Genomic DNA, 57,179 nt, shown 5'->3' with positions numbered 1-57,179 from the left:
GGCGTTCACCAACGGGGTCAGCTCGCGCAGGATCAGGTCGGCGACCTCGACCAGGTCGCGGTGGCCCTGCATGAGGCTGGCGATACGGGCGAGGTTGGACTCCAGCCAGTCCTTGGCGCGGGTGGTCTCGCGGAGGTTGGCCACCATCAGGTTGACGTTGTTCTTCAGCGCGGCGACCTCGCCCTGGGCATCCACGGTGATCGAGCCGGACATGTCGCCCTGGGTGACCGCACTGGCCACCTCGGCGATCGCGCGCACCTGCGTCGTCAGGTTCAGTGCCAGGTCGTTGACGCTGGTGGTCAGCCGCTTCCAGGTGCCGTAGACGCCCTCGACGCGGGCCTGGCCGCCCAGCTGTCCCTCGCTGCCGACCTCGCGGGCGACCCGGGTCACCTCGGAGGAGAACGAGGAGAGGGTGTCGACCATGGTGTTGATCGTCGTCTTGAGTTCGAGGATCTCGCCGCGGGCGTCGACGTCGATCTTCTTGGACAGGTCGCCCTTGGCGACGGCGGTGGCGACCTGGGCGATGTTGCGGACCTGGGACGTGAGGTTGTCCGCCATGAAGTTGACGTTGTCGGTGAGGTTCTTCCAGACGCCGGAGACGCCGTGGACCTGGGCGCGGCCGCCCAGCCGGCCTTCGGTGCCGACCTCGCGGGCCACCCGGGTCACCTCGTCGGCGAACGCCCGCAGCTGTTTGACCATGGTGTTGACGGTGTCCTTGAGTTCGAGGATCTCGCCGCGGGCGTCGACGTCGATCTTCTTGGACAGGTCACCGTTGGCGACGGCCGTGGTCACCTGGGCGATGTTGCGGACCTGGGACGTCAGGTTGAGCGCCATCGAGTTGACGTTGTCGGTGAGGTCCTTCCAGACCCCGGACACGCCCCTGACCTGCGCCTGACCGCCCAGGTTGCCTTCGGTGCCGACCTCGCGGGCGACGCGGGTGACCTCGTCGGCGAAGGCGGAGAGCTGGTCGACCATGGTGTTGATCGTCGACTTCAGTTCGAGGATCTCGCCCTTCGCCTCGACGGTGATCTTCTTGCCGAGGTCGCCCTCCGCGACCGCGGTGGCGACCTGGGCGATGTTGCGGACCTGGGACGTGAGGTTGTCCGCCATGAAGTTGACGCTGTCGGTGAGGTCCTTCCAGACCCCCGATACGCCCCTGACCTGGGCGCGGCCGCCCAGCTGGCCTTCGGTGCCGACCTCGCGGGCGACGCGGGTGACCTCGTCGGCGAAGGCGGAGAGCTGGTCGACCATGGTGTTGATCGTCGACTTCAGTTCGAGGATCTCGCCGCGCGCGTCCACGGTGATCTTCTGGCTCAGGTCACCGTTGGCGACGGCCGTGGTCACCTGCGCGATGTTGCGGACCTGCCAGGTCAGGTTGGACGCCATGAAGTTGACGTTGTCGGTGAGGTCCTTCCAGACCCCGGACACGCCCCTGACCTGGGCGCGGCCGCCCAGCTGGCCTTCGGTGCCGACCTCGCGGGCCACCCGGGTCACCTCGTCGGCGAAGGCCCGCAGCTGGTCCACCATCTTGTTGACGGTCAGCTTCAGCTCCAGCAGCTCGCCGGTGGCCTCGACCGTCACCTGCTGGGTCAGGTCGCCGCGCGCCACCGCCGTGGTGACCACCGCGATGTCCCGGACCTGCGCGGTCAGCCGCGACGCCATGGTGTTGACCGCCTCGGTCACGTGCAGCCAGTCGCCGGACAGCCCCTGGACCCGGGCCCGGCCGCCGAGCCGGCCCTCGGTGCCGACCTCACGGGCCACCCGGGTGACCTCGCCGGTGAACAGGGAGAGCTGGTCGACCATGCGGTTGACCCCGCTGCCCAGACGGCGCAGATCGCCACGTAGCTCGCGGCTGCCGTCGTGCAGCTCGACGTGCTGGGTCAGATCGCCGTCGGCCACCGAGTCCAGCACCCGGGTGGCCTTGGCCAGCGGGACCACCAGCGCGTCCAGCACGGTGTTGGCCGCCTCGATGTTGGTCGTCCAGGCGCCCTGGCCGGGGCTGGCGGAGATCCGCTCGTCCAGCCGGCCCTGCCGGATGATTTCCCCGCGCACCCGTTGGAGCTCGGAGGACAGATGGGCGTTACGGGCCACGATCTGGTTGAGGGCGCCGACCAGGTCCGCCAGGACGCCGTCCCCGGCGGGGCCGTCCGGGACCTCCACCCGGCTGGTGAAGTCCCCGTCGCGCAGCGCGTTCATCGCCGCGAGCAGCGGCCGCAGTTCGCTCGTGCGCACCCACTGGCCGTTGCCGTCCGGCTGGGGCGGGTCGGAAGCCATGACGCACCCTCCCCCCAATGATCGTTGTGGAGAGACACATTCCCGCGGAGAGATCCTTTTGGGGCGGGTATGACATAGTATAAAGCGCTTGTAATCACATTCTCCCGGTTTATCAGGGGCCCGCAGTGGCAGCGCTGTCCAGCCCGTACGCGACGGAAACCGTGTCCCGGAAGGGTCTGCCGGCCAACCAGCTCGCGGCTTCCGGTGCGCGTAAATTCGTCCGCGCGCTGCTCACCGAACGGGCCGCCGCACCGCCCGCCACCGCCGGACCGGGAGCTGCGGCGATCAGCTCCGAACTCATCTACACCGCGGTACTGCTCACCAGCGAGCTGGTCACCAACGCCGTGATGTACGCCGGCACCGACATCGACGTGACCTGCCGCCTGGAACACGGCCCGCCGCCCGACCCCGAAACGGGGAGCGGCCGGGCGACGGTGGGCGTGGTCCTGGAGGTCTCCGACCGCCACCCGGCCCGGGGCGTACGCGGCGGGGTGGACGCCCGCACGGGAGAGCCCGGCTACGGCCTCCAGCTGGTCAGCGCGCTGTCGGTGGCCTGGGGCGTCACCTACCGCAGGGCGGTCAAGACGGTCTGGTTCCGGCTGGAGGCCACCGAGGGCGAACCGGTCAGCCCGTCCCACCCCCAGTCACCGGCCGCGCAGGACCGCGCCGAACCTCCGGCGCGCCCCGGCCGGCCGGTGGCCGGGCGGCCCGCCGCCGCGCACGCCGCCGAATGGGCCGACCGCGGCGGCCCGTCCTTCCTCGCCGAGACCAGCGAGCTGCTGGCCGGCCAGCTCGACCAGGACATGGTCACCGCGCTCGCCGCCCAGCTGCTGGTCCCCCGGCTCGCCGACTGGTGCGCCATCTGGCTGAGCACCGAGGGCGGCGGACGGCAGCTGTCCCGCGTCTGGCACGTCGACGAGCGGCGCATTGCCCCGCTCCGCGCCGACCTGGAGCGCGACCCGCCCCGTGAGATGTTCCGCACCGGCGGCACCCCCTGGCCCTGGCCGGAACACGCCGGCGCGTCCCCGGCGGGCGGCTCGGCGCTCGCCTTCCCGCTCACCGCCCGCGACACCGACCAGGGCGTCCTGCTGCTCGGCCGGGCCGGACAGCTGCGGATGACCGACACCGTGGTGCGGATGGTCGAGGACGTCGCACGCCGGGTCGCCCAGGCCGTCCACACCGCCCGTCAGTACACCCGGCAGACCACCATCAGCCTGGCCCTCCAGCGCCGCCAGCTGCCCGCCTCACTGGCCAGCATCGAGGGCGTGGACACCGCGATCGTCTACGAGCCGCACGGCGAGGGGCAGACCGTCGGCGGCGACTTCTACGACGTCTTCCCCATGGGCGGCCGCCGCTGGTGCTTCCTGCTCGGCGACGTCCAGGGCAAGGACCCCGAGGCGATGTCGGTCACCGGACTGGCCCGGCACCTCGTCCGGCTGCTGGCCCGGGAGGGACACGGCGTGGAGTCCGTCCTCGGCCGGCTGAACCTCGCCATGGCCGAGGAGACCGCCGAGGCCCTGGAGCAGGGCGGCGAGCAGGCCGGCACCCGCTTTCTGAGCCTGCTGTACGGCGAGCTGGAGGTCGACGCCGGCGTGCCCGGCGCCCGCTGTACGGTCGCCAGCGCCGGGCATCCACCGCCGCTGCACATGTTCGTCGACGGCACCGTCGAGCCGGCCTCCGAACCGCAGATGCTGCTCGGCATCGACGAGGGCACCGAGTACCAGGCCAGCTCCTTCGACCTGCGGCCCGGCGAGACCCTGCTCTGCGTCACCGACGGGGTCACCGAACGGCGGTGCGGCAACTGGCAGTTGGACGACAACGACGGTCTGATCGAGGTGCTCCGGGACGGCCTCGGGCTGGGCGCCAAGGCACTGGCCGAGCACGTACGGCGGGCCGCCCACGACTTCGGCACCGGCCCGGTGGAGGACGATCTGTCCGTGCTGGTCCTCCAGGCGCTGCTGCCGACGGTCGAGCCACGGACCTGAGGGCCTGGAGTGCCCGCACGGCCCGGCCCGGGTGGCTTGGCTCAGGCTCCGCCGGCCCGGCTGACCAGCAGCTCCCCGCCGCCCGCGACAACCCCTCCGCCGTGTCCGACGACCGGGTCGAACTGCCCGCCGTACAGCCGGTGCTTGGCCGTCGCGCCGCCGTCGGCGGGCCGCAGGACGTCGGTGGTCCGCGGCGCCGCCTGGGCGGCACCGGACGCCAGCACGCTGACACCGCTCAGGGCGGCGAGGACGAGGCAACGGCGGAGGTGGGGGCGCATGAGGGCTCCAGTGAGCAGAGGGGACCGGTTGCCCGCCAGCGTGCGGCCCGCCCCGGCACCACACAAGCAACCCGCCCGGCGGGCCATCCCTGTGGGTGAACGCCGGTCTCCTGTCCCGCCGGCCCGCCGGTGACCGAACCCCGTCCGCAGGTGACCGAACCCGCACGCAGGCAACCGAACAGAAGGAAGAAATCAGTCTCGTGGCCGCCTGCTAGTGACATACCGCATGGTATGCCAGCACAATCACCAGGAAATTACCCTCGCGTAACGGCCGCTGTCTTGGGAGGCCCCTGGTGTACAGCACGATGCAGGACGTACCGCTGCTGATCTCACGGATTCTGACCCACGGATCCACGGTGCACGGTCGGTCCCAGGTGACCACCTGGACGGGCGGCGAGCCGCACCGCCGCAGCTTCGCCGAGATCGGCCGCCGGGCCGCCCAGCTGGCCCACGCGCTGCGCGACGAGTTGTCCGTGTCCGACGAGGACCGGGTCGGCACGCTGATGTGGAACAACGCCGAACACATGGAGGCCTACCTCGCCATCCCCTCCATGGGGGCGGTGCTGCACACCCTCAACCTGCGGCTGCCCGCCGAACAGCTGGTGTGGATCATCAACCACGCCGAGGACCGGGTCGTCCTCGTCAACGGCAGCCTGCTGCCGCTGCTCGCCCCGCTGCTGCCCCAACTGGAGACCCTCCGGCACATCGTGGTCGTCGGCCCCGGCGACCGGTCCGTCCTGGACGGCGCGCGGGCCCGGGTGCACGACTACGAGGAGCTCATCGCCGACCGCCCGGAGACGTACGACTGGCCGGAGCTCGACGAACGGGACGCCGCGGCCCTCTGTTACACCTCCGGCACCACCGGCGACCCCAAGGGCGTGCTCTACAGCCACCGTTCGCTCTACCTGCACTCGCTCCAGGTCAACACCGCCGAGGCGTTCGCGCTCTCGACGCGCGATGTCACCCTGCCCGTCGTGCCGATGTTCCACGTCAACGCCTGGGGCCTGCCGCACGCCGCCTTCATGGCCGGCGCCTCGCTGCTGATGCCGGACCGCTTCCTGCAGCCCGCCCCGCTCGCCGAGATGATCGAGACCGTACGGCCCACCATCGGCGCCGCGGTCCCCACCATCTGGCAGGGCCTGCTCGCCGAACTCGACGCCCACAAGAGGGACGTCGCCTGCCTGCGGACCGTCGTCATCGGCGGCTCCGCCTGCCCGCCCGCCCTGATGCGCGGGTTCGAGGACCGGCACGGCATCCGCGTCGTCCACGCCTGGGGCATGACCGAGACCTCGCCGCTGGGCTCCGTCTCGCACCCGCCGGCCGGAGTGAGCGGCGAGGAGGAGTGGGCCTACCGCGCCACCCAGGGACGCTTCCCCGCCTCCGTCGAGGCCCGGCTGATCGGCCCGGACGGCGCGCAGCTGCCGCACGACGGCACCGCGGCGGGCGAGCTGGAGGTCCGCGGCCCGTGGATCGCCGGCGCCTACTACGGCGGCGCCCAGGGCGAACCACTGCGCCCCGACGACAAGTTCAGCTCCGACGGCTGGCTGCGCACCGGTGACGTCGGCACCCTCACCCCGGACGGCTACCTGACCCTGACCGACCGCGCCAAGGACGTCATCAAGTCCGGCGGCGAATGGATCTCCTCGGTCGAGCTGGAGAACCACCTGATGGCGCACCCGGACGTCACGGAGGCCGCGGTGGTCGCCGTACCGGACGACAAGTGGGGCGAACGGCCGCTGGCCACCGTCGTCCTGAACCAGGGCGCCACCATCGGCTACGAGGACCTCAAGGCGTTCCTCGGCGAACGGATCGCCCGCTGGCAGCTCCCGGAGCGCTGGGCGGTCATCCCGGCGGTGCCCAAGACCAGCGTGGGCAAGTTCGACAAGAAGGTGCTGCGGCGGCAGTACGCGGACGGCGAGCTGGACGTGACCCTGCTGGCCTGACCGGCCCCACCGGGCGCCCGACGACCGGGCGCCCGGTACCGCCTGCGGCTAGTTGGTGCCGATCTTGGCCAGCAGATCGACGATCCGGGACTGCACGTCGGCGCTCGTCGAACGCTCCGCCAGGAAGAGCACCGTCTCACCGGCCGCCAACAGCGGCAGCTGCGCCGGATCCAGGTCGGCGGAGGTGTAGACGACCAGCGGGGTGTGGTCGAGCAGCCCGTTCGCGCGCAGCCAGTCGACGATCCCGGCCCGCCGGCGACGCACCTGCATCAGGTCCATCACGACGAGGTTCGGGCGCATCTGCGTCGCCAGGGTGACCGCGTCGGCGTCCGCGCCGGCCCGCGCGACCTGCATCCCGCGCCGCTCCAGCGACGTGATCAGCGCCCCGGCGATGGCGTCGTTCTGCTCGATCAGCAGCACCCGCGGCGGGTGGTTCGCGCCGTCCCGCGGCGCCAGCGCCTTGAGCAGCACCGCCGGGTCCGCCCCGTAGGCGGCCTCCCGGGTCGCCTGCCCCAGACCGGCGGTCACCAGCACCGGCACCTGGGCCGCGCCCGCCGCCTGCCGCAGCGACTGCAGCGCGGTACGGGTGATCGGCCCGGTCAACGGGTCGACGAAGAGCGCCGCGGGGTACGCAGCGATCTGCGCGTCGACCTCCTCACGGGAGTTGACGATCACCGGGCGGTAGCCGCGGTCGCTGAGCGCCTGCTGCGTGGCGACGTCCGGCGCCGGCCAGACCAGCAGCCGGCGCGGATTGTCCAGCGGCTCCGGCGGCAGCTCGTCGTCCATCGGCATGGGCTGACGGTCCATCACCTCTATGGCGCCGTTCGGCCCGTCCAGCGGCTCCGGACCCTCGCTGCCCTCGTCGGGCGCGGAGATCGCGAAGGCCCGCCCCTCGCTGGCGTCCATCAGATGCGGCTGCTGCTGCGGCTGCGCCGCGGGCGCCGGCCCGGGCTGACCGGCCGCCGGGGCACGGTCCTGCGGCGCGGCCGGCTGCGGACCGGGACGCGGCCCGGCCCCGTCCGGTACGGGCCCGGCGGCCGCCGCGCGCTCCCCGTCCTGCGGCGGCGCGGCGAGCTTACGGCGCCGCCCCGAACCCGCGGACGTACCACCGGGCGGGGTGCTGCCGGGCGGCAACGGCCGCTGCTGCCCCGCGATCTGCTGGGCGAACGGCACGCCCTGCCCGAGCGTGCGCACGCTGAACGCCCGGCCCTGGGCCGCCGCCTCGTCCTCGGAGCCCGGCGGGAGCGGCTGACGGTGCGGGTGACCGCCCGGCCCGCCCTGCGCCGGTACGGGCGCCGCGGGCGCCTCCTCGGCGGGGCTGGGGCGGCCACGACGGCGTCCGGTCGGTGCGGGCGGCACCTCGGACCCGGCAGGCGCGTCCCCGCCCGGCACCGGCGCGATGCCGGGCACCGGACCGGCCCCGGCCCCCGTCGCACCCCCCGGACCGGCCGGCTCCGCCGAACCGTCGGAATCGGCGGGCTGCGCCACCAGCCCCTCCGGCCCGGCCACGAACGTCCCGGACGACTCGGAGTCGGCCATCGCGGCCGCCGCACGCTCCTCGGCCGCCGCCCGGCGGGCCCGACGGCGTCCGGTCGGCTCGTCCCAATCGCCTTGCATCTCGGCCGGGTCGGCGGTCCCGGCGGCAGCCTCCAGGGCGTACCCGGGCTGCCCGGCGGACGGCGTGCCCTCCGGACCGCCGGCCACCGGCCGACGCGCCCGGCGCCGGCCCGTACCGCCGGCCTCCTGCGGGCCGGCCGCCTGCGCGGGCACCTGATCGGCGACCGCGGGCAGCGCGGGCAGCCCCGACGGCGCCGGCTGCGGGGCCCGGTCCGCCGCGGCCGGCGGCAGCGCGAACGCCGTCCGCTGCCCGGCCTGCTGCGCGGCACCGGTGGCGGCCGGCGCCCGGTCCCGCTCGCCCTGCGCGGCGCGCTCCGGCGCCTCGGCCAGCGCCCGGCGGGCCCGCCGGCCGGCGGGCTGGACGGGGCCCAGCCCCTGCGGCTGGGCGGGCGCCGGGGCCTGGCCCGGAATCTGCGGACGTGCCGGCACGGGGCCCGTCGACGGCCCGGCCGCGGCGCCCGGCCCGGTGGCGGCCTCGCCCCGGCCCGGCCCGGCGGCCGGTGCCTGCCCCGGCTGCTGACCGGCGGACGGGCCCGCACCCGAGGGCAGCGCGGGCAGCCCGGCGCCCTCCGTGGCACCCTGCCGCGCCCGCCGGCGCCCCGTAGGAGGCACGGCCTCGGCACCCGCCATACCCGGCGGCAGCCCCGGGCCCTCGCCCTCGGCAGCCGCCGGCTCGCCCGGCGCACCCTCGGGCGCGCCCTGCTCCCCACCGGGCCGCCGGGCCCGCCGGCGTCCGGTCGGCGACGCGCCACCGGCCTGCGCCGGCACCGCCACACCCTGCTCCACACCGGCACCGAGGGACTCACCGGCCCCATCGGTACCGCCGTCACCCACCGCGGGCCCCTGGCCCGTTCCGCCGTCGTCCGCCGCGTCGCCGTGCGTCCCCCGGGCCCGCGCGGTCGGGACCGGCATCACCGTCGTCTCGTTGCCGACCGGCACCTCCGCCGACCCGGCCTCCGCAGCGTCGTCCGCCGACTCCGCGCCGTCCGCGCCGTCGATCCCCACCGGCAGCTCCAGCACATAGGCGCTGCCGCCCGCACCGGGCCCGCTGCCCGGCACCTCATGCGTCTGCAACAGCCCGCCGTGCTGCCGCACGATCCCGCGGACCAGCGGCTCGTGCACCGGGTCACCACCGCCGAACGGCCCACGCACCTCGATCCGTACGACCTCACCGCGCTTGGCCGCCGCCACCACGATCGTCGAGTCACCGGGAATCGCGGCACGCGTACCGGTCCCCAGGGCGCCGTCACCGACCGGCATCCGCCCCGTCGAATCCACGCCCGCCACATCCGCGATCAGATGCGACAGCGCCTGCGCGATCCGCTCCGCGTCCACCACCGCCTCTATCGGCGGGGCGTGCACCGCGAACTGCGCCCGGCCCGGCCCGATCAGCTCGATCGCGCCCTCCACGCCCGCGGCGACCACACCGTCCAGCGACACCTTCGCGCGGTTCAGCTTCTCCTTGCCGGCGTCCAGCCGCTGGTAGCTCAGGACGTTGTCCACCAGCGTCGTCATCCGGGCGTGGCCGGCCGCGAGGTGGTGCAGGATCTGGTTCGCCTCCGGCCACAACTGGCCGGCCGGATCGGACGCCAGCGTGCCCAGCTCGCCCTTCAACTCCTCCAGCGGACCGCGCAGCGCCTGCTCCAGAACGGCCAGCAACTGGGCGTGCCGGGCCGCCAGCGCGTCGAGGGCCCGCCGGTCGGTGAAGGTCATCACCGCGCCGACCAGCTGATCGCCGTCCCGCACCGGCGCCGTGGTCAGGTCCACGGCCACCGCACGCCCGTCCTTCGACCACAGCACCTGCCCGCGGACCCGGTGCTTGCGCCCCGACTTGAGCGTGTCGGCCAGCGGCGTGTCCTCCCAGGGCAGCGCCGCCCCGTCCGCCCGCGAGTGATGGATGAGCGGATGCAGTTCCTTCCCGCCCAGCTCACTCGCCCGGTACCCGAGGATCTGCGCCGCGGACGGGTTGACCAGGACGACCTTGCCCTCGGAATCGACCCCGACCACACCCTCGGCCGCGGCCCGCAGGATCATCTCGGTCTGCCGCTGCTGGCGGGCCAGCTCCGCCTCGGTGTCCAGCGTGCCGCTCAGGTCCCGTACGACGAGCATCAGCAGCTCATCGCCGGTGTAGCCGTTGCGGTGATCGGCGTAGGCGGCCTCGAAGGCGGACTCGTACGGGGTCCGGCCGTCCTCCAGGTTCGCGCTGGTCACCTCGACCAGCATCTCGGTGCCGTCCGTCCGTCGCGCGACCATCCGCGTCGGCTTCGTCCGCTGCCCCGCGACCTCCTCGTCCCGGCGCCGCATCGAGCCCGGGATCCGCTTGGAGTCGAAGTCCGGCAGCAGATCCAGCAGACCGCGCCCGACCAGGGCCGTGCCCGGCGCCTCGAAGGTCTCCAGCGCGATGGTGTTGGCGTTGACGACGGTGCCGTTGCAGTTGACGAGCAACAGCGCGTCGGGGAGGGCGTCGAGTATGGCTGCGAGGCGAGCAGCGCCTCGGGATGGCCTGCTGCTCACGAGACGCTTCCCTCCTGTTACCGCACCGTGCCGGGCCCGCCGCGGCGGACCGTCGGGATGGAGTCTACGGGCACTCGCGCGCGACGCGGAGGCGGATGACGGGGAGGTTATGCCGCGGCGCCGTGCGACTCGCCGCACGCCCGACATGTGCCCCTCGTCCTGACCTGGGACGCTACTGCGGCACGAAACGGGTCACGAACGGGTCGCCGGGAGCAGAGGTTCGAAGCGGCTCCAGCGTTCGATCTCACACCCGTTGGTGCGCCGGAAGTCCGCGTTGACGGGCCGCCCCGCCCACGTCCCGGTGACATGCGCGGTCGCCGGCCCGCCGTAGATCATCGTGCACTGCGCGTGCTGCGGCACCGGCGCGAACGGGTCCTTCCCCCACCGCGTCATGGAGTCGAGCTTGTCGCACGCCCGCCGCACATGGTGGTGCGTCCCGCGCGCGGGGTGGCAATACAGCTCGAACGTCCCATCCGTATGCGCCGACCCGGACCGGCGAACGGTAACGGTGAGGTGATCCCGGGGCGCCCCCTGGGACACCCGCCGGGCTGCGGGGGTGGCGGGGTGGGTGGGGTGGTGGATGGCGGGCTGAGCGCTGTGGTGGGCGACGTGGTGGGCGACGGGCTGGACGGTATGGGGCGCGACGGGCTGGGCGTCGTGGTGGGCGGTGGGGCGGACGCCGTGGTGGGCGACATGACGGTCAGGGAAGCCCTGCCGACGAACGTGACCCGGGCTGCCCGCCCCCTCCGCCTGCCCTTCCGACTGTCCCTCGGGCGAGGCCACCTGCTCCCGATGCGCATTCCGCCCCATGACCAGATCAGGCCCGACCAGCGCCCCCGCTCCACCGGTGCGCCGCCCCTCCCCACCCCCGTGGCCGTTCCCGTTCCCCTCGGAGCCGTGATGGCCCGCGCCCGTCACGCCGCCGCCGGACCGGTAGTGGGGGAGCGGGATCGGTGCGGCCGACGCGACGGGCGCCATAAGGGCCAGCACGGCGGTGGCTGCAGTTACGGCGGTGACGGCGGTGGCTGCTGCGGCAGCGGCGGCGAAGGGGGACGACGTCCGGCGGTGCGACATCACAGGCTCCAGAGAGGCGAGTGCGGGGCGGTACGCGGTACGTACACGCCGGGGGCGCACGACACAGCGATCGCCACGGCCCCACACTCCTAACGCGCCGCCGCCCCCGACGTTGCGCCGCAGGAACGTCTTTGCCGGGTGGCCCGCGCGCCTAGTACCGTAGGGGGCGATTGGTGACAGCCCTCGGAGCTGTGCCATCATCGACACACACCACAGCGCGCCTGCGCGCGTGGGGTGCGTGGAGGCGTCGCCTAGTCCGGTCTATGGCGCCGCACTGCTAATGCGGTTTCGGGTTTACCCCCGATCGAGGGTTCAAATCCCTCCGCCTCCGCTCGTCTCCGTTCAGGCCCCGGTCACTCAGACCGGGGCCTGAACGCTTTCTGAGCGCATCGCGCACAGCGGAGGCTTCGCGGACCACGTCCCGGACACGGCGGAGGCCTTATGGGCCCGTCCCGGGGTACCGCATGGACCGTCCCGGGGTACCGCGAAGGTGTTCGGCCCGCCCCGGCACCACGAAGGCTTTGCGGGACGCCCACGGGACCCCTCTCCTCATCCCCCCGGACGCTTCCCTGTCTCCCCGGACCCTTCCCTGATCTCTGGGCCTGACTTTCTCCGGAGCCTTCCCTGGATCTTTCCCCTGGCTCTCCCGGATCTTCCCTCTGGCCCTCCCGGACCTTCGCCGGACTCCCCTTCCTGCTCGCCAGGCTTGCCTTCTCAGTGGCCCCCGTCACACCCGGCGTCGAGCCCGCCCGTCCAGCCCTGCCCCGAAGAGGGCTCCCCCCACCCGAACTTCACTCGGATCGCCGACCGCCGACCCGGCCCCGACTCAGCCCCAAGCCCGCCCGCAAACACATTTACGCAGGTCAGATGGGGTGAGGGGAATGGATTTCGCCTGACGCCGCAGGTCATGTAATGTTGTTCCCGCAACGCCGACCGGCAAGAAAAACCGCCGGAAAGCCAAGCGCTCGTAGCTTAACGGATAGAGCATCTGACTACGGATCAGAAGGTTGCAGGTTCGAATCCTGCCGAGCGCACAGCAGGCCAGAGGCCCCGTTCGAATCGAACGGGGCCTCTGGTTTTTCCGTTGACGGCAGTGAATGACATCAACCGCCTCCGTGGGCCGGTGCAGAGTGGGGAAGGCGGTAGCTGGGACTCCGGCGTTGCCGTCGTCATCGTCCCGGCGGCTGCCGTCACCGCTCAGCGCGTCCCCGAGGCGGTCATTCCGTGAGCATGCGGGCGACGATCAGCGGCTCTCCGCCGACCCGCTGAAGCACCTGTCGGGCGGTGACAACGCCCTCGTACGGATCCACTACCGATCCGCTGCCGCTCCACTAGAGATTCACTACAGATCTACCTCCGGCCAGTGCAGGCCCAGCGCGTCTTTCGTCGTAGGGGGGCTGTGGTGGGATGGCGCCGTGAGTCGTGCTGTAGAGGAGCGCAACCGTCGCATGCTTCGAGCGCGGGATGCGATGGACCGTGCCTATGCGCAGCCCTTGGACGTGGCGGCGCTGGCGCGGATCGCCCATGTGTCGGAGGCGCACTTCTCGCGCGTCTTCCGGGCCACGTTCGGTGAGACGCCCCACCGCTACCTGCAGCGCCGTCGGGTCGAGCGTGCGATGTTCCTGTTGCGGGAGACCGATCGCCGGGTGACCGACATCAGCTTCGAGGTGGGGTTCAACAGTCCCGGGACCTTCAGTCGCACCTTCCATGACATCGTCGGCCGATCACCGAGGGAGTACCGCAAACAAGCGGCGGCCACGGGCGTGCCCACCTGCTTCACGATGGCGTGGGCGCGACCGAGTGCCTGACCATTCGTGTCGACCGCCGGCCGCCGGCTCCCGGTGCGCGGTACGTCCGGCGACTGGTCAGTTTTGGATAAGTTTTCGTCCGGCGTGCTCAGTAGCGTGAGGGACATGTTCAACGCCATTACGCACTCGCAGATATACGTCCTGGACCAGGACGAGGCCCTCGACTTCTACGTCGGCAAGCTCGGCCTTGAGGTCACCGCCGACATCGACATGGGCTTCATGCGCTGGCTGGCCGTCAGCGTCCCCGGGCACCCCGAGCGCCAGATCCTGCTGGAGAGGCCCGGCGCGCCGGCGATGTCCGAAGAGACCGCTGAGCAGGTACGGGAACTGGTGACCAAGGGCGCGATGGGCGGCTGGCTCATCTTCACCACGGACGACTGCCGCAAGACCTACGAGACGCTGCTGGGTCGGGGCGTGGAGTTCACCGAGGAACCCACCGAGCGTCCCTACGGAACCGATTGCGGCCTCCGCGACCCCTTCGGCAACCGCATTCGCTTCACCCAGCCGAGGACCTGAGCAGCGTTCGATGGGTCGGGCGACTGACCCATCGGATACCTCTCCATCTCCCCGCCGCCTTTTGCGCCTCTGGCCTTCATCCTTCGTCACCTCGTTTACAGGGTTCTCCACCTCATCCACCTCATCCACCTCATCAAGGCGCCCGGCTGCGCTTCGCTCTGCCGGGCGTGCTTCCTGGCTCCGTTGCGGGCGACGCTGCTCAACAGCGGGCGCAGAGAGGGTCGGTAGGGTTTTGCCCATGGTGACGGCGATTGTCCGCGAGTGGCGCGACGAGGAAGGGTGGGGCGTCCTCGGCTGCCCCGAGACGCCCGGCGGCTGTTTCGGCCACTACTCCGCCATCCAGACGGTCGGCTTCCGAACGCTCGCGGCCGGCCAGCAAGTGGACCTCGTGTGGGAAGCCCCCGGCTTCAAGCAGGACGGATACGACTACCGTGCGGTGACCATCGTGCCTCGGTCCGCCTGACCTCCCGCCTCATATCGACACGGCCCAGGCTCACGTTTCCTTGCAGCCCGTTGCGCCTTTTTGCTCCCTGGTGGGGGTCGGTGGTGGTCGGTGCTGGGAAAAGGATTAGGCGTGGGGGCGGGAGTCGCGTAGTGTTCGGGGAACCGACGCGGGGTGGAGCAGCTCGGTAGCTCGCTGGGCTCATAACCCAGAGGTCGCAGGTTCAAATCCTGTCCCCGCTACTGACGCCGCGGGCCGTGGATCTGTATCCACGGCCCTGCGGCTTTTTGCGTTCCTGGGGGTTTTCGTTCCGGGGCTTTTGTGGTCCCAGGCTCTTTTACGGTCCAGCAGCTCCCCGGCTCCCCGGCTCCCCGGCTCCCCGGCTCCCCGGCTCCCCGGCTCCCCGGCTCCCCGGTTCCCTGGTTCGGCTTCCCGGCCCCTGGCCCCGCGGTGTCAGGGGTGGTGGGGTGGGGGCGGGGTTGTGTAGTGGGCGGAGGGGCCTGTGGGTGGGGTGGGGGTGAGGTGGGGGTGGAGGAGGAGGTTGTCGTCGTAGTCGCCGGTGTTCTGGTGGCGGAAGGCGAGAGGCTCCGTGGTGGGGAGGGTGCGCAGGCGCTCACGTAGGCGGGTGGCGGCGGTTGCGTAGGCGGTGGGAGTGGTGCGGTCCGCGCCGGGGATCAGGAGGGGCGGGAGGACCGCCATGCCGGTGTACCAGAGGGTGCCGTGCTGCAGGGGGAAGAGGAGATCGTTGAGGTCGCCGTTGACGCCGCGCGGGCCCAGGGTGGCGGCGCGGGCGCCGGCGGTGGTGATCACCATGGCGCGTTTGCCGGTGAGCCGGCCGTCGCCGTAGCGCAGGGGGCGGCCGGTCTCCGGGTCGGTGTGGCCGAAGGCGAAGCCCTTGATGAAGACGCGGTCGAACCAGCCCTTGAGGATGGCGGGCATGCCGTACCACCACAGGGGGAACTGGATGATCACGGTGTCCGCCCAGGTGACCTTCTCTTGTTCCTCGGCGATGTCCGGGCTCAAGTGGCCGTGGTGGTAGGCGCGTTCGGAGGCCGGGCCGATGTGGAGGCGGTCGGCGGGGTCGTGGCCGTAGTCGGTGGCGTCGACCACCGGGTTCCATTTCATGGCGTACAGGTCGGAGACGCGGTATTCGTGGCCGTGGGCTTCGAGCGCGCGCAGGCCCTCGTCCTTGAGCGCGCCGCTCAGGGAGCGCGGGTCGGGGTGGGCGAACAGCCAGAGGATCTTCATGCCACCCACTGTCCGGACGGGCGGGCGTACGGACGAGTGGCCGGATGGCCATACTGTGCAAGGATCGGGCCATGCGGTCGGCAGGGGATGGGCCACTGGGTTGGCCATGCGGTCGGCCATGGAGCCGGCCATGGAGCCGGCCATGGGGTGGGGTGGTCCACGGGGTGGGCCACGGGGTGGGTCATGGGTCCGGCCACGGGATGGACCACGGGTGGTACGGACCACGGGGTGGGCCATGGGGATGGTCGTGGGGCCGGTGAGGGGGGCGGTCATGGGAATGGGGCGTGGGGTGTCGTGAGGTGCCGTGGGGATGGAGCGGGGCGAGTGAGGGGTGGGGACGGGGTGCGGCGGCATCGGGTGGTGGTGCTGGTGCGGGACGGGATGTTGCCGATCGAGGTGGGCATCGTGCACCGGATCTTCGGCGAGGCCCGTTCGGCGGACGGGGAGCGGCTCTACGAGCTGGTGACCTGTGCGCTGGAGCCGGGTGAGGTGCGGACGGACACGGATTTCACGGTGTGTGTGGCGCACGGGCCGGAGGCGCTTGCCGAGGCGGACACCGTGGTCGTGCCGGCCTCCGGGGCGGATTACGACCGGACGGAGCATGGTGCTGGGCGACTGAGCGCGGAACTGGCCGAGGCGCTGGAACGGATCCGGCCCGGGACGCGGATCGCGTCGATCTGTACGGGCGCGTTCGTGCTCGCGGCGGCCGGGCTGCTGGACGGGCGGCGGGCGACCACGCACTGGCGGTCGGTGGACGACTTCCGCCGGCTGTTTCCGCACGTCGAACTGGACGCGGACGTGCTGTACACGGATGAGGGCGACGTGCTGACGGCGGCGGGGGTCGCGTCGGGCATCGACCTGTGTCTGCACATGGTCCGGTGTGACCACGGGGCGGCCGTCGCCAATGACGTGGCCCGGCGGACCGTCGTACCTCCGCACCGGGAGGGCGGCCAGGCGCAGTACATCCGGCGGCCGATGCCGGAGCCGCAGGTGTCCTCGACGGGGCGGGCGCGGGCCTGGGCGCTGGAACACCTGGACCGGCCGGTGACGCTGCGGGAGCTCGCGGGGTGCGAGGCGATGAGCGTGCGGACCTTCACCCGGCGGTTCCGGGAGGAGGTGGGGATCTCGCCGTTGCAGTGGCTGACCCAGCAACGGATCGAGCGGGCCCGGCAGTTGCTGGAGGAGACGGAACTGACGGTGGACCGGATCGCGGCGGAGGCCGGCTTCGGGACGGCGGCGTCGCTGCGGCAGCATCTGCAGTCGGCGCTGGGGGTGTCGCCGCGGATGTACCGGAATACGTTTCGGGGGCCGGGGCCGGGGCCGGGGCCGGGGCCGGGGCCGGGGCCGGGGCCTGTTCGTGTGGAGGCTGTGGCTGGTGGGGGCGGGGCGGGGGCTGTGGCTCGCGGGGGCTGGGGCGTCCGGGGGGCGTGAGGCGGGCGGTCGGGCGGTGGGGGCGCTTTGGGGGGACGGGCGCTGTGTGGGTGGGGGGCGCTTTGGGGAGACGGGTGCTCTGTGGGTGGCGGGTGCTCTGGGAGAGGCGGGCGGTCGCGCGGGTGGGGGCGCTCTGAGGGAGACGGGCGCTGTGTGGGTGGCGGGTGCTCTGCGGGAATCCGGGCGTTGTCAGTGGGGGGTCGTACGCTGGCGAGGTGTGGTGGCGATGTACGGGACCGCGCTGGTCGGGCGGTGGTTCGGGGGTACGGCCTGGAGCCGGGCCAGGGCCAAGGCCAGGGCCAAGGCCAGGGCCAAGGCCGAAGCCAGGAGTGAGGTCCCGGCTGGGATCGGGGGCCGGGCCAGGAGCAGGGTCTGGGTCCGGGGCGGTGCCTGGTGCGCTGACGGACTCCGGGGCGCTGACGGCTTCCGGGGCGCTGAGGGGAGCTGGCGGGCTCGGGGAGTCTGACGGGCTGAGGGGGCCTGGTGGGCTGGCGGGGGCCGGTGCGGCGGCTGCGGCGGGGCCTGGGGTGGCGGGGGCGTCGACGGGGTTCGGGCAGCGGCTGGGCTGGTATTGCGCCGAGCGGGACGAGGAGCGGGAGAGTCCGCTTCCCGCGGGGAAGAGGCTGGCCTTCGCGGCGCAGGGGGAGCGCCGTTGTCTGGGCGTACGGCGGGCCGGCCGCTGGCTGGTGTGCCCGTATGCGGCGGTGCTGGACGGGGAGAGCGCCAAGGATCAGTGCGCGCGGTGTGCCCAGCTGGACCGGTCGCGGTCGGTGGCCGCGGACACCATGGCCGATGACCCACGTCCGTACGCCGTCTACCTCGCGTACTTCGGGCCCGGTCTGCTCAAGGTGGGGATCACGGCCGCCGAACGGGGGCCGGCGCGGCTGGTGGAGCAGGGAGCGGTCGCGTACGCATGGCTGGGCCGCGGTCCGCTGATGGCGGCGCGACGGGCAGAGGCGCTGCTGGGAAGTGCCCTGGCGGTCCCGGACCGCTTCGCGAAGGCGGCGAAACGGGCGGCGCGGGGAGCGCTGCCGGACGTACCGGAGCGATGCGCCGAGTTGGCTCAACTGCACGCGAAGGCAATGGAGTTGGGCGGGTGGCCGGAGACGCTTGAGCCGGTGGAGTTCGCGTTTACGGACCATACGGAGCTGTTCGGGCTGGACCGGGTACCGGCCGGTGCGGCGGTGTTGGGCGGGCTGACGGTGGGGGCGGAGGTCGTGGGGGAGGTGCTGGCCGGGGTCGGGTCGGATGTGTATCTCCGGCTGGCGGGAGGAGATGAGGGGGCAGTGGGGCCAGTCGGGTCAGTGGGTGCAGTGGGGTCAGTCGGCTCAGTGGGGGCAGTGGGTGCAGTGGGCTCCGTGGGGGGAGTGGGTGGGGCTGAAGGGCGGCGTTCTGGTGCGGGTCAGGCGGCGGGGCAGGGTGCGGGGGCCGGTGGGCCGGGGCCCGTTGTGGTGATGGATGCGCGGTTGCTGTCGGGATGGGTGCTGGGGGCGGCCACGGGGCGGGTGACGACCGTGCCGGTGCTGCCGGTCCGTACGGCGGTACCGGGTGCGTCGGAGCGGGGAGGGGAGCAGGAAGGGCTGTTCTGACCGGGCGGGTCTGTTCTGAGCGGGCGGGTTTGTTCTGAGCGTGCAGGTCGGTTTTGACCGTGTGGGTCCGTGCTGACCGTGCGGGTTCGTTCTGACCGCGCGACGGGCGCTGCGCCTTTGTGAGGGCGGGTTCCTCTGGGTTCGCCTGGGTTCCTCTGCTTTCCTCTGCGTTCCTCTGGATTCCTCGCGTTCCTCTGAGTCCTTCTGAGGTGTGGGGTTCTGCTGGGAGGGAGGGATCGGCTGCGGCGCAGGGTTCTGCTGGCCGGGCGTGCCTGCGAGGCTGAGGGCGGCCGGTGCCCTACGGGTGGCGGCCGTCGGTGTAGCGGATGGAACGAGGAGGGGCCGGAGTGGCGGACGGGGACGAGCGGGTGGGGGCGTTCTGGCGGGGTCTGGGCCTGCCGGGGCTGATCGACGTCCATACGCACTTCATGCCGGAGCGCGTGATGGCGAAGGTCTGGGCGTATTTCGACGCGGCCGGGCCGCTGGTGGGCCGGGAGTGGCCGATCATGTACCGCTTCGAGGAGGAGCAGCGGCTGGCGGTACTGCGCGGCTTCGGCGTACGCGCGTTCACCTCGATGATCTATCCGCACAAGCCGGGAATGGCGCAGTGGCTGAACGGCTGGGCGGCCGACTTCGCGGCTCGTACGCCCGATTGTCTGCGGACCGCGACGTTCTTCCCCGAGGACGGCGCGGAGGCGTACGTACGGGACGAACTCGCCGGCGGTGCACGCATCTTCAAGGCGCATGTGCAGGTGGGGGCGTACGACCCGACCGACGCCCGGCTCGATGCGGTGTGGGGGGCCGTCGCGGAGGCGGGGGTGCCGGTGGTCGTGCACTGCGGGTCGGGGCCCGCGCCGGGCAAGCACACCGGTCCGGAGCCGATCGCGCGGGTGCTGGCCCGGCACCCCCGACTCCGGCTGATCATCGCGCACATGGGGATGCCGGAGTACGCCGACTTCCTGGAGCTGGCCGAACGGTATCCCGGTGTGCACCTCGATACGACGATGGCCTTCACGGACTTCGCGGAACGGACGGCGCCGTTCCCGCGGGCCGAGCGCGCCCGGCTGGCGGAGCTCGGTGAACGGGTCCTGTTCGGCAGCGACTTCCCCAACATCCCCTACGGGTACGCCCATGCGCTGGAGGCGCTGGCCCGGCTGGGGATGGGGGAGGAGTGGCTGCGGGGGGTCTGTTACGGGAACGCGGCGCGGTTGTTCGGGGTAGGGGAGACCGGGGCCGTGGTGGAGAACGGGGGGTAGATCGTGCCGCAGAACGGGACGGGGCGGGGCCGGGGCGGGGAACGTGGTGGAGACCGGCCGGCTGGGGAGGGGAACGTGGTGGGGGCCGGGCGGGGCCGTGGGAGGAGATGGGGCGGGGCCGTGGTGGAGGCCGGAGTAGAGGCTGTGGGTGGAGACCGGGTTAGAGGCTGTGGTGGAGACCGGGGTGGCGGCCGGGGGCAAGACCGTAGTGGTGCCCGTAGGGGAGCGGTGCGCTGACGGTGTGGCAGGTGGGCCGGGGCGCTAGCGGGCCGTTGGTGTTGCCGTTGCGGCGGTGGCCAGGTGGGTCAGGGCTGCGGCCAGGTCGGTGAGGGTGGCCTCGTCCGAGACGCGTTCCGTTGCAGCGTCGATCTTCGGGCCGATCGCGGGGATTTCGCGGCAGGCGGCCGTGATGACCTCGCCGGTCATCATGCGCAGGGTCTCCCGGAGTTGGGCGTTGGCGTAATCGCCGCCGGTGGGGAAGGGAGACGCGGTGATCACCGCGACCGGCTTGTGGACCACCTCGCCGCTGCTGACCAGCCAGTCGAGTGCGTTCTTGAGGACGCCGGGGACTCCGTGCGCGTACTCCGGGCTGACGATGAGCAGGGCGTCGGCGGACGCCACGGCGGTGCGCAGGCCGGCGACGGAGGTGGGAGGAGTGGCGTCCTCGCCGTCCAGGTCGGGGTTGAAGTGCGGGAGTGCGCCGATGTCCGCGGTGGTGGCGGGGCCGTCCCACAGGGTGAGGGCGGAGTTCAGCACCGCACCGTTGGAGGATCGGGCGCGCAGGCTGCCGGAGAGGGCGACGAGGCTCAGCGAGTCGCCCGGCGGGGCGGTGGGCGTCAGAGGGGCCTGTGCCGAAGGGCCGTGTGACAGAGGGGAGTTTGCCAGAGGCTCGTGTGTCATGGCAGGACGGTACGCCGGGGGGACCTGGATGGGTGGGTGAGGTACCCGCTAAGAGGCAAAGGTGCTGGTCAGGGCGATTGTCAGTGGGGGGTGCCATGCTTGGGGCAGTGGTGATCGGCCTGGACCGCGCGGGGGGCGGCCCAGGCCGGTCACGGATCCGGTCATGGATGCGACCACGGAACCGGTCACGGACCCGCTCATGGATGCTGCGACGGAGCCGGTCATGGATGCGGACACGGAAACGGGGGCGGAACCGGCACTGATGTGGTCGCGGACTCGATCCGGGGCCCGAGCACGTACTTGGTCGCGGACCTGACCATGGACCCGGGCGCGGACTCGACCAGCGGCTCGGCCATGGGCCCTGTCGCGGCCGGTGCTCGGGATTCTCAGGAGATTCACAGGAAGGAGCAAGGGAGCTCTCACGAGCGGGCATCAGGCTCACCGGCATGACCGTGACTTCGTCGTCTTCAGCGTCTCTTCATGCTTCGTCAGTTCCGGTTTCATCGGCTCCGATTACGTCGGTACCGGCGGGTTCGGTTCCAGCGGGCGCTGCGTCCGGAAGAGCGCCCGGGAAGCAGCCGGAGCTGCTGCGGCCGGACGGCAGCCCGGTGCGGGTGCTGGTGGTCGACGACGAGTCCTCGCTCGCCGATCTGCTGTCGCTCGCGCTGCGGTACGAAGGCTGGGACATCCGTGCCGAAGGGGATGGCGCGGGGGCACTGCGCTCGGCCCGTAGCTGGCGGCCGGATGCGGTGCTGCTGGACGTCATGCTGCCGGACATGGACGGGCTGACGCTGCTCGGACGGCTGCGGCGCGAACTGCCGGACGTGCCGGTGCTGTTCCTGACGGCCAAGGATGCGGTCGAGGACCGGATCGCCGGGCTTACGGCCGGCGGGGACGACTACGTCACCAAGCCGTTCAGCCTGGAGGAGGTCGTGGCCAGGCTGCGGGGCCTGCTGCGTCGGGCCGGGGCGGCGGCTGCCCGGAGCGAGTCGCGGCTGACGGTGGGCGATCTGGTGCTGGACGAGGACAGCCATGAGGTGTGGCGGGGCGGGCAGGAAATCCATCTGACAGCCACGGAGTTCGAGCTGCTGCGGTATCTGATGCGAAATCCGCGGCGGGTGCTGAGCAAGACCCAGATCCTCGACCGGGTCTGGAGCTATGACTTCGGCGGCCAGGCCAATGTCGTGGAGCTGTACATCTCGTACCTGCGGCGGAAGATCGATGCGGGGCGGGCGCCGATGATCCATACGCGGCGGGGTGCGGGCTATCTGATCAAGCCGGGTGGGTAGCGGAGCGGTGGCCGATCCTGCGCTTGTGCCCCTGCCGGATCCCGATCCTGCTCACGATCTTGGCCCTGTTCGCGATCTCGGTCCTGTTCACGATGCCGGCCCTGCTCCCGGCCCTGCTCCCGGTCCCGGCCCTGCTCCCGGCCCTGCTCCCGGCCCTGCTCCCGGTCCCAGTCCCGGCCTTGCTCTAGATCTCGGCCCCGGCCCTGGTCCCGGTTCTGCCCTCGGTCCCGATGCCGGTCCCGACCTCGCTGCCGCTCTCGGTGCGGATGCCGCGGCGGCGCCTCTTGCGGAGCCCGCGGGGGCGCCCGTTTCGGTGCCCGCGCCCTCGCCCGCTTCGGGTGCCGGATCCGCGCCTGCTTCCGTAGGCGCGCCCTCGTCCGCGCCCGCGTCCGTGGCCTCGCCCGTGGCCGGGTCCGTGCCTGCGCCCGTAACCGGAGCCGCGCCCGTAACCGGAGCCGCGCCCGTAACCGGAGCCGCGCCCGTCACCGGAGGCGCGTCCGTAACCGGAGGCGAGTCTGGGCCCTCGGTCGCGTCCGGTGCCGCGCCCGGGGCCGCACCCATGCCTGCTTCCGTAGGCTCGCCCCCGCTCGTGGCCGGGGCCGCGCCGGCGCCCGTAACCGTAGGCGCGCCTGCAATCGGAGGCGCATCTGGGCCCGCGTCCGGTTCCGCGCCCGCGTCCTCGCCCGCGCTCGCGTCCGTGGCCTCGCCCGCGTCCGGTTCCGCGCCCGCGCCCGTAACCGGAGGCGCGCCCGCGCCCGTAATCGAAGGCCCGGATCGGCCCGCGCCCGCGCCCCGGGCCGTGCACTCGCCCGTTCCGCCACGCGAGCGCCCGGATGTTTCCGGGGACGCGACCGGTCGGGCGGCCGGGAGTGGGCGTACGGCCGGTGTCGGGCGGCGGCCGGCGGGTGCCGGGCGGCGGTCGGGCGGGCGGCGGTGGACGTTGCGGACGCGGCTGGTGGTGTCGGCGGTGGCTCTGATTGCCGTTGTGGGGGCGGTGATCGGGGTTGTCACCACCATCGCGTTGCACTCGTACCTCCAAGGGCAGTTGGACGAGCGGCTGAATGCCATGGTCGAACGGGCGATGATGCCGCGGCCGCACGATCCGATGCGGAATCAGCCCCTCGACTTCGTCGCGATGGGCGACCAGCGTGTGGGCACGGTGGGCGCGCGGGTCGGGCCGGACGGAGCCCTCGACGGGGGAGCCCGGCTGAACAATTCGACCAGCCGGGAGCCCTCGGAGCGGCTGGCGTGGCTGACCAGGGAGCAGGTCGCGGCGCTGGACGCCGTACCGAGGGACGGCCGGACGCACACCGCCGAGCTGGCCGGGCTCGGCGACTACCGGGTGCAGTCCGCGAGGGACGGCTCACTGGTGGCCGGGATGCCGCTCGGCGAGGTCGAGGACACGGTCGGCCGGCTGGTGCTCATCGAGACATGTGTGACGGTGGCCGGGCTGGTCGCGGCGGGGATGGCCGGGGCGAGCATGGTGGGGATCGCCTTGCGGCCGCTGCGTCGGCTCGCCGCCACCGCCACCCGGGTATCCGAACTACCGCTGCATCAGGGCGAGGTGGCGCTGCACGTTCGCGTACCGGCGGCGGAGGCGGATGCCCGGACCGAGGTGGGGCAGGTCGGGGCAGCGCTCAACCGGATGCTGGGGCACGTCGGCTCGGCGCTGTCGGCGCGTCAGGAGAGCGAGATGCGGGTGCGGCGGTTCGTCGCCGACGCCAGTCATGAGCTGCGGACGCCGCTGGCGTCGATCCGGGGGTACGCCGAGCTGACCCGGCGCGGGGACGAGCGGCCCGGGCCGGTGACCCGGCACGCCCTCGGGCGGATCGAGTCCGAGGCGGAGCGGATGACGGGGCTGGTGGAGGACCTTTTGCTGCTCGCACGGCTCGATTCGGGGCGCCCGCTCTCGTACGAGAGCACTGATCTCTCGCCGCTGGTGGTGGATGCGGTGAGCGATGCACGGGTGGCCGGCCCCGGGCACCGGTGGCGGCTGGAACTGCCGGACGAGCCGGCGTGGGTCCACGGTGACGGCGGGCGGCTGCACCAGGTCCTGGTAAACCTACTGGCCAACGCCCGGACGCACACTCCGCAGGGGACGACGGTGACGGCCCGGGTGGTCCCGGCCGTCGGATTCCCTGCGCCACCTGTTGGATTCCCTGCGCCGCAGGGGGAAATAGCAACGGGTCAGGTCCCAACGGGGCAAATCTCAACGGGGCACGTCACAGCGGGGCAGGTCCCAACGAGGCACGTTCCAACGGGGCAGGCCCCAACGGGGCGCGTTCCGACGGGGCAGGTCCCAACGGCTCAGGCCTCAGCGGGTGTTCAGTCTTCACCGGGTGGTCAGATTTCAGCGGGTGGTCAGGTCTCGGCGCTGCAGGCCCTGCAGGGGCGCGCCCGGCCCGGCCACGTCCCCCAGCACGCCGTTCGGCTTCAGGTTGAGGACGACGGGCCTGGCATCCCGGCCGACCTCCTGCCGCGGGTGTTCGAGCGGTTCACGCGCGGGGACGCCTCGCGCTCGCGGGCGGCCGGCAGCACCGGACTCGGGCTCGCGATCGTGCAGGCCGTAGTTGCCGCGCACGGCGGAACGGTCGGCGTCGAGAGCGCACCGGGGCGGACGGTCTTCACGGTGACGCTGCCGTCCTCGCGGTGACCCCGCCCTCGTCTTTGCGGTGAAGCTGCCCCGTCTTCGCGGTGGCCCTGCCCCTGGTCTTCGCGGGGCCTCTGCCGTCATCGCTCGGTGACCCCGCCCCCTGTCTTCACGGTGACACCGCCCCGTCTTCCCGGTGACCTGTCGGCGGCCGGGGCACCCGTACCCGCTCACGGCCCGCCACTCACAGCCCGCCACTCACAGCCAGGTCACAGGCTCACCACACGGCCGTGACAGGACGGTTGGCGAGGGTCGGGGGCATGACGACGACACAGCCGCCCGACACACCACTGGGCTCCTTGCCGCCTCGCGAGCATCTGTGCCTCGGCCAGACCGCGACCGTGCTGGATGTGGTCATCCCCGTCTACAACGAGGAGGCGGATCTGGAGCGTTGCGTCCGGCGGCTGCATGAGCACCTCGCGCGGACCTTCCCGTACGGGTTCCGGATCACCATCGCGGACAACGCGAGCACCGACCGTACGCCCGAGGTCGCCGCACGGCTCGATGACGCGATCGACGAGGTCACGGCCGTACGGCTGGAACAGAAGGGGCGCGGGCGGGCGCTGCGCACCGTGTGGTCGCTCTCCGAGGCGCCGGTGCTGGCCTATATGGACGTCGATCTGTCGACGGACCTCAATGCCCTGTTGCCGTTGGTGGCGCCGTTGATCTCCGGGCACTCGGACCTGGCGATCGGTTCCCGGCTCAGCCGGAGCGCGCGGGTTGTTCGCGGACCGAAGAGGGAGTTCATCTCGCGAACGTACAACCTCATCCTGCGGGGTTCGCTCGCCGCCCGCTTCTCCGACGCGCAGTGCGGGTTCAAGGCCATACGGGACGATGTCGCGGAGCGGCTGCTTCCGATGGTCGAGGACACCGGGTGGTTCTTCGACACCGAGATGCTGGTGCTCGCGGAACGGGCCGGGCTGCGGATCCACGAGGTGCCGGTGGACTGGGTCGACGACCCGAACAGCACCGTGCACCTCGTGCGCACGGCCGCCGACGACCTGAAGGGCGTCTGGCGGGTGGGGCGCGCGCTGGCGACCGGGGCGCTCCCGCTGGACCGGCTGGCCCGGCCGTTCGGGGACGATCCGCGGGACCGGGAACTGCCCGGGGTGCCGGGCGGGCTGGCCCGTCAGCTCGTCGGCTTCTGCGTCGTCGGCGGGCTCAGCACCCTGCTGTACCTCGGACTCTATTCCCTCTTCCGGCTCGGCACCGGCGCCCAACTGGCCAACGCCGTCGCACTGTTGTTGTCCGCGATGGCCAATACGGCGGCCAACCGGCGGCTCACCTTCGGGGTGCGCGGGCGGGACCGGGCGGTCCGCCATCAGGCCCAAGGCCTGGTGGTCTTCGCCATCGGCCTGGTGCTGACCAGCGGGTCCCTGGCCGCGCTGGACGCGGCCAGCGGGCCGTCCTCGCACGGCACCGAACTGGCGGTGCTGGTGGCCGCCAACCTGGCGGCGACGGTGCTGCGGTTCCTGCTCTTCCGCGCCTGGGTGTTCCCGGACCGCGAGCGCCGGGACGCCGCGGAGCACGCCGTCGAGGAAGCCGCCAAAGAAGCCGTCGATGCAGCCGCCGAGAACGCCCACGGGGGCACCCAGGGAGGCACCCACGGAGGCACCCACGGAGGCGCGCCCCTGCACGACCAGAACCACGACTTTTCCAGGAGCACCCGATGAACCCGCGTCTGCGTCCGGATCCGGACCGGCATCCGGACCCGCATCCGGACCTGTACCCTGCTGTCCCCCCAGGCCCCCCAGTCACCCCAGTCACCCCAGTCGCCCCAGTTCCCCCTGGCACCACGCCTCAGGAGCGCTGGGCGAGGCTCGCGCTCATCGCGTTGTTGCTGGTCACGGCCGTGCTCTACCTCTGGAGCCTGTCCGCCTCCGGCTACGCCAACCAGTTCTACTCGGCCGCCGTACAGGCCGGCAGTGAGAGCTGGAAGGCGTTCTTCTTCGGCTCGTCCGACGCCGCGAACTCGATCACCGTCGACAAACCGCCGGCCGCGCTCTGGCCGATGGCGCTGTCCGTACGGCTCTTCGGCCTCAGCTCCTGGGCGATCCTGGTGCCCGAGGCGCTGATGGGCGTGGCGACCGTCGGTGTGCTGTACGCGGCCGTACGGCGGCGGTTCGGGGCGGGCGCGGGACTGCTCGCCGGCGGGGCGCTGGCGGTGACGCCGGTGGCGGCGCTGATGTTCCGGTTCAACAACCCCGATGCGCTGCTCTGCCTGTTGATGGTGTGCGCGGTCGCGGCGGTACTGCGGGCGCTTGCGGACGGCCGGACGAAGTGGCTGGTGCTGGCCGGCCTCTGCTTCGGCGCCGGATTCCTCACCAAGACGCTGCAGGCGTGGCTGATCCTGCCGGCGCTCGCCGTGGTCTACGCCTGCTGCGCGCCGGTGGGCCTGCGCAAGCGGTTCGGGCAACTGCTGCTCGCCGGGCTGACGATCGTGCTGTCCGGCGGCTGGTGGGTGGCGATCGTCGAGCTCTGGCCGGCGTCCTCGCGGCCGTACATCGGTGGCTCGCAGACCAACAGCTTCCTGGAGCTGACCTTCGGCTACAACGGCTTCGGGCGGATCAGCGGCAACGAGACCGGCAGCGTCGGCGGGGGCGGACGCGGCCCGGGCGGGGGCGGCGGCTGGGGCGAGACCGGCCTCACCCGGCTGTTCTCGTCCGACATGGGCGGGCAGATCTCCTGGCTGTTGCCCGCCGCGCTGATCCTGCTGGTGGTGGCGGTGGGGCTGCTGTGGCGCGCCCGCCGTACGGACGCCGGCGCCGCGCCCGTCGTGCCCGCCGCGCCTGTCATGCCCGCCGCGCCCGAACGGGCCGGGGCCGAGCGGGCCGGGGCCGATCCGGCCGTCACTGCGACTTCGCCGGCCGTCACTGCGACCTCCTCCGCCGTCACTGCGACCTCCTCCGCCGTCACGGCGCGCTCCTCGGCCGTCACCGCGACCTCCCCGGCCGTCACCGCGAGCTCCCCGGACGACCTCGGCGCCGAACAGGCCGGTCAGCGGGCCGAGTTCCTGGTGTGGGGCGGTGCGCTGCTGATGACCTTCACGACGTTCAGCTTCATGTCCGGGATCTTTCACCAGTACTACAACATCGCACTGGCCCCGTACATCGCGGCGCTGGTCGGCATGGGGGCGACCCTGCTGTGGCGGCGCGGCGGGCGGCTGGCGTCGGTGGTACTGGCGCTGACGGTCGCGGTGACCGCGGGCTGGTCGTACGTCCTGCTGAACCGCTCGCCCGACTGGCTGCCGTGGCTGCGCTGGACGGTACTGGCGCTCGGGGCGCTGGCGGCGGCGGGGCTCCTCCTGGGCGTACGGAAGACGGCGGCCGCGGACCAGCAGGTGGCGGCGGACCAGCAGAAGGTCGCGGACCGGCAGGTGACGGCGGACCGGCAGGTGGCGGGGGACCAGCAGAAGGCCGCGGACCAGCAGGTGGCCGTGGACCGGCAGGTGGCCGCGGCCCAGGTCCCTGTCAGCCGGCGGCTCCGCGTCGTTGCGGCGGGGCTCGGGGTGGTTACGGCGCTGGCCGGACCGGTCGCGTACACGCTCGACACCATCAATACGCCCAAGGGCGGGTCGATCATCACAGCCGGGCCTTCGGTGCGCGGCGGTATGGGCGGGCCGGGCGGGGGCTTCCCAGGGGGCCGGCACCGCATGTGGCGCGGCAACAACGGCGCGCTGCCGGGCGGGGGCGCGATGCCGGGCGGCGGCGGCGCGCAGGCCGGAGCCGCCGGAGCGCCCGGAGGCCCCGGGAACACCGCCGGTCGCCCACCCGGTATGCGTGGCATGCGAGGTGTACGAGGTACGCGTGGTGGCATGGGCGGCGGAATGGGCGGCCTGCTCAACGGCACCAAGGTGAGCGCCCGAGCCAAGGCCCTGCTGGAGAAGAACGCCGGCGACTACACCTGGGCCGCCGCGGCCATCGGCTCGCAGAACGCCGCCGGCTACCAGCTGGCCACCCAGAAGCCGGTGATGTCGATCGGTGGCTTCAACGGCAGCGACCCGTCGCCGACCCTCGCCCAGTTCAAGAAGTACGTCGCGGAAGGGAGGATCCACTACTTCATCGCGGGCGGCCGGGACGGCTTCGGCGCCGATGGCCCTGGGGGTCCCGGGGGCTCTGGGGGCTCTGGGGGCCCTGGTGGTCGGAAGCGGACCGGCGGATTCGGCGGACGTGGCGGCCGCGGTGGTCCGGGCGGCGGACAGGGCCACTCGTCCCAGATCAGCTCCTGGGTCGAGAAGACCTTCAAGAAGGTCACGGTCGGCAGCGCCACCTTCTACGACCTGACGAAGAAGGGCTGACCAGCACGGACGCCCGGTCGGCCGCGAAGCGGGTCTGACCAGCGCGGACGCCCGATCGTCCGCCACTCGGCCGAAAATCAAATGTACGGCGTATAACAAGCCCTGTACGGTGTATGGCACCTGCTCGCACCGTACAGGGAGCCCGTATGCCGTCCCCCGTGGCGTCCGACGCCGCAACCACCACGCTCCACCCGCCGGGCCGGCATGCCGCCCGCTGGCTGATCCTGGCCGTCATCTGCGTCGCCCAGCTCACGGTCGTCCTCGACAACACCGTCCTGAACGTCGCCATCCCCTCCCTCACCGAGGAGATGGGCGCGACCACCGCCGACGTCCAGTGGATGATCAACGCCTATTCGCTGGTCCAGTCGGGCCTGCTGCTCACCGCCGGCAATTCCGCCGACCGGTACGGCCGCAAGAAGATGCTCGCCGTCGGCCTGGTGCTCTTCGGCCTGGCCTCGCTCGGGGCCGCGCTCGCCCAGTCGCCCGGCCAGCTGATCGCGGCCCGGGCCGGTATGGGCGTCGGCGGTGCGCTGCTGGTCACCACCACGCTCGCGGTCGTCATGCAGATCTTCGACGACGAGGAGCGCCCCAAGGCGATCGGCATCTGGAGCTCGGTCAACTCCCTCGGCTTCGCCGCCGGCCCGCTGATCGGCGGTTCGCTGCTCGACCACTTCTGGTGGGGTTCGCTGTTCCTGGTCAACCTCCCGGTCGCCGTCATAGCGGTCGCGGCCGTCGTCACCCTCGTCCCCGAGTCCAAGAGCCGCGGCGGCGACCGCCCGGACCTCCTCGGCGCCCTGCTCTCCATGATCGGTATGGGCGGAGTGGTCTTCGCGATCATCTCCGGGCCCCACGCCGGCTGGCTCTCCGGCCAGGTGCTGATCTCCGCCGCCATCGGGATCGCCGGCCTCGCCCTCTTCGCGGGATGGGAACTGCACACCCCCCACCCCATGCTGGACATGCACTTCTTCCGCAACCGCCGGTTCATCGGCGCGGTCTCCGGCGGCATCCTGGTCGCCTTCGGGATGGGCGGCTCGATGTTCCTGCTCACCCAGCACCTCCAACTGGTGCTCGGATACGGCCCGTTGGGCGCCGGACTGCGGATGGCGCCGCTCGCCGTCACCGTCATCCTGATCAACTTCACCGGCCTGGGCGCCCGTCTGATGCCGAAGTTCGGCACCCCCGGCATGATCATCACCGGGATGTCGCTGCTCGCCGCCGGACTCGCCGCCATATCGGTGCTCGGCGGACACAGCTACGGCGGCATGCTCACCGGTCTCATCGTGATGGGCTTGGGCGTCGCGCTCGCCATGCCGACGATGGCCAACGCGATCATGTCCGCCATCCCGCCGGCCAAGGCCGGAGTGGGCGCCGGGGTCAACGGCACGCTGATGGAATTCGGCCAGGGCCTGGGCGTCGCCGTCCTCGGTGCGGTCCTCAACTCCCGCTTCACGGCCCTGCTCCCACTGGCGGCCGCGGGCGCCGGCTCGCTCTCCGCGGCCCTCGCCCGTACGCACAGCACCGCCGAACGCACCGCCGTCCAGGACGCCTTCGCCTCCGGCATCGGCACCAGCCAGCTGGTCGGCGCGGCCGCGGTGTTCCTCGGCGGGCTGCTCGCCGCCGTACTCCTGCGCCGGGCGGAACGCACCGGGCATGAGCAGGGGACACCGGCTCCGGAGGCCCCCGAGGCACCCGAGGCCCGAGAGGTACAGGAGGCGCAGGGGGCACAGGGGGCACAGGTGAGCTGAGGGGCGACTTTCAGCAGCACCGGCGGCACCGGCAGCACCGGCGGCATCGGCAGCATCGGCAGCACCGGCGGCATCGGCAGCACCAGAAGCGGCCGCTGCTGCCGCGGAATAGCATCGACGGTGCAGAAGATCGTGGAACGCCGACGTGCCGGACGCGTAGGCCAACGTGCCGACGTGCCGACGTGCCGACATGCCGACGTGCCGAACGTGCATGCCGACGTACCGACCCTGAACACCGACGTACCGACCCTGAACACCGACGTGCCGACCCTGAACGCCGCCGTGCCGAACGTGATCGCCGTACAGCACGTGAACACCTGAACAAGAAGAGGACGGACGCCATGACCGCCACCAACGGCCGTGCCGGTAAGCGGCCGCACAGCGTCTGGCTGACCGAGCGCCCCCCGCTCAAGCGCAAGGCGGAGCAGCCGGCCGGACTCGATCTCGACAAGATCGTCGGGGCGACCGTCCGGCTGCTGGACGACGAGGGGCTCGCGCGGTTCTCGATGCGCCGCCTCGCCGCCGAGCTCGGCGTCACCGCGATGTCCGTCTACTGGTACGTCGACACCAAGGACGATCTGCTGGAGCTGGCCGTCGACGCGGTGGCCGGCGAACTGCCCGTGCCCGACGAGTCGGAGCCCGGCGCCGACTGGCGCGAACAGCTCCGGATCCTCGCCACCGGCTACCGCGACATGCTGCTGCGCCACCCCTGGGCGGCCCGGCTGCTGGGCGAGTTCATCAACATCGGCCCGCACTCGACGGCGTTCTCCAACGCCACGCTGCGAGTGATGGCGCGCAGCGGCCTGGACGCCGAGCACACGTCCGGCGCGCTGGCGTCGCTGTTCCACTTCGTCTACGGCTTCGCGACGATCCGGGCGACGCACGAGGCACGGTGCCGGGCCGCGGGCATCAGCCTGGACGACTACTTCGAGCAGGTCGTCTCGGCAATCTCGGGCCGCCCGGAGTTCGCCGAGACGATGGAGCTGTCCCTCCGCGCCGACCGTGTCCGTACGGGCCGGTCGGCCGTGGCCATGCTGGACCGGGACTTCGCCTTCGCACTCGACCTGCAGATCGCGGGCATCGAGGCGATGCGGGGCGGGGGCGAGGCCGGGCGCGAGGGCGAGCGCGAGGCGTGATCTGGGCGAGGGCCGGGACGAGCGGGCCTGGAGGAGGGACCCGTAGGGGGCGATCGAACGGATTCCCTAGGGGGCCGGAGCGCCCCTTGCACGGCCACAACGCAACGTGACGGCAAGCTATTCCCGCCACACCGCCACACCGCCACACCGCCACGCCACCGAGCCGCCACGCCGCGCCGAGCCGCCGAGCCGCCAAGCCACCGAGCCGCCACGCCGCCGAGCCGCCCCCTCGCCACGCCCGCCCCCTCACCCCATAGGCAAGCTCTCCCCCTGTACCGCCTGGATGTCCAGTTCGACCTTCAGGGTGGTGCCGATCGCGGCGATGCCGGCGGCCACGACCTGGTTGTAGTTCATCTTGAAGTCCTCGCGCCGCAGTTCGGCGGTGGCGCGGAAGGCCGCGCGGACGCCGCCCCACGGGTCGGGCCCGGTGCCGAGGTAGCTCAGGTCCAGGTCCACCGGGCGGACGACGCCGTGCAGGGACAGGTCGCCGTGCACGGTCCAGCGGTCCGGGCCGGCCGGTGACAGTCCGGTGCTGCGGTACGTGATCTCCGGGTACACCTCGACGTTGAGGAAGTCCTCGTTACGCAGGTGCCCGTCGCGCATGCCGTTGCCGGTGTCGATCGACGACGCCTTGATGACCGCGTCGACCCGCGACTTCCCCAGGTCCTCGCCGATCTCGATGCGGCCGCTGAACTCCGTGAACCGGCCGTGCAAGCTGGAGATGCCCAGGTGCTGGGCGACCGCGCCCACCGTGGAGTGCATCGGGTCGATGGTCCAGGCGCCGGGCGGCGGCAGTTCGGCCCCGCCCTGCCGGGCCAGCACGATGTTGCCGACCTCCATCCGGCCGCTCGCCGTCACGATCGCGCTGGAGGCGACCGGTGCGTAGCCGACGGCCGTCACGATGACCGTGTACGGGCCGGCGGGCAGCGGCGTCTCGCTGCGGACGGCACCGTCCTCGTCCGCCGCGGCACGCAGCACCTGCGCGCCCGTCATGTCGGTGACGGTCAGCACGGCGTGCTGCACCGCCCAGCCGTCCCGTGTGCGGACCTGCGCCCTTACGCCCGCAGCTCCCGCGCCCGTCGAAGTCATTGCCTCTCCCGTGTGTTGCTGGTGGTGCCCCGGCTCCGGGCTCGGGCTGAGCCGGGAGTTCGGGGGGTGTTGGACCGGCGGTCCGGAAGCCCGGGTGGTGGACCCCGGCGGCGGCGTGCAGGCCGTCCCCTGCCTGTGTGCCACCCCGCCGCCGGAGTCCTGGGGTCCGGTCCGGGACGCGTCTCCGCTCACTGCGCGTCCCGGCCCGGGGTCTTGCTGCCCGGGTTGCTGCCCCGCCATTCCGTACGGGCCTTCCGTACGGGCCTGGCCGGTACCGACCGGCCGCATGGGCCTTCCGTACGGACCTGGCCGGTTCCGACCGGCCGCAAGGACCCTCCCTACGGACCTGGCCGGGACCGACCCGGCCGTACGGACCTGGCCGGAACCGACCTGGCCGTACCGACCCGGCCACACGGAATTGTCCGTACGCACGGCCCCGGCCCCGCCCCCCGGTCAGTCCCCGGGGTGGGCGAGCTGGACGTCGTAGCCGTCGACCCCGCGGGCGTCGATCGCGAGACCGGTGGCCACCGGCGGGTAGCCGCTCGCGATGACCGTGTAGTCACCGGCGTCCAGGTCGGTGAAGGCGTACGCGCCGTCCTCACCGGTGGTCGAGGTGGCCACGACGTTGCCGGCCGCGTCCACCAGCGTCACCCGGGCGTCGGGCAGCGGCCGGCCGGCCCCGTTCGGACCACCCGCCCGTACGACGCCGTGCACCCGCGCGCCGGACAGCAGCTCGACCTCGATGCGGGTGGTGCCCTGGCCGCCGATCTCGACCGGCAGCGCGGCCGGCCGGTAGGTGGCGGCGTTCACCGCGACCGTGAAGGTGCCAGGGGCCAGCTCGTCGAAGGAGAAGTACCCCTCGGCGCCCGTCTTCCCGGTGGCCAGCACCTCGCCGCGGACATCGGTGACGACGACCATGGCGTCCGCCACCGGCTCGCCGGTGACCGCGCTGCGCACCTGGCCGCCGAGGCCGCTGGTGCCGCTGAGCAGGATGTCGTAGCCGTACGGCTGGTCGCCGACGACGACCGTGGAGGCCTGCGGCTGGTGCCCGTCGGCCGCCGCGATCAGCACGTACGAGCCGGCGCCGGGCGCGTTCAGTACGTACGAGCCGTTGGCCTGGGCGACCGCCCGGCCGAGCTGACGGCCGCCGAGCGAGATCAGCGTGACCGCGGAGCGCGGGACGGGGTGGCCCTCCGCGTTGCGTACGAATCCGTGGACGGCCGGCCCGGCGGGCACGGCGTCGCCGCCACCGGCCGAGGCGTAAGCCTGCAGGGGCTGCGCGGCCGGCTGCGCCCACGAGGGGGTGTGGCCGCCGTCGTCCGAGGTCACCGGTGCGGCACCGACGAGAACGGGCTCCCGCTCCTCGGCCTCGCCGCCCGCCGCAGCGCCAGAGGCGGCGTCCTGCAGCGGAAGCGTCACCTCCGACGGCGTCACCGACGGGCCCGCCGACAAAGGGGCGTCCGCGCCCTTCTCCGCGTTCTCCGAGCTCTGAGCCAGTCCGCCCCGCGTCTTCAACGCGACCTCCTTGATGAACAGGGTGAAGAGGAAGGCGAGCAGCGCGCAGGGCGCCGCGTAGAGGAACACATCGGCCACACCGTGGCCGTAGGCGCTCTCCATGACGGTGCGCAGCGGCGCCGGGAGGGCGTCCAGGTCCGGGATGCCGCCGCTGTTGCCGGAGGCGTGCGCCGCGGCCTTGGCGGCCTTGGGGCCGAGTTCGGCCAGACCGTCCTTGACGTAGTGGGTGACGCGGTTGGCGAGCACCGCTCCGAGGGCCGAGACGCCCACCGCACCACCGAGGGAACGGAAGAAGGTCACGACGGACGAGGCCGAACCGAGGTCCGACGGCGCCACCTGGTTCTGCGTGGCGAGCACCAGGTTCTGCATCATCATGCCGATGCCGAGACCCATCAGCGCCATGAAGATCGCGATGTGCCAGTACTCGGTGTCGTAGCGGATGGTGCTCAGCAGGCCGAGGCCGGCGGTCAGCAGCACACCACCGGAGACCAGCCAGGCCTTCCAGCGGCCGGTCTTGGTGATGACCTGGCCCGAGACGGTCGAGGAGATGAACAGGCCGCCGATCATCGGGATCGTCATGATGCCGGACATCGTCGGCGACTTGCCGCGCGCCAGTTGGAAGTACTGGCTGAAGAAGACGGTGCCGGTGAACATCCCGATACCGACGAACAGGGAGGCCACCGACGCCAGGGTGATCGTCTTGTTGCGGAACAGCCGCAGCGGGATGATCGGCTCCTTGGCCTTGGTCTCGACGAAGACGAAGACCGCGCCGAGCACCACCGCGCCGCCGACCATCGCGGCGGTCTGCCACGACAGCCAGTCGTACTTGTCGCCGGCCAGCGTCACCCACACCAGCAGCAGCGAGACCGCCGCGCTGATGAAGAACGCGCCAGCCCAGTCGACCTTGACGCCCTCGCGCTTGACGACGGGGAGCTTCAGGGTCTTCTGCAGCACGATCAGGGCGATCACCGCGAACGGCACACCCACGTAGAAGCACCAGCGCCAGCCGAGCCAGCTGGTGTCGGTGATGACGCCGCCGAGCAGCGGGCCGCCGACGGTGGCGACGGCGAAGGTGGCGCCGAGGTAGCCGCTGTACCGGCCGCGCTCCCGCGGCGAGATCATCGCGGCCATCACGATCTGGGCCAGGGCGGACAGACCGCCCACGCCTATGCCCTGCACGACGCGGCAGGCGATCAGCATGCCGGTGTTCTGCGACAGACCGGCGACGACCGAGCCCGCGACGTAGATGACCAGCGCGAACTGCACCAGCAGCTTCTTGCTGAACAGGTCGGAGAGCTTGCCCCACAGGGGTGTGGTCGCCGTCATCGCCAGCAGCGAGGCGGTCACGACCCAGGTGTAGGCGCTCTGCCCGCCGTCCAGATCATGGATGATCTCCGGCAGCGCGTTGGACACGATCGTCGACGAGAGGATGGCGACGAACATGCCGAGCAGCAGCCCGGACAGCGCCTCCATGATCTGACGATGCGTCATGGGGGCCCCGTCGGAGGCGTGGTGATGACCGCCTCCATGCTTGGCGTGGCCGCCCCGCACACCGGCTGGTGTGGTCGTAGCCATGTGGTTCCTTTTCATCCTGCGGGTGTACGGGTGCTGAGGTCGTTACGTGTGCTGAAGTCGTTGCGGCTGCTGAGGTCGTTACGTGTGCTGAAGTCGTTGCGGCTGCTGAGGTCGTTACGTGTGCTGACGTCGTGGTGCGCCCGGGTCCGGCAGTCGCCGAAGCTCGTACGGAGCCGGGCGAGCAGCTCGTTGAGGAGACCGACGTCGTCGTCGCTCCAGTCGCCGAGATACCGGGCGAGCGCGGCGGTGTAGCGCGCGGAGAGCTCCTGGAGCATCTCCGTGCCGCTCGGGGTCAGCCGCAGCAGCCGCGACCGCTTGTCCGCCGGATCGGGCTCCCGCTCGATCCAGCCGCGCTCGCAGACGTGCGCCACGTGCCGGCTGGTGACGGACATGTCGATCGCCATCAGCTCGGCCAGCTGACTCATCCGCATCTCGCCGTGCCGGTCGAGAAGGGTGAGCACGGCGGCCGAGGCGGGCGGGCAGTCCTGGGGCAGGATCCGCCCCATCTCCCGCTTTACGGCCCCGATGGCGCTGAGTTGCCTGGCCAGCTCCTCGTACTGACTGTGAGCGGCCACCGGCTCCTCCACGCATCCTTCGCTCAGCTCGATCGCACTTCTTTTGTTGCTTGGGGCAACCATACGCACAGTTGGTTGCTGAAGGCAAACGAATGAGTGGCAAGTACAAGCAAAGGCTGCGCCAAGGCCAGGGCCGCGATCCGTCAGCGATCACTGGGCCGGCCGCAAAGCCGCAGGTCCGCCGGGGTGGCCGGAATGCGCCCCCCAAATCCCCACAACGCGACCACATCGCTCACGAGTGGCACACCTCACGCGGGCAGCCCTCCCCATCGACCCGCCCGCCCCCTCCTCCCGTGGTTGCCCCACACCCGCCCCAGGGGTGCCCCCGGCCACCCGGTTCGCTAGGGTCCTGCCTCATGGCGACCAACCCGCAGAACCAGGCCGACGGGAACTACGACCCGGCGGGCAGCACGCAGATGTTCCGTGCCTTCGTGGACGAGGGCGGCACCCCCCAGGCCGGCGCCCGCCGCGCCCCGGCCCCCCAGCAGTCGGCCGGCCCCCGCGTGGGCGTCATCGTCGGCGTCATCGTCGCCATCCTGGTCGTCGCGGGCGCGGCGTGGCTGGCGCTGTCGTAACAAGTCGCCCTTGACTTCCAGTTCTCGGTCTTACGAAGACGGGGCCCGGCGGTAACAACCGCCGGGCCCCGCTGCCTTACTCGTTCGTTGCCGCCGCTAACCCGCCTGCCCGCCCCGGCTCTCGACGATCCGCAGGGCGTCCCGCAGCGCTTCACACAGCCTGTGGACACAGAACCGGAGCTCGTCGGCAGACGGCTCTGCCGGGCCCCGCAGCAGTTCGGCCGCCCGCGCCAACACTTCCTCGCCGGTGCTCACCTGCACCTCTTCCATCTCGTCGGCGAGCTGCGACAGAAACCCGTCGTTGTCGTCGGCGGAGAGATAACACCGCTGCCCGTCCGGCCCGCTCCAGGGCAGCAGCCGCATCCCGCCGCGCCTCACGAAGCGACCGCCATGTCGATGCCACGCAGAAAGGCCCGCTCCCGCCGGGCCTCCTGCCGCTCGTGGAGGAGGAGGTAGGGCCTTACGAGAGGGGAGGAGTCGCCGTCGAGGGGGGAGTCGAGGGGGCAGGGGACGGAACGGTCCTTCGGGCCCAGTGCGGGTTGAGGGCGGGCAACGGCGGGGGTGTGGCAGGTGCGCTGTTCCCCTAACAGGGCAAAGAGGGTGCGCATAAGCTTCGGCATGTCGACCTGCTCTCTTGAGGCGTGAGGTTGGCCAGGCCCCGGGGGTGTTGGCGCACCCGCCGGGGTCGTCCCGAGTTTAGCGAAGTATTCTATGGTGCACTAGGTATTCGACAAATCGCCTGCTGTGCCATAGCGCGCCTAGCGTGGTCAGGTGATCGAATTTGCTCCTGACAGACCTCGGTGGCGACAGGTCGCTGACGTGATCCGCCAGCGCATCGCCGACGGTACGTACCCGCCGGGTACGCGTGTCCCGTCGGTGATCCAGCTGCAGGAAGAGTTCGGCATCGCGGTGGCGACGAGCCAGAAGGTGAACAGCGGGCTGCGTGCCGAGGGGCTGATCTACACCGAACCCGGCATGGGCTCATTCGTGGCCAAGAATGCCGCGGAGATCCTCAAGGACATCGGCCAAGCCCCGGACGCCTCGTAAGCCGTGGAGTTCGATCCGACGTTACCGAAGTGGACGCAGATCGCTGACGTGCTCCGGCAGCGGATCACAAGCGGCGAGTACCCGCCGGCACCACCTGCTCTCCGAGGTGCGCATGGAGCAGGAATTCAGCGTCGCGCGCGTGACCGTTCGTAAGGTCACGGCCGCCCTCCGGGAGGAAGGACTCATCGTCACCACGCCGGGAATGGGGTCCTTCGTGACGCCGCAACGGCCGGGTACCGGTCGGTGAACCAACCCCTAGGGAACGGTCGAACAGATCCCGTAGGGGTCACGCGGGCCCCCTGCTAGGGCCACAACGCTGCGGTCGGGCACGGTATTCCCAAAGTCAGGCAGATGAGTTGGCGGCAGTGCGGCACTCCCAGGGCCCGGCCCACGAGTTGGCCGTAGTGACGCCGCGTCGGCCGCCTGGCGGCGGGTGCCCGAGCCGCCAAACGAACGACTTGCGCTTTCCGTTGCGTCAACTTCTACGTTCGTTCTCGAGGCCGGAGAGACCGGCCCGGCGATGAAAGGTACGGCACGGCCATGGCCTGGTCGATCGCGGACGTGGCCCGGATGTCCGGGGTGACGTCCCGGACCCTGCGGCACTACGACGACATCGGCCTGCTCGTCCCCGCGTACACCGGGAGCAACGGCCACCGCTACTACGGAGAGGCCGAGTTGCTGCGCTTGCAGCAGATCCTGCTGATGCGCGAACTGGGCCTGGGACTACGCGATATCGCGACGGTCCTGGAGCGCCAGGTCGACCAGGTGGCCGCGCTGCGCGCGCACCTGCGCAGGCTGGCGGCCGAGCGCGACCGGCTCGATGCGCTGGTCCGCACGGTCAGCCGCACCATCGCCGAACTGGAGGATGACAAGGACACCGACACCATGGGAAAGATCAACAGCCCGGAGAACCTCTTCGTCGGCTTCGACACCGCGCGCCACGAGGAGACCGCCCACGAGCAGTGGCCCCACCAGGCGCAGCAGTCGGCGCAGTTCGCGACCACGCTCAGCGAGGCGGACAGGGAGCGGATGCAGCGTGCGGCGACCGCCGCGATGGTCCGCATGGCGGAGCTGATGCAGGCCGGCACGCCGGTGACCGACCCGGCGGTACAGGCCGATGTCGACGCCCACTATCAGGGCATCTGCCGGATGTGGACCCCGAACGCGGCCGCGTTCAAGGCCCTCGGGCAGAACTACGTCGACGACGCGACGTGGCACGCGGCCTACGACCGGGTCGCCGCCGGCCTGGCCGAGTACCAGCGGGACGCGATGACGGCCTACGCCGACGCCACGCTGAGCTGACCTCCCGCCAGCCCTACCGCCACCGACTGTCTGGGGGCTGCAGACCCCAGCAGTCGGGAAACCTTCCCGGAGCGTTGCACCGTGATTCCCTCTCACTGGATCCGCCACCACCGCCGAGAGGACAACGAACTCCTCGGCTATCTACGGCCTGTCGACGGCGACCCGGACCTGTTCGTTCCGGTCACCCTCTTCGGCCACCCGCTCGGCGACCCGAGCGAAGAAGCACCCGCCCGCCGTCGCCTGGACCGCACCGGACTCGACTACCTGGCCCAGGACTGGCTGCTGTCCCTGCCCGACCACCCGGAGCCCATCACCGTCCAGATCGTCGAGGTCACCCCACAGCAGATGCGGACCCAAAACATCGACTACGGCTACCCGCACGCGAACATCGGCCACATCTTCGTCCTCGACGTCCCCACCGCCGACCAACTCCGCCCGCGCTGACGCCATCCCACATGGCTGCACACGCCGCCGGCATGCCTACTGCCCCGCCCCCCGCCTACGGTGACGCGCGGTGCCGGGCCGCCGTGCCTGGCCGCGGTGCCGGGCCGGGCCCCTTGCGGCGTACCGGGCCCCTTAAGGCGTAGTCGAACAGATCCCGTAGGGGACGCAGGCGCCCCTTGCAGGCCACAACGTGGGGGAGGGGGGAGGTATTCCTGAGGGAACGACGACCGTGCCGGGTGAACGACGACCGCCGGTTGAACGAGGACCGTGGGTTGAACGACGACCGCCGGTTGGACGAGGACCGTGGGTTGAACGACGGCCGCGCCGGTTGAACGACGACCCCGCCGGTGACGACGGCCGCGCCGGTTGAACGACGACCCCGCCGGTGACGACGACCGCGTGCGTTGAACGACGAGTCCGCCGGTTGAACGACGGCCGCGCCGGCCGTGTGAGGGTACGGCCGGCGCGGTGGTGGGGGGTGGCGTCGGAGGTCAGCCGGCGTTGACCGGGTTGACGTAGGTGCCCGGGTGGGTGGCGCCGGACTGGTCCAGGATGGCGCCGCCGTAGGGCCACTTCAGCTGGAAGTGCTGCTTCTCGTTCGGCGGCGTGACCAGCACCGTGCTCGGCGCGATCTTCCTGTCCCCGGCGTTGACCGACGGCAGGAAGGTGATCGTGAACGACGCGGACCCGCCCGGCTTCAGTGTCACCGGCGTCGGCTTCTTCGAGGAGCGGGGCAGGTCGATCGAGTGGCCGTCGTTGGCCTTGAGCTCAACGCCGGGAAAGCCGCTGATCGTGCAGACGGCCCGACCGGCGTTTTTCAGCCACACGGTGACGTTCTGCTGGGCGTCGCTGTGCATGTCGGGGACGCCACCGCCCGACGAGTTCCAACCGGCCTGCAGGCTGCCGGTGGCGCAGCGGGCGGAGGCACCGTGCTTGGAGGAGGTCTGCGAGGCGGAGCCGCCGCCGCTGCCGCCCGTTCCGGAACCGTTCTTGCCGGACTGCGAGCCGCCACCCGACGTCGTACCGGAACCCTGGCCACCGGACGAACCCGAGCCCGACCCCGAACCCGAACCCGAGTCCGCCCCGGACGAACCGCTCGACCCGGCCGACGACACGGGGCTCGGGGAGCCCGCGGGATCGGGCTTGGGCGAGTTGCCCTGGCAGGCGGTCAGGGCCAGCGCGGCAACGGCGATCACGGTGGCGGCGGCTGCCTTGCGTCCGCGGCGGAGCATGGTGTGGTGCGACATCGGGAGGCCCCCCTGGCTGGCTGCGTCAGTACGGTCACGGCCCGTCCGTCGGCCCGCTGACACCAGACTCCCGGCCCCCGCTGATGATCAACTAACAGCTCGCTAACGCCCGGCCGCGCCCACTACCCCGCTCACGTCCACCACGCCACTACATCGCTTGCCTTGTCGGCATCGCTCAGGTCGCGTCCGCCGCGGCCTCCAGGGCCGCGATGTCGATCTTCTTCATGCCGAACATGGCCTTCATGGCGCGCGCCGCCCGTTCCTGGTCCGGGTCGTTCAGCAGCTCGGCCATACCGCCCGGCGCGACCTGCCAGGACAGGCCGTACTTGTCCTTCAGCCAGCCGCAGGGGCCCTCCTCGCCGCCCTCGGAGAGCTTGGCCCAGTAGTAGTCGATCTCCTTCTGATCGGCGCAGGTGACCATGAGCGAGATCGCTTCGGTGAAGGTGAACTCCGGGCCGCCGTTGATCGCGAGGTACGGCTGACCGTCGAGCTCGAACTCGACGGTCAGAACGGTGCCGGCCTCCCGCGGACCCGCCTCGTTGTAGTGCGTGACGTCGGTGATCTTCGAGTTCGGGAACACCGAGCAGTAGAACTCGGCGGCCTCCTTGCCCTGGGTGTCGAACCAGAGGTTGGGGGTGATGCGAGGCATGGCGATCTCCTGCGGGGTCTGCGGTCAGCGGACTGCGGTCGGCCGTTGCGGGTGTGCGTTACCTGTATCGACACCTGTACCGACACCTGTATCGACACCTGTATTGACCGTGGCACCGGCCGGTACTCGTCGCCATCCGGGCGGAAATTCCGCGGAGATCTCTACGAGCCGCCGGTGCCCCAGGCGAAGGTGATGTCCCGGGTGTCGAGGTGCATGCCCAGCGGCACCCGCCAGGCGTCCACGCAGACCCGCCAGCTGCCGGTCTTCCGCTTGCCGGGGGCGAGCGGCAGCGGGAGCTCGTGCGTGGACGTGAGGGTCGCCCAGTCGACGCCGAGCGAGCCGATGACGTGGCTGCCGAACGTGACCCTTCCGGCGGTGACGGGATGGTCACCGGTGTTGACGAAGTCGAGGCTGATCTTCTGGCACCAGCGGACGTCGGTGCCGGCGAGGACGGGGTGACCGACCAGCAGACCCTCGGGAGCACCCGGACCGGCGGGGATACCGGGCTTGGGCGGCGCAGGGGAGTCGTGGTGCGGGGGCCGGGTGGGGCCGCTGGGCTGCGGTGTGGGGTGCGGCGTCCCGCGTGAGCCGGGGGAGGGCACCTCGGGGGTCTCCTGGCTTCCAGGGGTACCTTCACCGCCACCGCCGCCGGAACGGTGGGCACCGGGCGCTGTAGTGGACGCGCCGCTCCCTGCGTGCGTACGGCCGGAAGGACTCGCGCCGCTGCCGTCTCCGTGGGCGCTGCCGCTGCCTCCGCCGGGCCCGCTCCCCCTCCCGTTCCCGTCGTACGGTGTCAGCTCGATGCCGTCGCGCGGCGGTACGGGGTGTTGCGGCGCCTGTCCGTCGCCCGGGCCGGCCGCGCCCACCGCGACCTCGCCCCGGTCGGCCGCGTCCCCGCAGCCGGTGAGCAGGACACCCAGACACAGCACGGCCGCTGAAGCGGAGGCGAGGGTCGTTGTCGTCCGTCGTCGCATCGGCACAGTGTCCCTGACGGGTCGTCAGGTGTATAGGGATGATTGCGATCCGGGGGAGGGTCATCCCCTACGGGTCGCGAGTGGGTCGTCGTCGAATGCCGGCAACTGTCGAATTCCGGCAACGGTCGTCTGTCCTCAACGGGCGCATCAGCCCAAGGCGTTGGGTTTCGACGCAAGGCGTTGGGTTACGACGCAAGGCGTTCGGTACCGGCACAGGCGCTGGGCATCCGCCCCCAGGCATGCCGAAAGCGGGCCCCGTGGCAGGTGCGGCACGGGTCCCGTCAGGGGGTGCTCAGTTCGGATCTCGTTCCGGATCCGGATTCTTCAACTGTCCGCCGAGCGGCTAGCGTCGTGGCCCCTCGGCGGACCGTTCCTCAGTCGGAGATCAGGCCCTCGCGCAGTTGCGCCAGGGTGCGGGTGAGCAGGCGGGAGACGTGCATCTGGGAGATGCCGACCTCTTCGCCGATCTGCGACTGGGTCATGTTGGCGAAGAAGCGCAACATGATGATCTGGCGTTCCCGAGCGGGGAGTTTGGCCAGCAGGGGCTTGAGGGACTCCCGGTACTCGACGCCCTCCAGGGCGCTGTCCTCGTAGCCGAGGCGGTCCGCGAGGGAGCCCTCGCCGCCGTCGTCCTCGGGGGAGGGGGAGTCCAGGGAGGAGGCGGTGTAGGCGTTGCCGACCGCCAGGCCGTCGACCACGTCCTCCTCGGACACGCCCAGGCACAGGGCGAGTTCGGGGACGGTCGGGGAACGGTCCAGCTTCTGGGAGAGCTCGTCGCTGGCCTTGGTGAGCGCGAGCCGGAGCTCTTGGAGCCGGCGGGGGACCCGTACCGACCACGACGTGTCGCGGAAGAAGCGCTTGATCTCGCCGACCACGGTCGGCATCGCGAAGGTCGGGAATTCCACCCCGCGTTCGCAATCGAAACGGTCGATCGCCTTGATCAGACCGATCGTGCCGACCTGGACGATGTCCTCCATCGGCTCGTTGCGGCTGCGGAAGCGGGCCGCGGCGTAGCGCACCAGCGGCAGGTTGAGCTCGATGAGTGTGTCGCGCACGTACGTGCGCTCCGCGCAGTCCTTGTCGAGCGAGGCCAGCCGCAGGAACAGGGAGCGGGAGAGCGTGCGGGTGTTGATGGCGTCGTCGTCATGCACGTGCGGTGCGGGCGCGGGAATCGCGGCAAGCACCTTTGAGCTGCCCAGTTCTACGGACATGCCACCCCCTTGAGGTCGCGGACGGATCGCTGCGGCGTCCCCGGACCGAGGCGGACCGGGAAGTGATGCCTCCACCTGAATACCGGAGGCAGCGCTACGGCAAACGCGGTTCCTGCAGAATGTCACATGTCGGCAACGCGCTGTAGCGCCTTGTCGACATATCTGTGCAGGAACGGGTCGCCCGTCCCGGTTATGCGTCGATCCTGTTTGCGGATCGCAGGCGGGCGAAGCTCCGCGACAGTAGCCGGGAGACATGCATCTGCGACACCCCCAGTTCGGCAGAGATCTGGGACTGCGTCAGATTGCTGTAGTAACGCAGCAGAAGGATCCGCTGTTCGCGTTCGGGGAGCTGGACGAGCAGGTGCCGTACGAGGTCGCGGTGCTCGACGCCGGCGAGCTCGGGGTCCTCGTATCCGAGGCGGTCCAGCAGGCCGGGCAGGCCGTCGCCCTCCTGGGCGGCCTCCAGTGAGGTGGCGTGGTACGAGCGGCCCGCCTCCAGGCAGGCCAGGACCTCGTCCTCGCCGATCTTCAGCCGTTCGGCGATCTCGGCGGTGGTGGGGGAGCGGCCGTGCAGCACCGTCAGATCCTCGGTGGCGCCGTTGACCTGCACCCACAGCTCGTGGAGGCGGCGCGGCACATGGACCGTACGGACATTGTCTCGAAAGTAGCGTTTGATCTCGCCGACGACGGTCGGCATGGCGAAGGTGGGGAACTGGACGCCGCGGTCCGGGTCGAACCGGTCGATCGCGTTGATCAGGCCGATCGTGCCGACCTGGATGACGTCCTCCATGGGCTCGTTGCGGCTGCGGAAGCGGGCCGCGGCGTAGCGCACGAGCGGCAGGTTGGCCTCGATCAGGGCGGCACGGACGCGGGTGTGCTCGGGGGTGCCGGGTTCGAGGTCGGACAGCTCGGCGAACAGCACCTGTGTGAGCGCCCGGGTGTCCGCGCTCCGGCTCTCGCGGGACGGAGCCTTGGGCGCAGTACGGGCCGTCACGGTCACGCCACCCTTCCAGTGCTCGGCAGTGCAGGGACTCGCAGCAGTGCATGTATCCGGCAAAAGCGGTCATAGCATCACAAGACATGTGCACTGTGTGCAAGCACCCCATAACGCCGTGTTGAAGAGAGAGTTGGGTGGTGAGAGGGGTGAGGGGACGGGTGAGTCGAGGGGTGAGGAGAGGCGCGGGGGAAGGGGTGAGGGGAGGCGGCGCGAAGGGGGTGCGGACGGGTGGGGTGGGAGTGGGGTGGGAGGGGGCGGGGCATGCGGGAGCCCCCCGCCCGGGGGAGGGCGAAGGGCTCCGGTGAACGGCTGCGGAAGAGGTGCCGATCGCTGGCGGAAGGCGTGCCGATCGCGGGCGGATTGCGGGCCGAGCGCGTGCGGAAGATCGGGCCGGTCGCGTGTGGATCGTGGGTCGATCACGTGCGGGTCGCGGGCCGAGCGCGTGCGGATCGTGCGTCGGCGGCTCCGGGGTGAACGGGTGAACGGCTACCGGGCGCCGCGGCTCAGAATTCGTAGTCCGCGATCACCCAGGTGGCGAATTCGCGCCACTGGGCGGCGGCCGCCTGATGGGCCGGGTGCTCGATGTACCGCTTGAGGGCGTCCTTGTCGGCCACCGCCGAGTTGATCGCGAAATCGTAGGCGATCGGGCGGTCGGTGATGTTCCAGGCGCACTCCCAGAACGTCAGCTCCGGGACCTCGTCCTTGAGCGCCGCGAAGGCCCGGGCGCCGGCCTGGACGCGTTCCTCGTCCCGCGAGACGCCGTCGTTGAGCTTGAACAGGACCAGGTGGCGGATCACAGGGGCCTCCGTGCGGCGGGTGATCAACCGGACCGGCCCGGGAACGGGCGGCCCTACTTGATCAGCTGGGTCATGAACTCGCCGACGCCCTGAGCAGCGGACGAGATGCCCTCGAAGCCTACTTGGACCAGCTGGGCGGCACGCTGCGGGGAGGTGATGATCGTGTACAGCACGAAGACGATGAGGAGGTACAACACGATCTTCTTCGCCTGCGCCATCGTCCCGTCTCCCCTGTGGCAGTCCCCTGCGGCCGTCCCTGCAGCTCCCGCGGTGGTGCGGGCGGCTGGATGCAGTCGGGCGAGTGTAACCACACGTGTTCGATCCGGGGAGCCGGGAGTACGCACGGTTCTCCTCCGGCGAGGTCGGCCCGGGCCCTGAACCGGTCACCCCTCCGGTCCCCGGACCGGTCCCTGATCCGGTCCCTGACTGGCCCCTGATGCGGACTTTATGGACCAAAGGCCCGGTGAAGCAGGCCCTTTGCCGAGCCGTCGGAGCGGGCCCGGCAGGCAGCATGAAACCGGTGGCCCGATGGATCTGGCAGGAATCCGTGGGCCCCGGACCAGGGCCTCGCTGCGGGGCCCATGCCGCGACTTCCCCGCGAAGGCGGCGTGGGCTTGGGGGTTCGGTCCGCACCGGGGGGAGCGGCTTCCCTTGAGGCCGCTTCCCCCGGACCGGCCTCGTTTGGTCCGCTCGATCGGCCGGCGTGGCCCCGTCGACCGGCCCGCGGCCTCCCCCTTCCCTCCCCCTCCCCCTCCTCGTTTTCGTCGCCCCCTCGCCCCCTCGCCCCCTCGCCCCCTCGCCCCCTCGCCCCCTCACGCTGGCGGTCCCGTCGCCCCCTCGCGCCCGTCGCCGCCACGCAACCGCCACCCGCCGTACCCGCGTCTCTCACCTCGTACGACGCGGCGTACATGCATCATGTACGCGACAGATTGACGCGCGGCGGCGCGCCGCGGCGCGGTGCGGGCGGCCGTGTGGGACGACGAAAGGACCACGGGCTCCGACGATGAAGATCGACTGGGACCGGCGTACCTGCGCGCGCCGCGGGCACATCACCTACCTCCCCACCGAGGAGCACCTCCGGCAGAACCTGCGGGCCGACACCGCGCTCGGCGTGGCCTGGCGCTGCCTGCGCTGTGGCGACTTCGCGCTCGGCGAGCCGCACGGCGCGGGCCCGGCCGCCGACGCCCCGCTCGTCCCGCGCGGCAAGGTCCTGCGCGACCTGTTCATCCTGCGCTTCCTGGCCGTCGAACGGGCGGTGCGCGGCGTCTTCATCGTGCTGGCCGCGGTCGGCGTCTGGCAGTTCAGCAACCGCAAGGACGCGGTCCGCCGGTTCTTCGACGAGTACATCGCCGTGCTCCGCCCGGTGGCCCGGCACTTCCACTACGACCTGGACCACTCCCCGGTCGTCGGCACCATCCAGAAGACCTTCGGCTACCGCCACTCCACCCTGGTGCTGGTGGCCGTGGCACTGCTGGTCTACGCCGTCATCGAGATCGTCGAGGGCGTGGGCCTCTGGTACGCCAAGCGGTGGGCGGAGTACCTGACGGTCGTCGCGACCGCCGCCTTCCTGCCGCTGGAGATCTACGAGCTCACCGAGAAGGTCAGCTGGCTCAAGATCGCCACGCTCGTCGTCAACATCCTCGCGGTGCTCTACATCGCGCTCGCCAAGCGGCTGTTCGGGCTACGCGGCGGCCGGGCGGCCTTCGACGCGGAGCGGCACAGCGCCTCCCTCCTGGAGGTCGAGACCTCGGCCGGTCTGACCACGACGCCCCACAACGCCTGAACGCCCGCACTCCGCGACGTCCGAACGCCCGAACGCCGCAACGTCCGAACCCCGGGGGGACCCCACCATGCCGACACCCACACCCACACCCACACCCACACCTACACCCACCTCTACGTCTGCGAACGTATCCCCGCCCGCATCCACGCCCGTGAACTCCGTACGTTCCGGCTCCGGTTCGCCGCGCCCGTCCGCGGCGCGCCGGCGCACGGCGGTGGTGCTGGCGCTGCTGGCCGGCCTGCTGGCCGCCGCCGTCGCACCGGCCACGGCGGCCGTCCGCACCGCCCCGGAGACGGCCCGCGCCGCCACCGTCCGCACCGAGCCCGCCGGCAACGACTACGTGCGCACCGAGTCGGTCCGTACCGAGTCGGTCCGTACCGGGTCCGTGCGTACGGTCGCCGCTGCCCCCGCGCAGCCCCTCGCCTACGGCCGCCACGGGGCGTTCCACTCGTCGCACGGCTCGCACCACTCCACGCCGCACCTCAAGACCGTCTACAAGGGCAAGAAGTCCTCGTGGAAGTCGAAGGGCAAGACGTCGAAGGGCAAGACGAAGAAGAAGCGCGGCTTCTTCAAGAAGCTGGGCATCTTCCTGATCGTCGTGTTCGTCGTCCTTCTGGTCCTCATCGTGCTGGTGATCTGGCTGATCGTGCACTTCGTGCGCCGTGCACTGCGGGGCCGGCGCAACGCCTAGCCGCCACCCCGGACATGACGAAGGCCCCGATCCGGAAGGGATCGGGGCCTTTGCCCTTGAGCGGTAGCGGTGGGATTTGAACCCACGGAGGAGTTGCCCCCTCACGCGCTTTCGAGGCGCGCTCCTTCGGCCGCTCGGACACGCTACCGAGAGAGAGCTTAGCCCACGGGGGGCCGTGCACCGAAATCGGATTCCCGGGGGCGGGACGAACGGGTCGGGGCCGGGGCGGGTACGCGGTCCCGCCGCTGGTCAGCGGTCGCGGAAGAACGTGGTGAGCAGGGCCGCGCACTCCGCCTCAAGGACGCCGGTGATGACCTCGGGGCGGTGGTTGAGACGTCGGTCACGTACCACGTCCCAGAGCGAGCCGGCCGCGCCCGCCTTGGCGTCGCGGGCGCCGTAGACGACCCGGTCGACCCGGGAGAGCACGAGCGCGCCGGCGCACATCGTGCACGGTTCGAGGGTGACGACGAGCGTGCAGCCGGTGAGCCGCCACTCCCCGACGGCCCGTGCCGCCGCCCGCAGTGCGAGGACCTCGGCGTGTGCGGTCGGGTCGCCGGTGGCCTCGCGTTCGTTGTGGCCGGTGCCGAGGACCGTGCCGTCCGCGGACAGCACGACGGCGCCCACCGGGACGTCGCCGGTCCCGGGGGCCCGGGCGGCCTCGCCCAGCGCCTGCCGCATCGGCGCGATCCAGGGATCGCGCAAGGGATCACCCAACGGATCGGGCAGCGGATCGGGCGCCGGGGGAGGCGGAACGTCGGGCAGCGGGCCGGACCGGGGGGCGCTCATGCCCCCAGTGTCCGTGACCGGGACGGCTGCCGGTGACGGGCCGGTGCGGTCCCGGGCTACCGGACCGCCTCCAGCACGTCCGTGCAGCCCAGGGCGTCGGCGATCTCCGAGAGGGCGTCGCGTTCCAGGGCCAGCAGGTCCTTCTCGCCGACGCCGAGGTCGTCCAGGAGCGCGGGGTCGCCGAGCGGGCCGGTCGGGACCGGGGTACCGGTCTGGTCGTCCGCCTCGGCCTCCGCGTCCTGCGCGCCGGGTTCGCCGTCCTCCGTCCCGTCCAGGTCGAGGCTGTCGAGGTCGTCCTCGACGGTCTCGTCCCGGCCGAGCAGTTCGTCGGTCAGCAAGGACCCGTACGAGCTGCGGGCCGCGGCGGCGGCGTTCGAGACGAAGATACGGGGGTCGTCGTCGCCGTCCACCCGGACGACCCCGAACCAGGCGTCCTCCTGCTCCAGCAAGGCCACCACCGTGTCGTCGTCGACCGCTGCCTCTCGGGCCAGATCGGCCAGATCGGTCAGCGTCTCCACATTGTCGAGCTCCGTATCGCTCGCTTCCCACCCGTCTTCGGTGCGCGCGAGCAGTGCGGCGAAGTACACCGTGACTCTCCCACTGGTCATAGGCGTGCCGGGCCGGGGCGGGGCGGCGTGCACGCCGGTGGTCCCGCCCCTTCGGAATCGTGGCAGAAACAACGCGTTCGCGCGGGGTCTTCGGCGCTGCGTCGTGCGGAGGTTGTGAGAGATGTCGCTCACGTGCCGCAGCATTACCGGGCCCCGGGGCCTGTTCCGCTCTCAGCGGAATGCCCTCGACTACCAGCGGAAAGAGCGCATCCGCATGGCCTGGCGCATCCGCTCGGCCCGCACCCGGCGCGGCTGGACGCGGTTGCGGAGCTCCTTCGCCTCGTGCAGTTCGCGCAGGAACTGCGCCCGGCGCCGTCGGCGCGCCGCCTCGCCCTCGGTCTCGGGGGCGGTGCCGGCGCCGTCCAGCGGGACGTCCAACGCGCCGTGCAACGGGCCTTTCAACGGACCGTCGTCCGGCGCGGCTTGCCGGCGGGTCTTCGGGGCGGCTTGCCGGCCGTTCATCGGGGTGCCGGGCCCGGTGTCGTCGGCGTCGTAGGTGTCGTCGGTGTCGTCGGTCCACTGGGGGTCGGGCACGCTGCACACCACCTCGGCGAGGACTGCGAGGATTGCGAGGACTGCGCCCGAGGGCGGGACGGAAGATCGGGCGTACGGAAGATCGGGCGTACGTGCCCACTTTCCCGCTAACCGGGGGAGTGATGCCAGCCGGGCCGCGCCATCGTGGCCGGCGGCCGGGCGGTGCACGGCGGGCGCCGGGGTCCTCCGGCTCGGTTACTGTCGATGTCATGCGGATCCACGTCGTCGACCACCCGCTGGTGGCGCACAAACTCACCACTCTGCGCGACAAGCGCACCGACTCCCCCACCTTCCGGCGGCTCGCCGACGAGCTGGTCACCCTGCTCGCCTACGAGGCCACCCGGGACGTGCGCACCGAACAGGTCGACATCGAGACGCCGGTGACGGCGACCACCGGCGTGCGGCTCTCGCACCCGCGGCCCATGGTCGTGCCGATCCTGCGGGCCGGGCTGGGCATGCTGGACGGCATGGTGCGGCTGCTGCCCACCGCCGAGGTCGGCTTCATGGGCATGGTCCGCAACGAGGAGACCTACGAGGCGCACACCTACGCCACGCGGATGCCCGACGACCTCTCGGGCCGGCAGGTGTACGTCGTCGACCCGATGCTGGCCACCGGCGGCACGCTGGTCGCGGCGATCCAGGAGCTGATCAAGCGCGGCGCGGACGACGTCACCGCGATCTGCCTGCTGGCCGCACCGGAGGGCGTCGCGGTCATGGAGAAGGCGCTGGCCGGTACGCCGGTGACGGTGGTCACCGCGGCGGTCGACGAGCGGCTGAACGAGGACCGCTACATCGTGCCGGGTCTCGGCGACGCGGGCGACCGGATGTACGGCACCGCCGGCTGAGCCACTCCTCATTTCCGAGCCTCATTTCGAGCCTCGTTCCGAGCGGCTCTTTGCGAGCAGTGAAAGCTTTCGCGAAGACCTTTCCGAGCAGTGATCGGGCCCCGCACCACCAGGTGGTGCGGGGCCCGATCGCATGGCCGACAGGTCTCGCTGCTTGCCGGCTTGGGCGGCTCTGCGGCTTGCGGCTTCGGCTTCCGTGCGGTCAGCAGGTGGCGTCGCGGGCCGGTTCCTTGGCCGGATGGTTCAGTACGGCCAGGGACTTGGCGGCGGCCTGCGGGGTGGCGAGGTCCTTGAAGGCGTCGCCGATGATCAGGTCGAGTTCGGCGCCCTTGCGGCCGTCGGTCTTCTGCTCGGCACCGGCGAGCTGGGTGGCGAGCACCTTCAGCGGGCCGTCGACCGCCGCCGTGGGGCCGAGCAGTATCCCGGCGCCCTTGATCTTCTTGTCGTAGGCGGCCGGGGCGTTGCCCACCTTGCCGATCTTGAAGCCGCGCTTCTTGAGCTCGTCGGCGGTGCGCTTGGCGAGCCCGGAGCGCTGGGTGGCGTTGAAGACGTTGACGGTGAGGGTGCCGGGCGCGGGCGGTTTCTGCGCGGCCGGGGTGGCCGGCACCGCGGTCTTCCGGCCGCCGTCCGGGCAGTGCTTCTTGTCCTGGGCGGCCTGCGCGGTACCGGTCCGGCCACCGAAGACGTCGATGAGCTGCAGGGTGCCCCAGCCCACCAGACCGAGCGCGCAGGCCGTGGCAAGGAGGGTGAGGACGATCCGGCGACGGTGGCGGGGGCGGCGCATCCGCGGATACCTGTCGCCCGTGATGCGGTACTTCTTACCGCCCATGCCCGGGGGCGTCAGCATGCTCATGGGCGCAGCGTAGTGCGGGTGACAGGCCGTGCCTACTAGATGATCAACGCGTGGCGCGAGACCCAACCCAAAAGGGTCAATTCGGGCAGGGTGGGTTGGGTGGGGACGTGCCGGGTCGGGCGGTAAGGGTGGGTTTTTGCCCGGTGACGGGGGCGGGCTCGGCGAACGGCTTACAGGGCGGCCGGGTCTGGTGGCAGGGGCGTGCGGGCCCGCCCGGACTCAGCGGTGTGCGGAGCTGGGCACAGGGAGGCGTGGGCCTGGGTGCAGCCGGCGGGCCCGGCCGCGATGACGTGCCGTCCGGGGGCGTACTGCTGGCGGGGTGTCAGCCCAGTTCGAGGACCCGGGCGTGCAGCACCTGGCGCTGCTGGAGCGCGGCGCGCACCGCGCGGTGCAGACCGTCCTCCAGATACAGGTCGCCCTCCCACTTCACGACGTGCGCGAAGAGGTCGCCGTAGAACGTCGAGTCCTCGGCGAGCAGCGTCTCCAGGTCGAGCTGCTGCTTGGTGGTCACCAACTGGTCGAGGCGTACCGGGCGCGGGGCGACATCCGCCCACTGGCGGGTGCTCTCCCGGCCGTGGTCGGGGTACGGCCGCCCATTTCCGATGCGCTTGAAGATCACACGGAAAGCCTACCGGGCGAGCGGCACCGGGCGCAGCCATCCCGCAGCGGTGGAAAGGTGATCTTTGCCGAAAACCGGGACCGAAACCGCCGATGACCTGCTCCGGCGCGAGATCTGCCGGGATGGCACCCGTCAGGAAGTCGCTGCGCGGATCTCCCCGCTCCGCCTCACCAGCGCAAGGCGGCCGCCAGGTTGGGCTGCCAGTACGTGACGCGGGCGGTGTGCGGATCGACCCGGGCCGGAGTGCGGTCGTCCAGGCCGACCTGGGTGGGGCCGGTGTGCGCGGCCAGCGCGACCCCGAACTGCGAGACCTTCCGGCCGCTGCCGCCCGTACCGGTGGTGATCAGGGCGTAGGCGGTGGCATTGGGGGCGAGGGTGGTGACGGAGCCCGGCCGGCTGCGCCCGATCACCGGCACGGCGGGCCGGCGGCCCTCGCCGAAGCTCAGCAGTGGATGGTGCGGCGCGGCGAAGTCGCAGGGCCGGTCCGCGTAGTTGGTGACCGTCAGCAGCATCCGACGGGCCCGGTGCGGCAGCGCGCCGGCGTGGAAGCGGAGCATCTCGGGCGTGCAGACGACCCGGCCGCCCGGGCCCCGCGGCGGGCCGCCGTTCGTCACGGTCGGCGAGGCGGGCGCCGGGGAGACGGCGGTGGCCGGGTCGTCGGACCGGTTGGCGGCGGCCCCGTGGCAGGCGGTGACCGGCGCGAGGACGGCGGTGACGGTCAGCGCCGCGGCGAGGGCCCGGCGGGCGGTGCTGAAGAGCGACGACGGCATGGGAGCTCCCGGACGATGGCGTGTACCTGACCTTCCGCGCCACCGCTGCTGATCGGCTAACGCGCGGCTAACGCCCAGGGGCGAGGGGCGAGGGGCGGGTGGAGGAGGGCCTGGACCTGACGAAAGTCGGGGGTCGCTCCTGCCGAACGGCGGCGGTGCCGGAGCCCCAACTCTTCCTAGCGTCGGCCGGAACGACGGCAACGACGGCAGCCACGGCAACGACGGCAGCCACGGCAACGGCCGAACGACGAAGGGAACAGTGGGATGCCACCGGTGACGACCCGGCTCCGAAGCGGCGCACGAGCGCGAGGAACGGGAGGAGGCTCCAACCCACGGCCCCCCGGCCGTTGGCTCTGGTGGGCGGGCACCGTCCTCCTGGCCCTCGCCGTGCACAGCAACTGGCATGTGGCGCTCGCCGCCTGGCTGTTCCCCGTCTTCCTGCTGCGCTACGCCCGGCTGCGGTCCGCCCGGCGCGGTCTGCTGCGCGTCGGATACGCGCTGGGACTCGGCCAGTTGGTGTGGCTGCTGTCGACGGGCCTGGTGTTCGTACCGTCCGCACTGGGCGCGTTCGCGGTGCTCGCCTTCCTCCAGACACTGGCGTTCGCCGCCGACCGGGTGGTCGCGGCGCGCACCGCCTCCGCGGCCGGCACCCTGGTCTTCCCGACGGTCCTGGTCTGCGGCGAGTACCTCTTCACCCGGCTCGTCGACTTCGGCGACTACGGCCTGCTCGGCTTCACCCAGCACGGCTTCCTGCCGCTGCTCCAACTCGCCTCCGTCACCGGCGCCTACGGCATCAGCTTCGTCGTCGCCTGGACCGCCTCGACGGCCCACTGGGCGTGGCAGCGCGGCACCCACCGGCGGGAGATCCGGCGCGGCGCACTGGTGTGGGCCGGGGTGCTCGCCGTCGTCCTGGGGGCCGGCGGCGTACGGCTCGTGTTCTTCCCGCCGACGACGAAGACCGTGCGGGTCGCCGGCATCAGCGCCGGCCGCACCGCGGAACGGGCCACCGAGCGGGCCCTGCGGGCCGGCGGTCTGCAGCTGTACCGGCCGCGGGGGCTGGTCCGGGCCGCTCCCGACCGGGTGCGTGCGGCGCTGGCACCGGTCGCCGACGACCTGGTGGCCGGCACCGAACGGGAGGCGCGGGCCGGCGCCCGGATCGTGGTCTGGCCGGAGACCCAGGCCGGGGCCCTGGCGGCCGACGAGCGGGGCCTGCTGGGCCGGGTGGCCGCGATCGCCCGGGCCCGCCACGTCTACGTCGACGCGGCCTACGCACTCTTCGTCCCGCAGGCCCCCTACGTACGGAACGTCGCCGCACTGGTCACCCCGGACGGCAAGGTGGCCTGGACGTACGACAAGACCCACCCCACCCCCATGGAGCGGATGCGGCCCGGCAAGGGGAACGTGCCGGTCGCCGCCTCGCCGTACGGGCGGCTGGCCAACGTGATCTGCTACGACGCCGACTTCCCCGCCCTGATGCGGCAGGCGGCCGACAAGGGGGCCGCCCTGGTCATGGTGCCGGCCAACGACTGGCCGGGCTTCGACGCGCTGCACGCCCAGCGGGCCGTCCTCCGCTCCGTCGAATACGGCTACGCCATGATCCGGCAGTCCGTGCACGGCGTCGCCACCGCCGTCGACCACCAGGGCCGCATCCGGTCCACGGCCGACTACTTCACCGCGGACCGGCAGACCCTCGTCGCCCAACTGCCCGTCCAGCCGCGCACCGAGACGGTCTACGGCGCGGCCGGCGATGTGTTCGCCCTGCTCTGCGCGGTCGGGACGGTGCTCGTGCTGGGGCTCGGAGTCGCCGGCGGACGCGCCGTACCGCTGCTCCGCGGCGGCTCGGTGCGCGGCGCCCGGGACGGCTCGCCGTCCGGCCCCGGCGAGGCGTTGGGCCCGGAGGCACCGCCCGGTGACGTACTGCCTGCGGAGGCGCCGGGTGACGCACCGTCCGGGGAGGCGCTGCCCGGGAACGTACGCCCGGGGGAGGGGTAGGTGGAGGGCCCGCCCGGGGACGGCCCGTCCGGCTGGCCGGTGGGCCGCCCGGGGAACGACGGCGACGGCGTCGGGCCCACCGGGCGCGGCGGCGTCGCGGGCGCCGGCCGGTCGGACGGGCCCGGGGTCGCGTCCGGAGCGGCCGCGAGATAGCCGAAGGCGACGGCCGCGGCCGCCACGGCCGCGGCCAACGGCAGACCGAAGCGGCGCAGCCAGGGGCGGAGCGGCCAGGGGTGGCGGGGCCAGGGGCGCGGCAGCCAGGAGGGACGCGGCGAGGATTGCCGCTGGCGGGAGGGGCGGGGCCGGAGCCACTTCGGGGTGGCCGGCCGCCGGGCGGGGTGCGACCGCGGCCCGGGCGGCGCGGCCGGCCGCAGGTCCCGGACGTCGATGCCCTCCGCACGCGCCGCGAAGGCCCGCCGCAACCGCTCCTCCACCGGCCGTACGTCCCCGGGCAGTTCCCTCTCCTGGTTCATGACCGCCCCTCCAAGATCTTCTCCAGGGAGTCCAGCGCCCGGCTGGCGATCGACTTCACCGCACCGCGGCTGATCCCCAGCGTGGCCGCGATCTGGGCCTCCGTCAGATCGCCCCAGTAGCGCAGCACCAGCACCTCCCGGCGACGGGCCGTCAGCCCGCTCAGCGCGGCGAACACCTCGCGGTGCTCCTCGTCCAGCACGATCCGCTCCTCGGCGGACGGCGCGTCCGCCTCGTGGGGCGGGGTGTAGTCACGCGCGGTACGCCGGCGCCGCAGCACCGAACGGGCGGCGTTGACGACCGCGGTACGCAGATAGGCCAGCGCGTTGTCCACGTCCGTGAGCCGCTCGCCGTGCCGCTTGTAGAGCGCGGTGAACGCGTCCTGGACGACGTCCTCGGCGGTCGCCCGGTCATCGACCAGCAGTACCGCCAGCCGCACCATGGCGAGCCGCTGCGCGTGGTAGAGCTCGCTGATGGTGGGCGGGGGATCGGACGGCGGGGGCGCCGGTGTGGGCGCGGGGGTGAGTGTGGGGGCGGGGGCGGCGTCATCGTGAGGGGAGCCGTCGTGGTGGGGCGTGCGGTGGTGGGGCGTGTCGTGGTGGGTCGTGCGGTGGTGGGTGGCGGTCGGCCGGGCGGTGTGCAGCAGCCCTCGCACGGGCCGCAGCAATGGCACGGGCAGCAGGGATCGCGCAGGCACCAGCCATTGCGCGGTCAGCAGCCACCGCCACCGCCACCGGGCATGCCGGCGCCCCGGCACGGCGAACCGGACCGGGGCGGGGCAGACGGCTGCGGAGTACTCCATGGACGTACGTACCGGGGCGGGCGGCGCGGACGGACTCAGCCGCGCCGGCGGCGGACCGCGTACACGGTGGTGCCGCCCGCGGCGAGCAGCGCGGCCGCGGCACCGCCGATCGCCGCGGTGGTCCCGGAAGAGGCGCCGGTGCGCGCGAGTTGCTTGCCTCCCTGGGCGGGCGCGGCCGACGGGACCGCGCTCGGCTCGGCGGTCGGCTTCGTGCCCGGCGGCACGCTGGGGCTGGGCGTCGCCGTGGGCGGCCGGTGCCCCGGCCGGGTGGGCGAGGCGGACGGCTCAGGGTGGGAGGAGGAAGGCGGCGCGGTCGGCTCCGGGCGGGCGGACGTGGGCGGTGCGGTCGGCGCGGTCGTTCCGTGGTGGCCGGGAGTGGTGGGCCGGGCACTCGGGACCGCGGACGCACCGGCGGCCGGCGACCGCTCGGCGGCGT

The 57,179-nt window shown here is 72.0% G+C and carries 49 protein-coding genes, 4 tRNA genes and 1 pseudogene (2 of these 54 running past the window's edge); 27 read left to right on the top strand and 27 right to left on the bottom strand.

Annotated elements, in window-relative coordinates:
* A protein-coding gene (locus AB0E02_RS09410) for a HAMP domain-containing protein (protein WP_362137380.1) crosses the window boundary here: on the bottom strand, positions 1-2,274 show its 5' portion. 2,220 nt of this gene lie to the left of the window's left edge; the window shows 2,274 of its 4,494 coding nt (coding positions 1-2,274); its start codon is at positions 2,272-2,274; its stop codon lies beyond the left edge, outside the window.
* Between the two features lie 125 nt (positions 2,275-2,399).
* On the opposite strand from AB0E02_RS09410, the gene AB0E02_RS09405 reads away from it, so the two are divergent.
* Positions 2,400-4,259, top strand: a complete 1,860-nt coding sequence (locus AB0E02_RS09405; protein WP_362137379.1) for a SpoIIE family protein phosphatase — start codon at positions 2,400-2,402, stop codon at positions 4,257-4,259.
* Between the two features lie 41 nt (positions 4,260-4,300).
* Here the strand turns inward: AB0E02_RS09405 and AB0E02_RS09400 are convergent, their stop codons facing one another.
* Positions 4,301-4,537, bottom strand: coding sequence for a hypothetical protein (locus tag AB0E02_RS09400; protein WP_362137378.1), 237 nt, complete (start codon positions 4,535-4,537; stop codon positions 4,301-4,303).
* Between the two features lie 293 nt (positions 4,538-4,830).
* Here AB0E02_RS09400 and AB0E02_RS09395 point away from each other — a divergent pair, with 293 nt between their 5' ends.
* Entirely contained in the window at positions 4,831-6,480 is a 1,650-nt protein-coding gene (locus AB0E02_RS09395) for a long-chain fatty acid--CoA ligase (protein ID WP_362137377.1), read from the top strand.
* Between the two features lie 48 nt (positions 6,481-6,528).
* On the opposite strand, the gene AB0E02_RS09390 is transcribed toward AB0E02_RS09395, so the two are convergent.
* Both AB0E02_RS09390 and AB0E02_RS09385 read right to left on the bottom strand, forming a co-directional pair.
* The gene (locus AB0E02_RS09390) at positions 6,529-10,611 is read right to left on the bottom strand and encodes a PAS domain-containing protein (RefSeq protein ID WP_362137376.1); all 4,083 of its coding nucleotides are present in this window, start codon (positions 10,609-10,611) and stop codon (positions 6,529-6,531) included.
* A gap of 192 nt (positions 10,612-10,803) precedes the next feature.
* The gene (locus AB0E02_RS09385) at positions 10,804-11,685 is read right to left on the bottom strand and encodes an SSI family serine proteinase inhibitor (RefSeq protein WP_362137375.1); all 882 of its coding nucleotides are present in this window, start codon (positions 11,683-11,685) and stop codon (positions 10,804-10,806) included.
* 240 nt (positions 11,686-11,925) lie between these two features.
* On the opposite strand from AB0E02_RS09385, the gene AB0E02_RS09380 reads away from it, so the two are divergent.
* The 6 genes from AB0E02_RS09380 (at position 11,926) to AB0E02_RS09355 (ending at position 14,693) form a co-directional block, all read left to right on the top strand.
* A tRNA-Ser gene (locus AB0E02_RS09380) sits at positions 11,926-12,016 on the top strand.
* A 630-nt stretch (positions 12,017-12,646) separates the two neighbouring features.
* Positions 12,647-12,719: transfer RNA gene (locus tag AB0E02_RS09375), tRNA-Arg, on the top strand.
* A 414-nt stretch (positions 12,720-13,133) separates the two neighbouring features.
* Positions 13,134-13,493, top strand: coding sequence for an AraC family transcriptional regulator (locus AB0E02_RS09370; RefSeq protein WP_030798139.1), 360 nt, complete (start codon positions 13,134-13,136; stop codon positions 13,491-13,493).
* Between the two features lie 105 nt (positions 13,494-13,598).
* Positions 13,599-14,009 (top strand): VOC family protein, encoded by a 411-nt coding sequence (locus tag AB0E02_RS09365; RefSeq protein WP_362137373.1) that lies wholly within the window; start codon positions 13,599-13,601, stop codon positions 14,007-14,009.
* A gap of 238 nt (positions 14,010-14,247) precedes the next feature.
* Positions 14,248-14,472 (top strand): cold shock domain-containing protein, encoded by a 225-nt coding sequence (locus tag AB0E02_RS09360; protein WP_362137372.1) that lies wholly within the window; start codon positions 14,248-14,250, stop codon positions 14,470-14,472.
* Between the two features lie 147 nt (positions 14,473-14,619).
* Positions 14,620-14,693 (top strand) — tRNA-Met (locus AB0E02_RS09355).
* A 211-nt stretch (positions 14,694-14,904) separates the two neighbouring features.
* Here AB0E02_RS09355 and AB0E02_RS09350 read toward each other — a convergent pair.
* Positions 14,905-15,699 (bottom strand): NAD(P)H-dependent oxidoreductase, encoded by a 795-nt coding sequence (locus AB0E02_RS09350; protein ID WP_362137371.1) that lies wholly within the window; start codon positions 15,697-15,699, stop codon positions 14,905-14,907.
* 324 nt (positions 15,700-16,023) lie between these two features.
* Between AB0E02_RS09350 and AB0E02_RS09345 the strand changes: the two genes are divergently transcribed.
* From AB0E02_RS09345 to AB0E02_RS09335, 3 genes are all read left to right on the top strand, one after another.
* A complete protein-coding gene (locus tag AB0E02_RS09345) occupies positions 16,024-17,130 on the top strand; it encodes a helix-turn-helix domain-containing protein (RefSeq protein WP_362137370.1) in 1,107 nt (368 codons plus the stop codon).
* Between the two features lie 527 nt (positions 17,131-17,657).
* Entirely contained in the window at positions 17,658-18,719 is a 1,062-nt protein-coding gene (locus AB0E02_RS09340) for a DUF2797 domain-containing protein (RefSeq protein WP_362137369.1), read from the top strand.
* A 347-nt stretch (positions 18,720-19,066) separates the two neighbouring features.
* On the top strand, positions 19,067-19,975 hold the full coding sequence (locus AB0E02_RS09335) for an amidohydrolase family protein (protein WP_362137368.1): 909 nt from the start codon (positions 19,067-19,069) through the stop codon (positions 19,973-19,975).
* Between the two features lie 261 nt (positions 19,976-20,236).
* On the opposite strand, the gene AB0E02_RS09330 is transcribed toward AB0E02_RS09335, so the two are convergent.
* Positions 20,237-20,875 carry an NADPH-dependent FMN reductase gene (locus AB0E02_RS09330; RefSeq protein WP_362137367.1) on the bottom strand — a complete coding sequence of 213 codons (639 nt, stop codon included), beginning with the start codon at positions 20,873-20,875 and terminating at the stop codon, positions 20,237-20,239.
* Between the two features lie 587 nt (positions 20,876-21,462).
* Here AB0E02_RS09330 and AB0E02_RS09325 point away from each other — a divergent pair.
* The 7 genes from AB0E02_RS09325 (at position 21,463) to AB0E02_RS09295 (ending at position 31,992) form a co-directional block, all read left to right on the top strand.
* A complete protein-coding gene (locus AB0E02_RS09325; RefSeq protein WP_030415880.1) occupies positions 21,463-22,164 on the top strand; it encodes a response regulator transcription factor in 702 nt (233 codons plus the stop codon).
* Positions 22,165-23,131: 967 nt separating this feature from the next.
* Positions 23,132-24,817 carry a HAMP domain-containing sensor histidine kinase gene (locus AB0E02_RS09320; RefSeq protein ID WP_362137366.1) on the top strand — a complete coding sequence of 562 codons (1,686 nt, stop codon included), beginning with the start codon at positions 23,132-23,134 and terminating at the stop codon, positions 24,815-24,817.
* Between the two features lie 257 nt (positions 24,818-25,074).
* Entirely contained in the window at positions 25,075-26,487 is a 1,413-nt protein-coding gene (locus AB0E02_RS09315; RefSeq protein WP_362137365.1) for a bifunctional glycosyltransferase family 2/GtrA family protein, read from the top strand.
* Positions 26,484-29,111: a glycosyltransferase family 39 protein gene (locus AB0E02_RS09310; RefSeq protein WP_362137364.1), complete on the top strand. Its 2,628-nt coding sequence runs from the start codon at positions 26,484-26,486 to the stop codon at positions 29,109-29,111. The genes AB0E02_RS09315 and AB0E02_RS09310 overlap by 4 nt, the downstream gene beginning before the upstream one ends.
* A 146-nt stretch (positions 29,112-29,257) precedes the next feature.
* Complete coding sequence (locus tag AB0E02_RS09305; protein ID WP_362137363.1) at positions 29,258-30,856, top strand: MFS transporter; 1,599 nt, start codon at positions 29,258-29,260, stop codon at positions 30,854-30,856.
* A 120-nt stretch (positions 30,857-30,976) separates the two neighbouring features.
* Positions 30,977-31,177: a hypothetical protein gene (locus tag AB0E02_RS09300; protein WP_362137362.1), complete on the top strand. Its 201-nt coding sequence runs from the start codon at positions 30,977-30,979 to the stop codon at positions 31,175-31,177.
* Positions 31,178-31,197: 20 nt separating this feature from the next.
* The gene (locus AB0E02_RS09295) at positions 31,198-31,992 is read left to right on the top strand and encodes a TetR/AcrR family transcriptional regulator (protein ID WP_362137360.1); all 795 of its coding nucleotides are present in this window, start codon (positions 31,198-31,200) and stop codon (positions 31,990-31,992) included.
* A 246-nt stretch (positions 31,993-32,238) separates the two neighbouring features.
* Here AB0E02_RS09295 and AB0E02_RS09290 read toward each other — a convergent pair whose 3' ends face one another.
* From AB0E02_RS09290 to AB0E02_RS09280, 3 genes are all read right to left on the bottom strand, one after another.
* Entirely contained in the window at positions 32,239-33,081 is an 843-nt protein-coding gene (locus AB0E02_RS09290; RefSeq protein ID WP_362137359.1) for a YceI family protein, read from the bottom strand.
* A 453-nt stretch (positions 33,082-33,534) separates the two neighbouring features.
* Positions 33,535-36,171, bottom strand: coding sequence for an MFS transporter (locus AB0E02_RS09285; protein ID WP_362137358.1), 2,637 nt, complete (start codon positions 36,169-36,171; stop codon positions 33,535-33,537).
* An 11-nt stretch (positions 36,172-36,182) separates the two neighbouring features.
* On the bottom strand, positions 36,183-36,746 hold the full coding sequence (locus tag AB0E02_RS09280) for a MarR family transcriptional regulator (RefSeq protein WP_362137357.1): 564 nt from the start codon (positions 36,744-36,746) through the stop codon (positions 36,183-36,185).
* A gap of 356 nt (positions 36,747-37,102) precedes the next feature.
* On the opposite strand from AB0E02_RS09280, the gene AB0E02_RS09275 reads away from it, so the two are divergent.
* Complete coding sequence (locus AB0E02_RS09275; protein ID WP_030415870.1) at positions 37,103-37,321, top strand: hypothetical protein; 219 nt, start codon at positions 37,103-37,105, stop codon at positions 37,319-37,321.
* Positions 37,322-37,417: 96 nt separating this feature from the next.
* Here AB0E02_RS09275 and AB0E02_RS09270 read toward each other — a convergent pair whose 3' ends face one another.
* Complete coding sequence (locus tag AB0E02_RS09270) at positions 37,418-37,684, bottom strand: hypothetical protein (protein WP_362137356.1); 267 nt, start codon at positions 37,682-37,684, stop codon at positions 37,418-37,420.
* Positions 37,685-37,695: 11 nt separating this feature from the next.
* Positions 37,696-37,941 carry a hypothetical protein gene (locus tag AB0E02_RS09265; protein ID WP_362137355.1) on the bottom strand — a complete coding sequence of 82 codons (246 nt, stop codon included), beginning with the start codon at positions 37,939-37,941 and terminating at the stop codon, positions 37,696-37,698.
* Positions 37,942-38,092: 151 nt separating this feature from the next.
* Between AB0E02_RS09265 and AB0E02_RS09260 the strand changes: the two genes are divergently transcribed.
* The 4 genes and pseudogenes from AB0E02_RS09260 (at position 38,093) to AB0E02_RS09245 (ending at position 40,114) form a co-directional block, all read left to right on the top strand.
* Positions 38,093-38,368 (top strand): winged helix-turn-helix domain-containing protein, encoded by a 276-nt coding sequence (locus AB0E02_RS09260; RefSeq protein ID WP_362137354.1) that lies wholly within the window; start codon positions 38,093-38,095, stop codon positions 38,366-38,368.
* 3 nt (positions 38,369-38,371) lie between these two features.
* Positions 38,372-38,615 (top strand): annotated as a pseudogene (locus AB0E02_RS09255) (GntR family transcriptional regulator).
* Between the two features lie 293 nt (positions 38,616-38,908).
* Complete coding sequence (locus AB0E02_RS09250; RefSeq protein WP_362137353.1) at positions 38,909-39,670, top strand: MerR family transcriptional regulator; 762 nt, start codon at positions 38,909-38,911, stop codon at positions 39,668-39,670.
* Between the two features lie 81 nt (positions 39,671-39,751).
* Positions 39,752-40,114 carry a hypothetical protein gene (locus AB0E02_RS09245; RefSeq protein ID WP_362137352.1) on the top strand — a complete coding sequence of 121 codons (363 nt, stop codon included), beginning with the start codon at positions 39,752-39,754 and terminating at the stop codon, positions 40,112-40,114.
* A 491-nt stretch (positions 40,115-40,605) separates the two neighbouring features.
* On the opposite strand, the gene AB0E02_RS09240 is transcribed toward AB0E02_RS09245, so the two are convergent.
* The 7 genes from AB0E02_RS09240 to AB0E02_RS09210 form a co-directional block, all read right to left on the bottom strand.
* Positions 40,606-41,361 carry a DUF4232 domain-containing protein gene (locus AB0E02_RS09240; protein WP_362137351.1) on the bottom strand — a complete coding sequence of 252 codons (756 nt, stop codon included), beginning with the start codon at positions 41,359-41,361 and terminating at the stop codon, positions 40,606-40,608.
* 175 nt (positions 41,362-41,536) lie between these two features.
* Positions 41,537-42,010, bottom strand: a complete 474-nt coding sequence (locus AB0E02_RS09235) for a VOC family protein (protein ID WP_362137350.1) — start codon at positions 42,008-42,010, stop codon at positions 41,537-41,539.
* A gap of 161 nt (positions 42,011-42,171) precedes the next feature.
* On the bottom strand, positions 42,172-42,984 hold the full coding sequence (locus AB0E02_RS09230) for a hypothetical protein (RefSeq protein ID WP_362137349.1): 813 nt from the start codon (positions 42,982-42,984) through the stop codon (positions 42,172-42,174).
* Positions 42,985-43,358: 374 nt separating this feature from the next.
* Positions 43,359-44,195, bottom strand: a complete 837-nt coding sequence (locus tag AB0E02_RS09225; RefSeq protein ID WP_030415863.1) for an RNA polymerase sigma factor SigF — start codon at positions 44,193-44,195, stop codon at positions 43,359-43,361.
* 190 nt (positions 44,196-44,385) lie between these two features.
* Positions 44,386-45,195 carry an RNA polymerase sigma factor SigF gene (locus AB0E02_RS09220; protein WP_030415862.1) on the bottom strand — a complete coding sequence of 270 codons (810 nt, stop codon included), beginning with the start codon at positions 45,193-45,195 and terminating at the stop codon, positions 44,386-44,388.
* Between the two features lie 500 nt (positions 45,196-45,695).
* A complete protein-coding gene (locus AB0E02_RS09215) occupies positions 45,696-45,989 on the bottom strand; it encodes a Dabb family protein (protein WP_030417058.1) in 294 nt (97 codons plus the stop codon).
* A 53-nt stretch (positions 45,990-46,042) separates the two neighbouring features.
* Positions 46,043-46,207 carry a hypothetical protein gene (locus AB0E02_RS09210; RefSeq protein ID WP_199812579.1) on the bottom strand — a complete coding sequence of 55 codons (165 nt, stop codon included), beginning with the start codon at positions 46,205-46,207 and terminating at the stop codon, positions 46,043-46,045.
* Positions 46,208-46,992: 785 nt separating this feature from the next.
* On the opposite strand from AB0E02_RS09210, the gene AB0E02_RS09205 reads away from it, so the two are divergent.
* Together AB0E02_RS09205 and AB0E02_RS09200 are read left to right on the top strand one after the other, a co-directional pair.
* Positions 46,993-47,772 carry a DUF2127 domain-containing protein gene (locus AB0E02_RS09205; RefSeq protein ID WP_362137348.1) on the top strand — a complete coding sequence of 260 codons (780 nt, stop codon included), beginning with the start codon at positions 46,993-46,995 and terminating at the stop codon, positions 47,770-47,772.
* 151 nt (positions 47,773-47,923) lie between these two features.
* Positions 47,924-48,463 (top strand): hypothetical protein, encoded by a 540-nt coding sequence (locus tag AB0E02_RS09200; protein ID WP_362137347.1) that lies wholly within the window; start codon positions 47,924-47,926, stop codon positions 48,461-48,463.
* A gap of 61 nt (positions 48,464-48,524) precedes the next feature.
* Here the strand turns inward: AB0E02_RS09200 and AB0E02_RS09195 are convergent.
* The 4 genes from AB0E02_RS09195 to AB0E02_RS09180 all read right to left on the bottom strand — a co-directional run bounded on the left by AB0E02_RS09195 (position 48,525) and on the right by AB0E02_RS09180 (position 50,319).
* Positions 48,525-48,611, bottom strand: a tRNA-Ser gene (locus AB0E02_RS09195).
* Positions 48,612-48,712: 101 nt separating this feature from the next.
* Positions 48,713-49,249 carry a tRNA adenosine(34) deaminase TadA gene (gene tadA, locus AB0E02_RS09190; RefSeq protein ID WP_362137346.1) on the bottom strand — a complete coding sequence of 179 codons (537 nt, stop codon included), beginning with the start codon at positions 49,247-49,249 and terminating at the stop codon, positions 48,713-48,715.
* 56 nt (positions 49,250-49,305) lie between these two features.
* On the bottom strand, positions 49,306-49,836 hold the full coding sequence (locus tag AB0E02_RS09185) for a hypothetical protein (protein ID WP_362137398.1): 531 nt from the start codon (positions 49,834-49,836) through the stop codon (positions 49,306-49,308).
* A 210-nt stretch (positions 49,837-50,046) separates the two neighbouring features.
* The gene (locus tag AB0E02_RS09180; protein ID WP_362137397.1) at positions 50,047-50,319 is read right to left on the bottom strand and encodes a hypothetical protein; all 273 of its coding nucleotides are present in this window, start codon (positions 50,317-50,319) and stop codon (positions 50,047-50,049) included.
* A gap of 281 nt (positions 50,320-50,600) precedes the next feature.
* Between AB0E02_RS09180 and upp the strand changes: the two genes are divergently transcribed.
* On the top strand, positions 50,601-51,236 hold the full coding sequence (gene upp / locus AB0E02_RS09175; protein WP_030417064.1) for a uracil phosphoribosyltransferase: 636 nt from the start codon (positions 50,601-50,603) through the stop codon (positions 51,234-51,236).
* A 202-nt stretch (positions 51,237-51,438) separates the two neighbouring features.
* Here upp and AB0E02_RS09170 read toward each other — a convergent pair whose 3' ends face one another.
* The 3 genes from AB0E02_RS09170 to AB0E02_RS09160 form a co-directional block, all read right to left on the bottom strand.
* Complete coding sequence (locus AB0E02_RS09170) at positions 51,439-52,065, bottom strand: LytR C-terminal domain-containing protein (protein ID WP_362137396.1); 627 nt, start codon at positions 52,063-52,065, stop codon at positions 51,439-51,441.
* A gap of 346 nt (positions 52,066-52,411) precedes the next feature.
* Positions 52,412-52,708, bottom strand: coding sequence for a type II toxin-antitoxin system VapB family antitoxin (locus tag AB0E02_RS09165; protein ID WP_030084955.1), 297 nt, complete (start codon positions 52,706-52,708; stop codon positions 52,412-52,414).
* A 167-nt stretch (positions 52,709-52,875) separates the two neighbouring features.
* Entirely contained in the window at positions 52,876-53,478 is a 603-nt protein-coding gene (locus tag AB0E02_RS09160; protein ID WP_362137345.1) for a DUF4232 domain-containing protein, read from the bottom strand.
* Between the two features lie 375 nt (positions 53,479-53,853).
* Here AB0E02_RS09160 and AB0E02_RS09155 point away from each other — a divergent pair, with 375 nt between their 5' ends.
* Positions 53,854-55,470: a nitrilase-related carbon-nitrogen hydrolase gene (locus tag AB0E02_RS09155; protein WP_362137395.1), complete on the top strand. Its 1,617-nt coding sequence runs from the start codon at positions 53,854-53,856 to the stop codon at positions 55,468-55,470.
* A gap of 469 nt (positions 55,471-55,939) precedes the next feature.
* Here the strand turns inward: AB0E02_RS09155 and AB0E02_RS09150 are convergent, their stop codons facing one another.
* Together AB0E02_RS09150 and AB0E02_RS09145 are read right to left on the bottom strand one after the other, a co-directional pair.
* Entirely contained in the window at positions 55,940-56,743 is an 804-nt protein-coding gene (locus AB0E02_RS09150) for a SigE family RNA polymerase sigma factor (RefSeq protein WP_362137344.1), read from the bottom strand.
* 35 nt (positions 56,744-56,778) lie between these two features.
* Positions 56,779-57,179, bottom strand: the 3' portion of a protein-coding gene (locus tag AB0E02_RS09145) for an LPXTG cell wall anchor domain-containing protein (RefSeq protein ID WP_362137343.1). The gene runs 211 nt beyond the window's last position; only the last 401 of its 612 coding nucleotides appear in the window; its start codon lies beyond the right edge, outside the window — the gene reads right to left on this strand; the stop codon is at positions 56,779-56,781.

The organism is Streptomyces sp. NPDC048196, assembly GCF_040652715.1.
Lineage (GTDB): Bacteria > Actinomycetota > Actinomycetes > Streptomycetales > Streptomycetaceae > Streptomyces > Streptomyces siderophoricus.
The sequence above is the reverse complement of the archived record's forward strand: the minus strand, read 5'-3'. Positions and strand labels throughout refer to the sequence as shown.

Coding starts and splice junctions, on each gene's coding strand:
- AB0E02_RS09400 (WP_362137378.1), bottom strand. CDS start 4,537: ATGCGCCCCCACCTCCGCCGTTGCCTCGTCCTCGCCGCCCTGAGCGGT.
- AB0E02_RS09385 (WP_362137375.1), bottom strand. CDS start 11,685: ATGTCGCACCGCCGGACGTCGTCCCCCTTCGCCGCCGCTGCCGCAGCA.
- AB0E02_RS09370 (WP_030798139.1), top strand. CDS start 13,134: ATGCTTCGAGCGCGGGATGCGATGGACCGTGCCTATGCGCAGCCCTTG.
- AB0E02_RS09365 (WP_362137373.1), top strand. CDS start 13,599: ATGTTCAACGCCATTACGCACTCGCAGATATACGTCCTGGACCAGGAC.
- AB0E02_RS09360 (WP_362137372.1), top strand. CDS start 14,248: ATGGTGACGGCGATTGTCCGCGAGTGGCGCGACGAGGAAGGGTGGGGC.
- AB0E02_RS09350 (WP_362137371.1), bottom strand. CDS start 15,699: ATGAAGATCCTCTGGCTGTTCGCCCACCCCGACCCGCGCTCCCTGAGC.
- AB0E02_RS09330 (WP_362137367.1), bottom strand. CDS start 20,875: ATGACACACGAGCCTCTGGCAAACTCCCCTCTGTCACACGGCCCTTCG.
- AB0E02_RS09315 (WP_362137365.1), top strand. CDS start 25,075: ATGACGACGACACAGCCGCCCGACACACCACTGGGCTCCTTGCCGCCT.
- AB0E02_RS09310 (WP_362137364.1), top strand. CDS start 26,484: ATGAACCCGCGTCTGCGTCCGGATCCGGACCGGCATCCGGACCCGCAT.
- AB0E02_RS09305 (WP_362137363.1), top strand. CDS start 29,258: ATGCCGTCCCCCGTGGCGTCCGACGCCGCAACCACCACGCTCCACCCG.
- AB0E02_RS09295 (WP_362137360.1), top strand. CDS start 31,198: ATGACCGCCACCAACGGCCGTGCCGGTAAGCGGCCGCACAGCGTCTGG.
- AB0E02_RS09290 (WP_362137359.1), bottom strand. CDS start 33,081: ATGACTTCGACGGGCGCGGGAGCTGCGGGCGTAAGGGCGCAGGTCCGC.
- AB0E02_RS09285 (WP_362137358.1), bottom strand. CDS start 36,171: ATGGCTACGACCACACCAGCCGGTGTGCGGGGCGGCCACGCCAAGCAT.
- AB0E02_RS09275 (WP_030415870.1), top strand. CDS start 37,103: ATGGCGACCAACCCGCAGAACCAGGCCGACGGGAACTACGACCCGGCG.
- AB0E02_RS09270 (WP_362137356.1), bottom strand. CDS start 37,684: ATGCGGCTGCTGCCCTGGAGCGGGCCGGACGGGCAGCGGTGTTATCTC.
- AB0E02_RS09265 (WP_362137355.1), bottom strand. CDS start 37,941: ATGCCGAAGCTTATGCGCACCCTCTTTGCCCTGTTAGGGGAACAGCGC.
- AB0E02_RS09250 (WP_362137353.1), top strand. CDS start 38,909: ATGGCCTGGTCGATCGCGGACGTGGCCCGGATGTCCGGGGTGACGTCC.
- AB0E02_RS09240 (WP_362137351.1), bottom strand. CDS start 41,361: ATGTCGCACCACACCATGCTCCGCCGCGGACGCAAGGCAGCCGCCGCC.
- AB0E02_RS09235 (WP_362137350.1), bottom strand. CDS start 42,010: ATGCCTCGCATCACCCCCAACCTCTGGTTCGACACCCAGGGCAAGGAG.
- AB0E02_RS09230 (WP_362137349.1), bottom strand. CDS start 42,984: ATGCGACGACGGACGACAACGACCCTCGCCTCCGCTTCAGCGGCCGTG.
- AB0E02_RS09225 (WP_030415863.1), bottom strand. CDS start 44,195: ATGTCCGTAGAACTGGGCAGCTCAAAGGTGCTTGCCGCGATTCCCGCG.
- AB0E02_RS09210 (WP_199812579.1), bottom strand. CDS start 46,207: ATGGCGCAGGCGAAGAAGATCGTGTTGTACCTCCTCATCGTCTTCGTG.
- AB0E02_RS09205 (WP_362137348.1), top strand. CDS start 46,993: ATGAAGATCGACTGGGACCGGCGTACCTGCGCGCGCCGCGGGCACATC.
- tadA (WP_362137346.1), bottom strand. CDS start 49,249: ATGAGCGCCCCCCGGTCCGGCCCGCTGCCCGACGTTCCGCCTCCCCCG.
- AB0E02_RS09180 (WP_362137397.1), bottom strand. CDS start 50,319: ATGAACGGCCGGCAAGCCGCCCCGAAGACCCGCCGGCAAGCCGCGCCG.
- upp (WP_030417064.1), top strand. CDS start 50,601: ATGCGGATCCACGTCGTCGACCACCCGCTGGTGGCGCACAAACTCACC.
- AB0E02_RS09170 (WP_362137396.1), bottom strand. CDS start 52,065: ATGGGCGGTAAGAAGTACCGCATCACGGGCGACAGGTATCCGCGGATG.
- AB0E02_RS09160 (WP_362137345.1), bottom strand. CDS start 53,478: ATGCCGTCGTCGCTCTTCAGCACCGCCCGCCGGGCCCTCGCCGCGGCG.
- AB0E02_RS09150 (WP_362137344.1), bottom strand. CDS start 56,743: ATGGAGTACTCCGCAGCCGTCTGCCCCGCCCCGGTCCGGTTCGCCGTG.